Here is a 56,228-nt window from a genome sequence, read left to right on the forward strand (position 1 = left end):
TCAGTTGCTCTCGCGTCACACCAAGACGATCTACCAGACCAGGACCGCCTTGACGACGAATCCCACAGATTGATCACAACCCGATACGCGACCTAGCCGCCGCCCTGGACCTGCCCGCCACGCACGCGGCGGTCCGGGTACAGCGGATGAAGGAGCAGCTGGAGGCGGCCCGGGTGGTGGTCCGCGCACTGGCCGCCACACCGCGCTGCACGGAGCTGTCCGCGCTCCTCGCCGACTGGAACGGAAGCCCGACCCCCCTGTGGCGCAAGCGCGTCACCCGCCACGCCCGCACGTGCCGAGTCTGCGGCGACCACGGCCGAGACCTGGCCCCGGCCGAGGCCCTACTCGCGGGCCTGGCCCTGCTGCCGCCGACGGTAACGCTGTGGCACCTGGCCACAGGGGCGGGGGCGGGGGCCGCGGCAATGGGCCCGGCGGGCGCGACGAGCACGGCGGGGGCTGCGGCTTCGGGCGGCGCGGCGGGCTCGGGCGCCGCTTACGGCTCGGCGGGCACCTCGGCTTCGGGCGGCGCGGCGGGCTCGGGCAGTGCTACCGGCTCGAGCGGCGCCTCCGGCTCGGCAGGCGCTACGGGCTCCGGCGGCGCGGCGGGCTCGGGCAGTGCTTCCGGCTCGGCGGATGCTGCGGGCGCGGGCGGCGCCGGGAACCCGGCCGGGCCGACGGACCCGGGCGGTGTCACGGACCCGGGCGGCGCCCTCGGCTCCGCCGGCGCTTCGAGTGCCGGCGCCGGGCCCGGTGGTGGGCCGCCCGCCCACGCCGACCTTCGGCCGGCTCGTCGGCTCCGGCATACCGCCACGATCGCCGCCGTCGCGCTCGTCCTCGTCGTACTGACCGCCGTCGTCCTCCTCGACCGGCCCCACCACGACACACCGGCCCGAAGCGCGGCCGGCCCGACACCGGTCGCCGCGACGCCGCCCTCACCGCTGCCGGCCACGACCCCGCCCCCGTCGCCGTCGCCGAGCACCGAGCCGTCCGCCGCCACCACCCCGCCGCCCACGACCCGCTCGACCGCCCCCGTCGACACCCGCGCCCGGCTCGAACGCGCCGTGGTCGACCTGGTGAACGCCGCGCGCGCCGAGCACGGTTGCGCCCCGGTGCGCGTCGACGACCGCCTCCGTACCGCCGCCCGCAAACACTCCGACGACATGGCGGCCCGACGCTTCTACGACCACGTCAACCCCGACGGAGTACGCGCCGACACCCGGATCACCGCCGCCGGATACCGGTGGCGACTGTGGGGCGAGAACCTGAATCGCGGCCGACCCGACGCCGCACACGTCGTCGACGAGTGGCTGGGCAGCCCGGTGCATCGGGCGAACATCCTCGACTGCGGCTTCACCGACCTCGGCGTCGGCGTCACGGTCGGCCCCGGCGGCACCACCTTCTGGACACAACTCTTCGCGGCACCGGCCTGATCGCCGACCGGCCGGGAAAATCCCGCGCCGATTTCCGTTATCTCCGCGCCCGCCCCGGCTCTCCCAGGCGTCACCGGCGTTCCGGCCGGTCGACGAGCCGTAGCCTCCGAGGAGCCACCCAGCGTGCAGCACCCCAAGCACTCGCAGCACCCCATGCACCCCATGCACCCGAAGCCCTCCGCGCACCGCAAGCGCCCAGCGCACCGCCACCGCCGAGCCGTCACCACGGCCGTGGCCGCCGCCCTGGCCGCGCTCGTCGCGGCCGGCTGCGGATCCACCGAACACCACGACGGCGCAAGCCGATCGACCGCCCCGAGCGCCGCCGTCCCGGCCACCGACCCCACCGCATCGGCGACGCCCTCCGCAACGACCCCGCCCTCGACCGGCGACCCGACCCCCTCCGGCGGCAACAACCCGGGCAGCACCGCCCCGTCGTCCCGCAAGCCCGCCCCGTCCACCATCACGAGCCGCCCCGGCACCGACGCCAAGTCCGGAACCGGAGCCGGCACTCGCCCCACCACCGCGTCCGCCGCCGACGGCCCGCCTGGAGCCAACCCCACCGTGCGCGGCAACCGCCCGCCCTCGCAGTCGATCACCGACGCCGAGGCCATGTCGCTGGAACTGCTCAACGCCGAACGGGCGAAGGTCGGCCTGCCGCCGCTGCGCGCGAGCGCCGACCTGAGCGCCTTCGCCCGCACCTGGGCCGAGCACATGCGCCGCAACGGCTTCGCCCACTCCGGCCGCGAGGCCGACGCGCTGGTCACCGGCCGGCGTACCGGCGTGGCCGAGAACATCGTGATGTGGGGCGACCCGGCCATGACCGCCCGCCAGGCCGCCGAGAAGTTCCAGGACATGTGGCGGCACAGCCCCGGCCACTACCGCAACCAGACCGACCCCTCCCACACGGAGGCGGGCATCGGCATCTTCCACGACGAGAGCGGTTGGTGGGGCGTACACGAGTTCGCCAACGGCTGAGCCCCCGACCCGCCGAGGCACGACCGCCCCGTCTCACCCCGCCGCGGCGCCCCCCGGCCGGAAGTCCGGGTGGTCGAGAAGGTCGGCCGCCAACGCCCGCGCATACGCCTCGTCCGTGTCCGGGATCGAGAAGACCACCCGGAAGTACAGCGGGGCGATGATGCGATCGATGACCTGCTGCCGAGTGGGGACCACCCGGCCCCGCTCGGCCGCCTTCGCGAGCAGTGCGTCGATCCGCACGGCGCACCGGTCCAGGCACCTCGCCAGCCCGGCCCGCCGGTCGTCGGGGTCCGGCGCCACCTCGGCCCGGAAGAACGCGATGCCGCCCGGCCGGGAGAAGTCGACCAGCGCCCACGCCGCGTAGCCGGCCAGATCCTCGTCCAGCGCGCCGGTGGGCTCGGGCGGCCGGTCGGTGTCGTGCCGGACCAGCGCCACATCCGCCAACAGCCCGGCCACCGTGCCCCAACGCCGGTACACGGTGGTCGGGTTGACCCCCGCCCGAGCCGCGACGGCGGGCATGGTCACCCGATCGGCGCCGAGTTCGCAGACCAGTTCGGTGGCCGCCCGATGCACCGCGGCCTGCACCCGGGCGCTGCGACCGCCCGGTCGGCTGGGACCGGGTACCCGGTCCGGGGCTGCGTTCATGCGGGTCATCTTAATGCAAAGAACTTTGCTATAGGGCTATCTCTGCGCTTAGTCTCACCCTAAAGCCAAGTCTTTTGCTTTAGGGGACACTCGTGACAACCGCCGCACCCGCGACCCGGTCGCACCCGCAGACCGCTCCGACATCCGGGCGAATATCCCGCCGCGCCGCGTTCTGGACGCTCGCCGGAATCCTGTTCGCCTTCATGTGCGCGGCGGCGGCCCCGTCCCCGCTCTACGTCGTCTACCAGTCCCGATGGCACTTCTCCGCGACCACCCTGACCGTGATCTTCGCGCTCTACGCACTGGCGCTGCTGATCGCGCTGATGGTGGTCGGGGCACTGTCCGACCACGTCGGCCGCCGCCCGGTGCTGATCGCCGCGCTCGCCGCCGAGGCCGTCGCGATGGCGCTGTTCGTGGTCGCCGACGCAGTCCCGTGGCTGCTCGCCGCCCGCGCGGTGCAGGGTCTCGCCACCGGCGCGGCCACCGGCGCGATCAGCGCCGGCGTGATGGACCTCCAGTCCGGCCGCCGCCCGAGCCTGGCCACCCTGGTCAACAGCGCGGGCCCCGGCATCGGACTCGGTGCCGGCGCCCTCGGCTCGGGCCTGCTGGTGGAGTACGCCCCCGCGCCCCGCGCGCTGGTCTTCGTCATCCTCGGCGTGCTGTTCCTGATCGGCATCGCCGCCGTCGCGGTGATGCCGGAGACCGCCCGGCCGCACCCCGGCGCGCTCGCCTCGCTGCGCCCCCGGGTCGGCGTCCCGTCCGGCACCCGGGGCCGATTCCTGGCCGTCGTCCCGACCCTGGTCGCCACCTGGGCCGTCGCCGGCCTGTACCTGTCGCTCGGCCCGTCGCTGGCGGCCGGCATCCTCGGCGTGCGCAGCCACCTGATCGGCGGTCTCGTCGTCTTCGCCCTGATGATCGCGACCGCGACCGCCTCGATCGTGCTCGGCGGTCGCAGGTCGCCCGTCCTGATGGCGGGCGGCTCGCTGACCCTGGCGCTCGGCCTCGGAGTCACCCTGACCGCCCTGCACGCCGGCTCGGTCCCGCTGTTCTTCGTCGGCACCGTGATCGCGGGCATCGGCTTCGGCAGCGCCTTCCTCGGCGCGTTCGGCATCCTCGCCACGATGGCCGAACCGAGCCGCCGGGCCGAGTTGTTCGCCACTGTGTACACGGTCAACTACCTGGCCTTCAGCCTCCCCGCCGTGGCCGCCGGCATGGCGGTGTCCCCGATCGGCCTGAGCCGCACCGCCGACATCTACGCGAGCACCGTGATCGTGATCGCCCTGGCCTCCGCACTTGGCGCGATCATGACCCGAAAAGCCGACAAAACGTCCTAAAATTGGACCATGGCCTCGCGCCGTCGTGCCCGGGGCCATGGCCCTCGCAAACTCGGGGACGAGCCGTCCTGGAGGACATCATGCGCAAGGTCGTCGACTGCCGGGACTTCCCCAGCGAAACGAATTGCAGCCTCACCATCGCCGGCACCGAGGACGAGGTCGTCGTGGCCGCCGCCCAGCACGCCCAGACGGTGCACGGCCACACCGACAACCCCGAACTCCGCGAAGAAATCCGCAAGTCCCTCAAGGACGAGGAACCCGGCCGCTGACCGTACGCCGGAAAGGCATTCCGCCGGTTTACCGCCGCGCCGCGCGGCCACAGTCCACGCATGCCCCCACACGAGACCGCTCCGTCCGCGCCGGACCCCGTGACCGCGCTGGACCGCATCGCCTTCCTGCTCGAACGCGACCAGGCGCCCACGTACCGGGTCAAGGCGTTCCGCACCGCGTCCGCCGTGATCGCCGGACTCGATCCGGCGGAGCTGCGCACTCGGGTCGCCAGGCACACGCTGGGCGAGCTGAAGGGCATCGGCCCCAAGACGGCGGATGTGATCGAGCAGGCGCAGGCCGGCCTGGTCCCGGGCTATCTCGCCGAGCTGGAGGCTCGCCCGTCGCCGCTGCCCACCGCCGGCGCCGCGCTGCTCGCCGCCCAGCGCGGCGACTGTCACATGCACTCGGACTGGTCCGACGGCGGCAGCCCGATCGACGTGATGGCCAGTGCCGCCCGAGACCTGGGCCATGAGTGGACCGTGCTCACCGACCACTCCCCCCGGCTGACCGTGGCCCGAGGGCTGACCGCCGACCGGCTGCGCGCCCAGCTCGACGTGGTCGCCGAACTCGCCGCCGAACTGGCCCCGTTCCGCCTGCTCACCGGCATCGAGTGCGACATCCTCGACGACGGTTCGCTGGACCAGGAGCCCGAACTCCTGGCCCGCCTCGACGTGGTCGTCGCCTCGGTGCACTCCAAACTGCGCATGGACGCCCCCGCGATGACCCACCGCCTGCTGACCGCCGTCCGCAACCCCCGGGTGAACGTGCTCGGGCACTGTACGGGCCGGCTCATCCAGGGCAAGGGCCGCCCGGAGTCCACCTTCGACGCCGAGGCGGTGTTCGCGGCCTGCGCCGAGTCGGACACCGCAGTGGAGATCAACTGCCGCCCCGAACGCCGGGACCCCCCGACCCGGCTGATCCGGCGCGCACTGGCCGCGGGCGTGTACTTCTCGATCGACACCGACGCACACGCCCCCGGCCAACTCGACTGGCAGGCGCACGGCTGCGCCCGGGCCGAGGAGTGCGAGGTACCGGCGGAACGGGTGATCACCACATGGCCGGTGGACCGACTGCTTGCCTGGACGCGCCCGGCTGGGGACTGACCCGCTACTCCCCCGCGTCGGAGCCCGAATCCGCGTCGCCCCGCTCCCGCGAGACCGCCTGGCGCCGCCCGATCACCGAGGCCGCCGCCGCGGCGCTGCCGGTGAACGCGAGGCCCACCACCCACGGCCGGTCCAGCACGTGGCAGGTCGCGTGGTCGATCGAGAACCGCCCGGGCCCGGCGAGCCCGATCCCGGCCGCGACGAAGCCCAGGAAGGCCGGATACTCGAAGCCGCCCGACTGGGCGAAGAACCCGGCGGGCGCGTGCACCGAGACCGCGCCGGCCATCGCGCCGGCCGCCGCCGCGCCTGCCGCCGGGGTGGCCAGGCCGAGTGCGAGCAGTACACCGCCGCCGGCCTCGCCCAGCCCGGCCGCCAGCGCGCTCTGCCGACCCGGGCGAAAGCCCATGCCTTCCATCGCGGAGCCGGTGCCGCTCAGCCCGTGACCGCCGAACCAGCCGAACAACTTCTGCGCGCCGTGCGCGAACAGGACGCCGCCGGTGCCGAGGCGCAGCGCCAGCAGACCTACGTCCTTGCGAACCGACAACCGGGTATGCCTCACCAGCCGGATGGGGAGCGACAGCAACATGGGAGGGACCTTCCTGGGGGTGGGTCCCCTCAGTGTCGACTCGCCGCCGACACCCCCGCCTGCGGTGCTGCGCCGTCGGGGGGACGGGCGGCGTCAGTGTCCGCGGGCCCGGCTGGGCTGCACCCGGGGCGGCTCGCCCGGCATCTTGGGGTGGTCCGGCGGATACGGCAGGTCGCCGACGCCGTGGTCCCGGGCCTGGCGGTCGGCCAACTCGAGGGCCGGGCGCAGGTCGAAGGCGTGCTCCGCCATGTCGGCGTGCACGTCGCCGAGGCGGGCGTAGCGCGCCGGCATGCTGCCCAGGTCGAAGTCGTCGGGGTGCGCGTCGTCCACCTCGTCCCAGGTCAGCGGCGCGGAGACGGTCGCGCGGACGGTGGGCCGGGGCGAGTAGGCGGCGGCGATGGTGCGGTCGCGGGCCATCTGGTTGTAGTCGACGAAGATGCGCTCGCCGCGCTCCTCCTTCCACCAGGCGGTGGTCACCCGATCGGGCATCCGCGCCTCCAGCTCGCGGGCCAGTGCGATCACCGCGCGCCGTACCTCGGTGAACTCCCAGTCGGGGCGGATCGGCACGTACAGGTGCAGACCGCGACCGCCGGAGGTCTTCGGCCACGCGGTGAGTCCGTACTCGTCCAGCACCTCGCGCATCGCGTGTGCGGCGTGGATCGCGTCGGCGAAGTCGGTGCCGGGTTGCGGGTCCAGGTCGATGCGCAGTTCGTCGGGGTGTTCGGTGTCGGTGCGGCGGACCGGCCAGGGGTGGAAGGTCAGGGTGCCGAGGTTGGCCGCCCAGACCAGGGCGGCCACGGTGTCCGGGGCCATCTCGTCGGCGAAGCGGCCGCTGGGAAAGGTGATCCGGGCGGTGGGGATCCATTCCGGCAGGTTCTTGGGCACCCGCTTCTGGAAGAACGACTCGCCGGTGAGGCCGTGCACGAAGCGTTGCAACGTGGTGGGCCGGTCGCGCAGGCCCCGGAGCATGCCGTCACCGACCGCGATCACGTAGCGGACCAGGTCTCCCTTGGTGAACCCGCGCTCGGGGTAGTAGACCTTGTCGACGCTGCTCACCCGGACGGATCTGCCGTCGATCTCGAATTCCTCGGCCTCGCTCATGCCTCAGGGTAGGCGGATTCGTCCAATTTAGTCCTATTTGACACTGCCCTGTTCAGCCATGTTTTGTCTCCGCACGGCCGCTGCGGAGGCGACCGCTCCGGGCCCCGCGCACACTGGGCCGCATGCGCCTTCCCGTGATGCCCCCGGTCAAGCCGATGCTCGCCAAGGCCGCCGCGCGGATTCCCCCCGGCCTGCACTACGAGGCCAAATGGGACGGGTTCCGGGCGATCGTCTTCCGGGACGGCGACGAGGTGCTGATCGGCAGCCGCAACACCAAGCCGCTGGATCGTTACTTCCCCGACGTGGTCGAGGCGGCGCTGCGGCTGCTCCCGCCGCGCTGCGTACTGGACGGGGAGCTGGTCATCGCGCTGGACGGGCGGCTCGACTTCGATCGGCTCCAGGACCGGATTCACCCGGCATCCTCGCGCGTTCGGCATCTGGCCGAGACCACGCCGGCCTCCTTCGTGGCGTTCGACCTGCTGGCACTGGGCGACGAGTCGTATCTGGCCCGCCCGCTGACCGAACGGCGGGCCGCGTTGGAGGCGGCGCTGGCCGACGCGGTGCCGCCGATCCACGTCGCGCCGGCCACCACCGACGCGGCCGTGGCGCAGGACTGGTTCGACCGCTTCGAGGGCGCCGGCCTGGACGGGATCGTGGCCAAGGACCCGGCCGGTCCGTACCTGCCCGACGAGCGGGCGATGGTCAAGGTCAAGCACGAGCGCACGGCGGACTGCGTGGTGGCCGGATACCGCGAGCACAAGTCGGGGCCGGTGGTCGGCTCGCTGCTGCTCGGGCTGTACGACGACCGGGGTCGGCTCCAGCACGTGGGGGTGAGCGCGGCGTTCACCGCGGCCCGACGGGCCGAGCTGGTCGAGGAGTTGGCGCCGTACCGGATGACCGAACCGACCGGGCACCCGTGGGCGCACTGGGCCGAGGCCGAGGCGCACGAGAGCGACCGGCTGCCGGGCGCGATCACCCGCTGGTCGGGCGGCCGGCTCTCGGACTGGGTACCGCTACGGCCGGAGTTGGTCTGCGAGGTGGCCTACGACCACGTCCAGGGCGACCGCTTCCGGCACACCACCCGTTTTCGCCGGTGGCGTACCGACAAGGACCCGGCCGAATGCACCTACGAACAACTCGCCGAGCCGACCCGCTACGACCTGGCCGACGTGCTCGGTGCCCGATAGCGCACGCGTCCGGATCCCGAAGCGGCCTACCCTGCGGCCCGTTCGTCGGGTGCCTCCGTCGTGGTCGCCAGGATCGAGCGCAGGCCGTGGCGGTCCCGGACGCCTGTCTTGCGGTAGGCCCGGCCCAGCGTGTTGTCGACGGTGCGGATCGACAGACCGCAGTGCCCGGCGATCTCCCGGCTGGTATACCCGTCGGCGGCCATCAGCGCGATCTGGTGTTCCCGCGCGCTGAGCGCTCCGGCGGCGGACAGGGACACCAGGCCCGGCGTCGCGGCACCCTCGCACCGGGTCGTCAGGAGCAGGGCTCGCGCATGGGCGCGCCGCGCCGCCGCCTCCCGGTTCGGCCCGTGCGCGGCGCGGCGCAGTCGGGCGGCCTCGGCCAGGCATTCGGCGGCGAGCAGTGTCGCGCCGAGCGCGGCCCACGCGTCGGAGGCGGCGTCCAGCGCGACGGGGTCGGCGTCGGCGACCGCGCGGGCGTGCGCGGTGCGGGCGGCCGCGTGGGTGCCCTGGGCCTCGTCGGTCAGCGCGGCCAGGCGGCGTGCGGCGGCGCGGTCGCCCCAGCGGACCAGGTCGTGTTCGAGCACGCGGGCGCCGGTTGAATCACCGCGAAGGCGGGCGGTCCCGGCGGCGTCGCGCAGGAGCGCATGGGCCTCGTCGGCGTGCCCCCGGCAGCGCAGTACCCAGGCGTGCGCACGCAGCGTGTCCCATCCGCACAGCGCGGGGTCGGCGGCGGCGACGGTGTCCGCGAGCCGCGCCGCCTCGGGCCCGACGTGGCCGGCGTACGCGTGGGCCAGCACCAGGCCCGCGAGGGCGCGGTGTTCGGCGAAGCCGTGGCCCTGTACATGGGCCTGGGCCCGGGCCTCGGCGAACAGCGAGGCGGCCTGCCGTACCCGGCCGCGTTCCAGCGCGATCCGGCCGTGGACCCATCCGAACCAGACGACCAGCGCCGGGACCGGTGCACGCAGCAGTTCGTCCAGGTTCTCCGCGAGCACCCGCTCGGCGTCGTCGAGCGGGCCCGCTTCGAGCAGTGCCCAGGCGAGCAGGTAGGCGCTGCGGGCCGGATAGAACACCTCGGTGCGGTCGGTCAGTTCGCGGTGCGCGGCGTGTGCGGTGCGGGCCGTGCGGATCGCGTCCAGGGGCCGTGAGCTCGCGAGTTCGACGCGCAGCCGGGCCTGGAGGTACAGCACGAGTTCCGGCGTCGCCCGGTCCTCGGCGAGAGCGACCGCGGCGAGCGCGGCGCGCGCCTGCTCGACCCGGCCGGTGGCGCCCAGGATGATCGAGGTCCACGCGGACACCACGGGCGAGGGGCCGGCTAGGCGCTCGGCCTCGCGCAGCACGGCCAACGCCCGGGGCAGGTCGCCCGGGCCGTAGAAGTGCTGGACGGCGAGGGTCAGCGCGACCGAGTGCACCTCGGCCCGCCCGGCCGCGGCGAACGCCTCCTCCAGGACGGTGATGCCCTCGGCGAACGCGCCCCGCTGCCCGAGCGCTTCGCCGAGGAGCACCCCGGCCCGCGCGTTCGGCCCGTGTCGCAGGGCGGCGCGGGCCAGCCGGCACATGGTGTCCACGTCGCCCCTGCCCAGCGCCTCCTCGGCGCCGCGCAGCAGGAGTTCGGGGTCGGCGGTGCCGGTGGCGGCCAACTCCCACCGGGCCAGGTCGAGATGGTCGCCGACCCGATGGGCCCCGTGCGCGCGGACCCGCGCAACCTGGCCCAACAGCAGTGCGCGGGCTCGCAGTCGGCCCACCCCGGCACGCAGCACGGGTCCGTGGGCGGGCTGCGCGAGGGCCAGGCGCTCGCGGCGGTCGTGCCGGCGCAGATCGAGCAGTCGCCGCTCCTCCAGGTCGGCCAAAACCTCCGGCGTCGTCTCCGCCGGCACGTCGCGCAGCCCGATCGGGCCGCACAGCGCGAGCAGTTCGAGCAGGGCGCGCCGATCGGGCGGCAGCCGGTCGATGCGCGCGTCGAAGGAGACTCCGTCGAGAGTGTCGGCCAAGGACCGCTTCAGACACCAGACCCCGTGCGCCGGGCCGATGCGGTCGTCGGCGATCGCGGCGCGCAATGCCTCGCGCATGTGCAGCGGGTTGCCGTGGCCCGCGGTCCACAGGGCCCGGGCGGCCAGGCTCGCGATCGGGGCGTCCAGCGCGGCGGCGAGCAGGGCCCGGGCCCGCTCCGGGTCCAGCGCGAGGAGCGGCAGGTGGCGCACCGCGCCGCGCCGCCACCACGCGCGCAGCGGGTCGGGCCAGTCCACGCCGTCGGGCAGCGTGGCGAGCACGAAGGCCACCTCCTCGGCCAGCAGCAGCGCGAGCAGGGCCGAGGAGGTCGCGTCCAGCAGGTGCACGTCGTCCACGGCGACCACGGTGCGGCGTTCGCCGACCGCCCGGCGTGCGGCCAGGTGCTCGCGTACCAGCGCGAAGAACGCACCGGGCGTCTCCGGGCGGGCCCCGCCGGGCAGCAGCGGGGTCAGCGCCGACAGGGCCACGGAGGTCGACGCACGCGTGGCCCGCACCCGTACGACGTGTCGGGCCCGGTCGGCGCGGGCCGCTCTCGCGGACCCACCGGGCGCCCCCTCCCCGGTCAGGCCGGCCAGGAATTCCTCCACGAGCCGACTCCTGCCGATCCCGCCCGCGCCGGTGACCACGACGCCGACACAGGTCGACGCGCGTAGCGCCCGGTCGAGTTCGACCAGTTCCGCGTCCCGACCCACGAACGGCGGACGTGCGTGCACCCTCGCGATCCCCGGTGCGTTCCCCATCGTGCCCCCCTGCGACGTTCCCGGCAGCATGCCAGTCCCGCGCCGCTGCCACGCGGGTTCGCCGGGGCCGGGTCCGATGCAAAGGCCCACGCACCCGTGGCCCGATGGAGTAACCGTGGCCGCGGAATGGAGTAGTGGGCCACTCTGTGCCGCCCCGCCGGACCGGGGAAGAGTGGGCCGCGCAACGGGCGGGCCGAGGGGACGGTCCGCCCTCGGAGGGGGGACACGATGAGGAACACGAGGCGGTTGCGCCGTCGACTGGCGCCGCTGGCACTGATCACGGTGCTCGCGGCCGGCACGGTCACGGTGGGCACGGCGTCGGCGGAGCGTTGCCAGGACTGCGAGCCGGGCGGTGGCGGTGGTGGGGGCGGCACCGGCGGTGGCACCGGCGGCGGAGGTACCGGAGGCGGCACCGGCCCGAACGTACCCACGCGGCACGTCAAGCTGACCGGCTCCGTCGCGATGAAGGACGCCGAGGGCATGTTCAACGACGACAAGTTCTGCTCCGACGCCTTCACCTACGAACTGGCCGCCCCGATCGGGCAGTGGACGGTGAGCCGGCGGGACAGCTTCTGCGGCGGCGAGGTGCGGGTGGAGACCTACATGGACGTCTTCCCGGCGACCGACGGCACGATGCAGGCCGTGCTGCGGGTCAAGTTGTTCGAGGGGACGGACTACCAGACCCGGGATCTCGATGGCGAGGGCAGCGCGATCGTGCCGACCCTCGCCGCGGGCGCTTCGGCCGCCACGCGGGTCTCGGTACTCAGCGACGAGGCGGGGGCGAGCGACTACGGCAGCTCCTCCGTCACCTTCACCAACGCATAGGGGGTCGAACACATGCGAAACACACTGTGGCGCCGGACGCGCAGGGCGGCGACACTCGCCGCGAGCACCACGCTGGTCCTCGGCGCACTCACCGTCGGCTCCGCGTCGGCGCAGCGGTGCGAGGACTGTGAGCCGGGCGGCGGTGGCGGCGGCACGGGCGGCGGCCCGACCACTCCGGTGGTCTACCGACACGTCGCCCTGGAGGGCTGGCTGAACCTGTACGACCACGAGGGGGGCAACAGCTACACCCGCTGCGAGGGCAGCGGCGGCGACTACTTTTGGTACGACCTCCAGGCTCCCGTCGGGCAGTGGACCACGAGTCGGCGGGACAGCTTCTGCGGGGGCGAGGTTCGGCTGGAGACCAGGATCGCGGTCCGGCCGAACGCGGACGGCACCCTGGACTATCGCGGCGAGCAGTTGTTGTACGAGGGCACCACCACGCACAGCAACGACCTCGACGGCAAGGCGACCATCACGGAGAGCACCGTGGCGCCGGGAGCCACCACGGGGTTGGACGTCTCGGCGCTCAACGGCAACGAACAGGGCCACCTGGTATTCAACTTCGGCCAGGTCGACGACACGTTCCGGGTCTCGCTCGCCTGGGTGCACGACACGAGCGACCCCACCGACTACACGATCTCCCGCTTCCGGATCCACAACGTCTGACCGACCGGTCCCGGCACGCCGACGGCTTCCCGCGCTCGCGCGCGGGAAGCCGTCGGGTTCAGGTGCGGGCCAGGTCCACGAACAGGGCGCTGGACCAGCCGAAGCCGGAGGTGGCTCGCCCGGCTCGGGCACCGGTGAGCGGGTTCCAGTACTCGTACAGGCCGCCGCCCTCGGCCACCATCCGTACCGTGCGCTCGGTCAACTCGTCGGCCACGTCCGGGTATCCGGATCGGCGCAGGCCCTCGATCAGCAGGTAGTTGACGTTGAGCCAGACCGGCCCGCGCCACATCGCGTCCGGGTCGAAGTCCGGGTCGTCGAACGCGACGGTGGGCACCGGGCGTTCGCCCCAAAAGCTCGCCGAGCGCAGGTCGGCGACCAGTCGGTCGGCGATGGCGCGCGGCAGTCGGCCGGTGAGCAGCGGCAGCAGTTCCAGCGGGGTGCGGGTGGCCACCGCGCGGCCCGCCGAGACGGTACCGAAGCGCTCGCCGTCCCAGCGGCGGGCGATCAGCAACTCGGTGTGCGCGGCCGCGCGTTCGCGCCAGCCGGCGGCCTCGTCCACCCGGCCGAGTGCCTCGGCGATGTCGCCGAGGACGTCGAACTGGAGCGCCAGGTAGGAGTTCAGGTCCGGCGGTTCGGCGCGCGGGCCGTAGTCCCAGACGGGGCTGTCGTCCAGGCCGCTGGAGTACGGGTGCAGGTATTCGGCCAGGCCGTCCCCGTCGGGGTCGGAGTGGGTGAGCCACCACTGCTGGGAGCGCACGAGCGGCTCGTAGACCTCGGCCAGGAAGTCGAGGTCGGGTGCGGCACGGTGGATCTTCCACACCGCCCACGCGGTCAGCGGCGGCTTGGTCACCGGGACCACCTCGCCGGTCGACGCGGCGGCGGCCTCCTCCGCTCCCAGGGCGCTGCCGACGTGCTCGGCCAGCCGGGCCCGGTCGGAGCGGGGCAGGTCGGTGGTCTCGGCCAGCACCCCCTCGTCGTGCACGACGTCGGGGATCAGCCCGTCGGGGCGCTGGTGGGCGAGCAGGATCCGGATCTGGTCCCGGGCCAGTTCGGCATCGCCGTGGCGCAGCGCGATGGCGTGGAAGTACGCGTCCCAGTTCCACACCCCGACGTAGCCGAAGCGGGACGGGACCAGGCCCTCGCGCCCGCCCGCCTGCCCGATCGGCAGCAGGTTGATCCCGAGCGTCCACCAGGCGAGCGCCGCCCGCTCGCGCAGGTCGGCGCGCACGGCCGGCATACGCTCGAACCAGGCCGTCCAGCGGGCCCGGGCCGCGCCCAGGACGGTCGGCGCGTCGGGCGCGTCCTTGCCGACCAGTACCAGCCGGCCGTCGATCGCGGCGCCGTGCGCGATGCCGTCCGCGTCGAGCCATTCGGCCCGCGCGCCGGTGCCGGTGAGCACGAGGGTGTCCGCGTCGGCGAAGGCCAGGTGTACCCCGCCCGCGAAGGCGATCCGGTCCGGGCGCGCGGCCCGGATCGGCAGCGCCGTGCCGTCGGCCGCGCGGATCCGCAGCGCGGTGAGCACGATCGTCTCGCTCAGCCGCGTCTCGTACTCGGACCGGGCGACCCACAGGTCGCCGTCGTCCGCGGCGAGCACGAGCAGTCGCGATCCCCGGTCGGTGAAGGGGCGTTCGCGCAGGTCCAGCGCCACCAGGTCGAGTAGGGGCGTGGGCATGTCAGCGTCCTCCCATGCCGGATGCCGCCATGCTGTTGATGATCTTCCGCTGGCCGATCACGAAGGCGATCAGCATCGGCACCACGGAGATCGTCGACGCGGCGAGCAGCAGGCCGTAGTCCAGTCCGCCGTGCTGGCCCTTGAACGAGGCGAGCAACATCGGAACGGTGAATTTGTCCTCCGAGTTCAGGAAGATCAGCGGGTAGATGAAGCTGTTCCAACTGCCCAGGAAGACGATGATGCCCAGGGCCGCCATGCCCGGCTTGATGTTGGGCAGCACGATCCGGGTGAAGATCGTCCACCGGTTCGCGCCGTCGAGGCGGGCGGCCTCCTCCAGTTCGATCGGTACCGCGCGGATGAACTGGCGCATCATGAACACCGCGAACGGGTTGGCGATGGCGGGCAGGATCAGCGCCAGGTGGGTGTCGATCCAGCCGAAGTGCGACAACATCACGTACAGCGGCACCAGGGTGACCTGGGTGGGCACCATCTGGGTGAGCAGGAAGACCACGAACAGCGAACGCGAGAACGGGAAGTCGATCCGGCTGAACGCGTAGGCCGCCATCGAGGCGGTGAGCAGGGTGGCCACGACGGTGATCGCGGCGATGTAGAAGCTGTTCCAGTAGGCGCGCCCGAACGGCATCGCGTCCAGGGCGTCGGGGAAGTTGCTCGCCCGCCAGGGATCCGGGATCCAGGACAGCGGATCCTGGATCATCTGCCCCTCGCCCTTGAACGCGGTGAGCAACATCCAGATGAACGGGAACACCATCAGCAGCCCGCCCACGACGAGCAGGGTGTGCAATGCGACGGTGCCGATACGACGGCGGATGGCCGTGACCATCACGACCCTCCTCTCCTACGACTCGTAGTGGACGAAGCGCTTTTGCGCGCGGAACTGGACGAGGGTCACCACGATCGTCATCAGCGTCAGGAGCAGGGCGGCGGCGCTGCTGGCGCCGAACTCGAACTTCTTGAAGCCCAGGTCGTAGACCTGGTACACGATCGTGCGCGCGCCCTCGTTGTGGTCGGGGTCGACGAGCACGTAGATCTGGTCGAACGCCTGGAAGGAGCTGATCACCGCGACCACGAAGGAGAAGAAGATGGTCGGCGACAGCAGCGGCAGCGTCACGTGTCGGAAGATGCGCAGCGGGCCCGCGCCGTCGATCCGGGCCACCTCGGTCAGGTGTGCCGGGATGGACTGGAGGCCGGCCAGGAAGATCACCACGTTCAGCCCGAGCGAGGACCAGATGGTCACCGCCGCGATCGCGACCATCACCCAGTCGGGGTCGTTGAGCCAGTCGGGCAGGGTGATCCCGAACCAGTCGTGCACGGTGTTGTTGAGCATGCCCAGATCGCCGCTGGCGAGGAGCATCTGCCAGATCACCGCGACCGCCACCGAACTGGTGACCACGGGCAGGAAGTAGACCACCCGATAGAAGGTCTTGCCGCGCACGTTGTTCAGCGCCATGGCGATCAACAACGCCAGAGCCAGGCCCACGGGCACCGTGATCAGGCCCAGGGTCAGCGTGTTCAGGACCGCGTCGCGGAAGGTGGGGTCGGACAGCTGGGTCTGGAAGTTGTCGAGACCGACCCAGGACTTCTCACCCAGGCCGTCCCACTTCATGAACGCCAGCACGACCGCGAAGCCGAGCGGGATCAGGGTGAACAGCAGCAGGAAGGCCAGTTGCGGCCCGAGGAAGAGGGCGGCCCACCACCGTTCCCGACGCCGCCGGCCCCGAAGGGACCGGCGGCGCTCGGAGGTTTCCTCGGTGGTCGGGCGCCGTGTGTCGGTCGTGCGGCTGAGCGTGGACGTGGTCACGGCGGCCCCCGGTCAGTGCAGTTTGGCGGAGACGAGCGAGCCGAGTTCGTTCATCGCCTGGTCGAAGCCGATCTTGCCGGTCCACAACTTGAGCAGGTGCTCGTTGATGTCGGAGGTCAGCGAGGGCACGCCGGCCTCCTCCGGGTAGTTGGCGAAGCCGCCGTCGCGGGTGTCGATGAAGGTCTGCGCGTGCGCCGGGTAGCCCTCCATCACCACGCTGTCCGCGCCCTTGACCGAGGGAACCGCGTTGCCGCCGCCCTTCAGACGCAGCAGTTGGCCGTCCTTGGAGACGAACTCGGACATGAACGTCCAGGCGGCCTGCGCCTTCTTGGTGTCCTTGTTCATCGCGAGGAAGGACGTGCCCACGGTCTGCGGCATCAGCACGCCGGTCTGCGACGGGAACGGCACGATGTCGTAGTCGTCCTGCCGGCCCTTCTTGACCGTGTCGATCATCCACCGGCCACCGGCGGCGAAGCCGACCTTGTGCTTGATGAACTGCACGTCGGAGCCATTGCCCTCGGGCAGGAGGTCGGCGACCAGGAACGTCTTGTCCTGGTAACCGTCGGCCAGCGTCTTCAATGCCTCACGCGACTTGGGGTCGGTGTTGCCGACGAACTTGCCGCCGTCGTACACCTTGCCGCCGAAGCCGTTGATCATGCTGTAGGTCGAGCCGTACCAGTTGTAGAAGACCGAGCCGGCCTTGTCGGCGGCCTTCAACTTGCGGTTCATGTCCAGGAACGTGGCCATCGTCCACTTCCCCTGGGCGTTCAGCGCGGCCGGGTCGTCGGTGATCCCGGCGTCCTTGAGCGTCTGCTTGTCGTACCAGAGCACCTCGGGGTTGGCGTCGTTGGGAATGCCGTAGATCTGGCCGTCCTTCTTGGCGCCGCCGTACAGGCCGTCGAAGAAGTCCTCGGGCTTGGCCTTGCTGTCGGGGGCGGCCATCTTGTCGTTGAGCGGGGCGAGCACGCCGGCGGAGACGAATTTCCCGGCGAAGTCGTCGCCTATGTAGAAGACGTCGGGCGCGGTCTTGGAGGAGAGCTGGGTGAGCAGCTTGGCGTGGTAGTCGCTGTAGGACGGCACCGCCTGGAGCTTCAGGTTGATGTCGGGGTGTCTCTTGCCGAAGTCCTTCTCGAATGCCTTGAACCGGGCGAGCTCTTCCGGGTTGCCCCAGGTCGACCAGGTGACGGTGGTCTTGGAGCCGGAACCGGAACCGCTGCTGCCGCCACAACCGCTGGTGGCGACGAGCGCGGCGCCGGCGGCCAGCACGGCCACGGTCTTCGCGGCGCGGGAGATTGACACGATGTGCCTCCGGGGGGATGAGTGCGGGACGTGCACGTGCGGGGAAGGGGCCCGCCGCCCTCGGGAGCGGCGAGGCCCGGACTAGGCGAGGCCGCCGCCGTCCACGACCAGGGCGGTACCGGTGATGTAGCTCGCCGCGTCGGAGGCGAGGAACAGGACCGCGCGGGCGATCTCGTCGGGCCGGCCGGCGCGGCCCATCGGGCGGTCGGCCGCGTCGGCCTCGAACGCCGCCCAGTCCTCGGACAGTTGCCGGGCCTCCTCGCGCAGCATCGGGGTGTCGGTGTCCCCGGGGTTGACCGAGTTGACCCGGATGCCCGCCGCGGCGTGGTCGATCGCCAGGGCGCGGGTCATGTTGACCACCGCGGCCTTGGACGCGCAGTAGGAGATCGCGTTGCCGCCGCCCTTGAGGCCCCAGCCGGAGCCGGTGTTGACGATCGAGCCGCCGTCGGTCATCGCGGGCACGGCGTGCTTGCACATCAGGAACACCGAGCGCACGTTGACCGCCATCACGCGGTCCCATTCGTCGACGGAGGTACCGATCGCGTCGGCGCGCCGGATGATGCCCGCGTTGTTGAACAGCACGTGCAGCCCGCCGAAGGTCTCCACCGCCGCGGCGACCACGCCCACGCAGTCCGCCTCGGCCGAGACGTCGGCCTTGACCGCCACCGCCCGGCCGCCCTGTGCCGAGATCTCCTCGGCCACGCGGGTCGCGGCCGCGGCGTCGATGTCGGCGATCACCACGTCGGCGCCCTCCGCGCCGAACATCAGCGCGGTGGCGCGGCCGATGCCCGAGCCGCCGCCGGTGACGATGGCGACCTTGCCGTGCAGGGATCCAGTCATCCCGTTCATCCGACGCTCTCCTCACTAGCAGGAACAATTCGATAGGGGACACTCTCGCGGTAGCCCGTGACCACTCGGACATAGCCCCCGAGTCGGGCGTCGGTGGCCGGGTCCCCGGTGTCGGCCAGCAGCGGCCGGCCGCCGAGCGCGGCGAGCTTCTCCCGGGTCGCCAGCACGGTCAGTTCACGCACCCGGGCCAGGACCCGGGGGCTGATCTGCTGGTTGCCCCGGCCGAGCACGAAGCCCTGGCCGCCGATCACCGACACCACCGCGGCCACCTCGTGCCCGTCCACCAGGTCGAGCAGGGCCCGCTCGCTCACGTCGATCCCGATCGGCACGCCGTCGGCGATCACGTCCACCCCGAGCAGGGTGCCCTCGCTGCCCAGGGCCCGGCCCACCGCGCGCGTGGTGCTGCCGGGGCCCAGGATGTAGCGCACGCCGGGCCGCATCCGGGCGACCACCTCGCGGGCGATGCCCTCGACGGTGGCCGGCGCCGCGGTGGTGGAGCCGGTCTTGCGGCCGGAGAGCCGGACCCGGGCGGCCGGCACGGTGAGTGTGCCGTACAGCCTCGGGCTGACCCGGCCCTCGCGGTAGGCCTGTTCGTCCAGGTCCACCACCTCGGCCTCGGTGGTGTTCCCGGCGAACTCGGCGGCGGCCAGGCCCGCCGCCGCCGGACCGACCGCGAAGCAGCCGGAGTAGACCTTGACCCCGGCCGGGATGCCGAGCACGGGCCCGCCCGGCTCGGCGTCGAGCACGTCCCGGGCGGTGCCGTCGCCGCCGGCGAACAGCATTACGTCCACCGCCGCGAGCGCGCGGACCGCCGCCCGGGTGTCGCCGGCCGAGGACGGCTCGCCCGGGGCGAAGGCGGCGAGTTCGGGCTCGGCGCCGCCCGCCCGCGCGGCCGTCTCCCCCATCGCGCCCGGCACGGTGACCACCGTGGCGTCCGGGCGGGCGGCGAGCAGCGCGCGCACCGCGGCCGCCGCGCGCTCGCCCGCCCGGGCGGTGGCGCCGCGGGCCAGCGCCTCGCGCTGTACCTCGGTGCCGTCGCTGCCCTTGAGCCCGGCCGCGCCGCCGAGGCCGGCGACCGGGTTCACGATCAGGCCGATTCTCACGACAGGTGCTTACGGACGTACGCCCGCCAGGTCGGCGCCCACTGCTCCGGGTCGTCGAGGCACGTCGGGTCGATCTTGTGCACGGTCTGGTTGTAGGGCGCGCCCTTGACGAACTCCGGGTCGGTACGCGCCTCCTCGGCGACGTGCGCGAGGATCGCGGCGTACTCGTCCAGGTCCTCCTTGGAGTACGACTCGGTGGGCTCCAGGGTGAACGGCTCGGGCACCAGGTACGGGTGGTGGCTGGTCCAGTAGTGCACGCCGAAGTCGGCCGCACGCACCCCGATGTCCTCAGAGTGCACGCCGGTCTCCTCGTACAACTCCTCCCACGAGTAGCGCACCTGCTCCAGCCGGCGCCTGCCCCACGGCGCGGAGGCGCCGCGGATCTGCAGGATCTTGTGCTGGAGGTAGTTGTTGTTCAGCACCGCCGTCTCGGCGACCTGCCGCAGGCCCTCGGCGCCCAGCGCCATGATCCACGCGTAGGCGCGCACCACGTTCTGGGTGACCCCCAGGTACGGCCGGACCTTGCCGATCGACTGCGGCCGGTCGGCGTCGAGGAAGTAGCGCTCGCCGTCGAACTCGACGGTGGGGCCGGGCAGGAACGGCACCAGCTTCTCCGCCACACCGCTGGCGCCCGCGGCCGGGCCGCCGCACATGTGCGGCGTGGAGAAGGTCTTGTGCAGGTTGAAGTGGCACAGGTCGAACCCGGCCTCGGCGGCCCGGGTGATGCCCAGGATGCCGTTCGCGTTGGCCTGGTCGTAGCAGGCCAACCCGCCCACGCCGTGCACGAGTTCGACGAACTCGGCGATCCGCGGATTGTAGATCCCGGTGTCCTCCGGGTTGGTGATCATCAGCGCCGCGGTGCGCGGGCCGACCGCCGCGCGCAGTGCCTCGATGTCCGGGTGGCCCTCGGCGTCCGGCATCAGGGTGATCACCTCGTACCCGGCGAGCTTGGCGCAGGCCGCGTTCGAGGGGTGCGAGAACATCGTGGTGATCACCTGGTCGCGCTGCTCGCCCTCACCCCGGGAGGCGTGGTAGGCGCGGATCATCGCGATGTTGGTGTAGATGGCCGCCGAGCCGGAGTTGGGCTGGAGGCTGACCCGGTGCAGACCGGAGATCTCCGCGAGCATGCGCTCCATGCGCCAGTAGATCTCCAGCACGCCCTGCACGCTGTCCTCGGGCTGGGCCGGGTGCAGTTCGGCGATCCGGGTGTCGCTGACGAAGCGGTCGTTGACCTTGGGGCTGTACTTCATCGTGCAGGTGCCCTGGCCGACGGCGATGTTGACATCGACGCCCAGCGTCTCCTGGGACAGCCGTACGTAGTGGCGCAGCACGTGCAGCTGGGACATCTCCGGCAGCGCGGGCGGTGCCTGGCGGCGCACGGCGGCCGGCAGCTCGACGGCGGGCACGCCCGCGTCGGGCACCCCGATGCCGCGCCGGCCGGGGCTGGACAGCTCGAAGATGATCGGCTCGTCCCAGCGCGCCTGGTGGAACCGGCGCAGCGGCGGCTTGGCCTCGATCGGCAACTTCGCGAAGGATTCTCCGACGGCACCCATCAGCCCTGCACCTCTCGTACCGCTCGCACCAGCGTGTCGATGTCGTCCTTGGAGTGCCGCTCGGTCACGCAGACCAGCAGCGTGCCGGCGTCCAGGCGCACACCGGCGAAGATGTCGTGCGCGCGCAGCGCGGTGAGCAGCGCGTCGGCGTCGGCCACCTCGACGGCGAACTCGCGGAAGTGCACACCCTCGGGGTGCAGCACCCGCACGCCGGGTACGGCGCCGAGTTCGTCCATCGCGTAGCGGGTCCGGGCCAGGACGGTCTCGCCCAGCTCGCGCATGCCCTCCGGGCCCATCAGGGCCAGGTAGACGCCGGCGGTGATGCCCCACAGGGAGGCGGCGGTGCCGACCCATTCCTTGCCCTCCTCGCGCAGCGCGAAGGAGGTGCGGTCGTAGAAGACGTCGCCGAAGCCGTATTCGCCGGGCACCGCGGTGGGCGCGATGCCGAACAGGCGGGAGGGGAACTCGGCGACCAGTCGCGGTTCGTCCCGGGTGGCGATGTAGCCGGCGTGGCCGCCGCCGTAGCTCTGGTGCATGCCGAGCGACTGGATGTCGCCGCAGACGATGTCCGCGCCGAGCGTGGCGGGCGGGGCGAGTACGCCGAGCGCGATCGGGTCGGCGCTCACCACGAGCAACGCGCCCTGGGCGTGCGCGAGTTCGGCGATCTCGGCCATCCGGGTCTCGACCACGCCGTACGCGTTGGGGTATTCCAGGTAGACCGCGGCGACGGTGTCGTCGACGGTGAACGCGGCGGCCTCGCCGGTCTCGGTGACCGGGATCATGACGATCTCGATGTCGGGCGCGAGGAAGTCGTGCAGCTTGCTCAGCTTGTCCGCGCCGATCGCGGCGGTGACCAGAACGGTGGAGCGGCCGGTGTAGCGGGCGGCCATGCGCAGTGCGGTGCCGGACGCCTGGAAGCCGTCGTAGGTGGGGACGTTGACGACGTCCATTTCCAGGAGTTCGGCCATCATGCTGACGTACTCGAAGATCGCCTGGAAGCGGCCGTGGTCCTCGTAGGGCTCGCCCGCGTAGGCGGTGAGGAATTCGCCGCGGGTGTTGACCTCGTCGCACACGGCGGGCACGTGGTGCGGGTAGCAGCCGCCGCCCAGGAAGCTCAGCACCTCGGTGGTGTCGGTGTTGCGTGCGAGCAACGCGCCCATGTGCCGGACCAGTTCGTGTTCCGAGGTGATCGGCGCGGGCAGGTCGAGCGGGCGGTTCAGGCGCAGCGCGGCGGGGATGTCGGCGTAGAAGTCCTCGACGGACTCGACCCCGATGGCGGCCAGCATCTCGGCCCGTACGGCCGGCTCGGCATTGGGAATATAGGGGTGGGTCACTTCTCTCCCTCGTGAGCGGTGCGCAGCACCACGGCGTCCCTGGGTCCGATTTCGATCGAGCCGTGCAGGTCGCGCCCGGTCAGCAGGTCCGTGCCGGGGGCGCGCAGGGTCAGTGCCGCGGTGGTCGTGCCGTGGTTGAGCAGGAACAGGTAGTCGGCGTCGGGGCCGGTACGCAGCCCGGCCTCGACGCCGGGGGGCAGGTCGGCGACCGGGCGTACGCCGGCGCGGGTCAGCGCGTCGGTGAGTACGGGGGTGACGTCCTCCAGGGCGCAGCCGACGTAGGTGACGCGGCCCAGGCGGGTGATCGCGGGTTGTCCGGCAAGGTCGCCGTCGGCGTATTCGGCGACGGTGGCGGCGCCCTCGGTACGGATCCACTCGGCCCAGCGGGTCGCGGTGCCCGAGGTGCCGTCGGCGTAGCGCACGCTCTGCTCGGCACCGTCGGCCAGCGGCCAGAACTCGTCGACGCTCAGTCCGAGCAGCTCGCGCAGCGGGCCGGGGGCGCCGCCGGTGTGGATCCGGTCCGCCGCGTCGACCACGCCGCTGAACGGGCCGACGACCAGTTCGCCGGGGTAGGCGCGCAGGTTGGCCGCGCTCTCCTCGGTGCACAGGTACAGGTTGGGCGCGATCACCAGGCGGTAGTCGGACAGGTCGCGGTCGGGCGGGGTCAGGTCGACGGTGATGCCGAGCGCGTGCAGCGGTTCGTACCAGGTGCGCATCAGCCGCAGCAGGGCGAGCCGCTTGGTGGGCATCGACTCGGGGGCCTCCAGTCCCCACCACGAGTCCCAGTCCAGGACCAGCGCGACGTCGGCGCGGCCATGGGTGCCGGCGATCTCGGCGAGCCTGCCCAGATCGCCGCCCAGGCGCAGCGTGTCCTGCCATCCTCGGGTCCGGACACCGCCGTGCGGCAGGAGTGCGGAGTGGAACTTCTCGGGGCCGTAGTGGGCCTGGCGCCATTGGAAGAACATCACGCCGTCGGCGCCGTGGGCGAGCGCCTGGAGGCTGTCCAGGCGCATCTTGCCGGGCGGCTTGGGCACGTTGACCTCGCGCCAGCTGACCGCGCTCGGCGCCTGTTCGAGCAGCAGCCACGGGCGGCGCTTGAGCGAGCGCATCAGGTCGTAGCTGAGCGCGATGCCGGTGTGCGAGGTCGGGTCGGCGGGGTCGGGGTAGGCGTCGTCGCTGACGAAGTCCTCGGCGGCGGCCCACTTCCAGTAGTCCAGGCCGTGCAGGATGCTCATGAAGTTGGTGGTCACCGGGATGTCGGGGGTGACCTCGCGCAGCACGGCCTTCTCCGCCTCGAAGCACTCCAGGAGCGCGTCGGAGCAGAACCGCCGCCAGTCGAGCACCTGCGCCGGGTTGATCGGCCCCGGTGCCACGCGCGGCGGGTTGATCTGACCGAAGTCGGTGTAGTGCTGGCCCCAGCACGAGGTGCCCCACGCGGCGTTGAGGCCGTCGATGTCGGCGTAGCGGTCGGTCAGCCAGCGGCGGAAATGCCGGGCCGACTCGTCGCAGAAGCACTCCAGCGTGTGGTCCGCGTACTCATTGCTGATGTGCCACATCGCCACGGCGGGGTGGTTCCCGTAACGCTCCGCCATCGCCCGGGCGAGACGGACAGTGGCCGCGCGGAAGATCGGCGAGCTGGGACAGTAGCCCTGCCGCGAGCCGAATTCGAGCTGCGTGCCGTGTGCGTCGACCGGCATCATCTCGGGGTGCTCGCGCACCAGCCAGGGCGGCGGGGTGGCGGTCGCGGTGGCCAGGTCGGCGGCGATGCCGTGCTCGTGCAGCAGGTCCAGCACCCGGTCCAACCAGCCGAAGTCGTACTCCCCCGGCCTGGGTTCCAGACGTGACCAGGAGAAGACCGCGACGGTCGCCATGTTCACGCCGGCCTCGACCATCAGCTTGGCGTCCTCGGCCCAGACCTCCTCCGGCCACTGCTCGGGGTTGTAGTCACCTCCGAACAGCAATCCCGGCACTCGCGTCAACCGCACGTTGATCTCCGTTCATGTATTCTGTATTCATAATTCAAGGTGGCTACGGTGTGACATGTCAAGCATCAGTTATCGGCCCCGATCGACACGAGGAGTAACCGACACATGGGTATCCAGCGGCGACCTCTGCGGGAGCAGATCCGCGAGGAGTTGCTTCTGCGCCTCGACAGGGGCGACTTTGCGGCGGGCAAGGACATCAACGAGGTGGTGCTCGCCGCCGAGTTGGGCGTGAGTCGCACCCCCCTGCGCGAAGCCCTGATCACCCTCGCCGGCGAAGGTGTCCTGGAGAGCAATCAGGGACGCGGCTTCCGGTTCGCGCCGGTGAGCAGCAAGGAGTTCCGCGAGCTGTGCGAGATCGTCGCGGGCCTGGAGTCACTCGCTCTGGAGCTCTCCGATCCGGATGAACTCCGGGAGATGGCACCGGAGTTGCTGCGGCTGGCCCGGGGCTTTCCGGATCCGGTGGCGGAGCAGTCGGAGATCGAGTGGCACGACGACGAGTGGCACGACCTGCTGCTCGGCCGGTGCCCGAACGAGCGGCTGCTCGATCTGGTGACCAGCGTGAAGGCGGGCATGCGCCGCTACACGCACCTGATCGCCGGCGAGGACACCCTCCTGGAGCGCGAGGCCGAGGAGCACTGCCGGATCGCCGAGCACCTGCGCGCCGGCGACGTCCCGGCGGCCACGGCGGCGCTGCGCGACAACTGGATCAGCGGGATGGAGCGCATGACAAGCCGGATCCCGGCGGCTCCGGGTACGGCCTGACCGACCCGGGTCCGACCCGGCGGGCCGCCTGCGGGCTGGTCGGGGGCCTCTTGGGCGGGGGCGGGCTCGTCGGGGCGAGTCCGCGAAGGTCGGCCCGTTTGCACCGACGACGCCCGCCGCCGTCGGTCGCTTCGGCGTGTCCGGACGCGGTCGGTGTGTGCGGGCGCACGACGACGCCCCGGCGACGGCGGGCGTCGTCGGGGCGTCGTCGGGGCGTGCGGGGTATCCGGAACTCCTGGCGGGTCGGACCCGTGGGCCCGGGCCGGGAGATCGAGGTTGCGTGCTACCCCTCGATCACTTCTCCAGGTCCGGGCGCAGTCGCAGGGTCTGCGCCGCGGTCTCGTCCAACGTCTTGTCGTTCATCCCGTACACGACGCCCACGGTGTCCGCGTCGGCCCACACGCAGGTCGGCAGCGCCTTGCCGCCGAACTTGAGGGTGGTGCAGCGCAACACGCCGCCCATCGAGCCGGCGCCCATCTCGCGCACGGTCCCCAGGTCCCCCGACTTCTCGTCGGCGCCCTCGCGCATGCCGGCGATGATCTGATCCATCGTCGTCATCGGCGACTGGCGCGGCGCCGGGGTCGCCATCACCATGACCACCGCGCTCGGCGAACTCGCGCCCGGCGCACCGTACGCGGCGACCTTGGAACCGGGCCTGGCCCCGTCCCGGAGCGACTTCTGCGCCGGATACGCGTCGTCGTCCATCCTGTTCAGCCCACCCGCCCGGTCGGGGGTGTCCACGGTGCGCTTGGGCGCCGAGGTCGTGCTCGGCGGGCGGGTGGTGGGCGGTTCCGGCGGCGCGGGCGCGGGCGTGGTGGGCCGCGTGGTCGGCGGGCCCGAGGTCCGGGACGACGAGGTGGGCTTCGCCACCGGGTCCTTGTCGTCGTCGGACGAGAACGCGCCGGTGGCGCCCAGCACCGCGACGGTGCCCACGGCGAGCACGCCCACCACGGCTCCGACGATGATCGCGGCCTTGCGCCTGGGCTGCCCGGGAGGCGGCGGTCCGCCGTATCCGGGCCCGTGGCCCCACTGGCCGGGGGGCGGCGGGGCGCCGTAGGGGTGGGCGCCGGGCTGCTGCGCCGCGTACGGCGGGCCGGGCGGGCCGTAGGGGCCGCCATACGGTTGACCGGGAGGCGGCGGTGCCCCGTACGGACCGGGCGGCGGACCATATGGCCCACCCGGGGGCTGCTGCGGCTGCTCGCCGCCCGGCGACTGCTGAAACGACACGGATCCACTTCCCCGTTGCGACTTACGATGCGACGCCTACGGACGACGCCGGAACCACATCCTCTCCCACCGAGGCGTCGCCGCGACGGTGGGTCCGACGCCGGTCCGACGCCCGAACCACCCGGGCGGTTCCCTCGGTCGGGGCGGGACCACCCTCGAACCGGCCCGGATTGTCGGCGGCGGCCGGCCGGGATCGGTACGGTAATCGACGCGATGTCGTGTCGGGGACGGATCGGCGACGGCCGCGGCACGAGGTGAACAGGGAACGGGACACGGGGGGCACGATCGTCATGACGCAGTCATCGCCACCGCGGCGACAGGCCGCCGGACCGACGCCGACGCCGTGGGGCGCGCCGCCGGAACCCGCTCCGGCGCGTGGGCCGGCCGCGCCGCGCAAGGTCCTGGTGATCGTGGTGAGCGTACTCATCACCGCCGCCTCCGCCGCGGTGATCACCTTCCTCGTGTTGTGGCTGCACAACGTCGGCCAGTCGGTCGGACACGTGGACCGCCGCGACCTCAAGGACCTGCCGGGCCCGCACGAGGTCGGCCTCGGCGCACCGGTGATACCCGGCACTTCGGGAGCCGCCGCGTGAGCACCCCGCAGAACCCGAGTGATCCGCAGGACCCGTGGGACGAGCACCGCCGTGCCCGAGCGGCCTCGTCCGAGCAACCACCGTTCGCCCCGCCGCAGCCGACGCCGGCCGACCCACCGCCGTTCGCGCCCCCGCAGCCGACACCGTCCGACCCACCGCCGTTCGGGCCGCCCGGGTCGAACACGTCGGGCCGCCCCGGCTTCGCCCCGCCCCCGGCGCAGGACCGGCCGCAGCCTTACAACCCGACCCAGGGGCAGGCACAGCCACACGCCCCGGCCCAGGGGCATCCGCAGCCGCACGTCCCACACCAGGGGCAGGCGCAGCCGTACACCCCCGCCCAGGGGCAACCGCAGCCGCACGTCCCGCACCAGGCGCAGCCGCAACCGCACGCCCGCCCGGCGCCGTATCCCCAATCCTCCGGCGGCGGCGGTTTCGTCGCGAACCCCAACCTGCCGCTGTACGACACCCATCCCCCGGCCGGCCCGCACACCTACCCGCCGCCGCACGGCGGTCCCGGCGGCCCGACCGGCCCGGGTTCACTCCCGCCCTACGGCCCGGGAGGCCCCGGCGGCCCGGCACCGACACCCCCGTCGTCCCCGATGCCGCTGCAACCGGCGCCCTCGGACCACCACTTCGTCTTCGGCCCGCCGCTCGACCCCAACCGGGTCCGGGCCCGGCGGGATCGCCCGGTCCTGCTCCGCAGCGCGCTCCTGGCCCTCGCCGTGCTGGCGGTGGCCGGCGTCGGCGCGGTCCGGCAGGCGGTCAAGGACGGCAACGACTACGCCAACTCCGGCGAACACGTCGCGGTCTCCTGGGCGTTGAAGGAGGGCCGGGACGGTCCCAAGCCCCCGGCGAACGCGGCCAAGGACGCCCGTACCCTCGAGGGCACCTGGTTCCAGGGCGACACCGTGGTCCGCTCGGAGCGCGCCCGCGTGGTGGCGTACCGCGTCGACAGCGGAGCCACCGTCTGGGAGAAGCCGCTCCCGGGCGGCGCCTCGATGTGCGCCGCCGGCGCCGAGACCGACGGGACGATCGCGGTGATCGTCTACGGCGTCGGCACCGCCTGCGACCGCGTCGCGGGCGTCGACGTCACCTCCGGCACCGAGGTCTGGAGCAAGCCGCGCACCGCCAAGGACACCCCGGCCCAGGAGCGGGTGGCCGTCTCACACGGCGTGGCGGTCAGCGGCGACACCGCGTTCCGGATCAGGGACGGCGCCCAGCTCTGGACCGCGAACACCGTGGCGGCCGGCTGCCGGGTCACCGGGTTCCGCGGCGGCGCGGCCCTGGTCGCCAACGGACAGTGCGCCGGCGCCGACACCGTCTGGGCCCTGGACCCCACCACCGGCAAGCCGGTCTGGACACACACCCTGCCCAAGGGCGGCCCGCCCGGCGCCTCCCCGGTCGTGGCCACCTCGCCGGTGATCGTCAACGAGCCGACCGGCACCGGCGGCGCGACCCGACCCACGGTGCTGACCGACCGCGGCGAACCCGCGTTCCCGATCGACACCGGCAATCCCCTGGTCGGCGACGCCCATGGCACCGCCCCGCGCCTGCTCGCCGACGAGCACACCATCTACGTCCCCGGCAACAACGGCCGGTCCGTGCACGCCTCGTCCTCCCCCGGTGCCAACCAGATCATCGCGATCGACCGGGCGAGCGGCCGGGTCCGCTGGATCTCCGAACTGCCCGCCGCGGTCAAGGTGGTCGGCCTGAGCGTGGACAGCAAGGCCGCCCCGATCGCGGTCGAGCCGGACGGCGCCCTGCGCGTGTGGGTCAACGCCCGAGGCAGCAAGCCGCCGCGCCTGGTCCGCTTCGACCCGAACGACGGCCACATCACCGTCCTCGACGAATACCCGCTGCGCCTGGGCGTCTCGCTCGCGGAGGCGATGCCCAAGCCCTTCGAGCACGACGGCCGCCTGTTCCTGGTCGACGAAACCACCACCGGCCTGGGCTACCGCCTGATCGCCGGCGCCCGCAGGTCATCCTGACCCCGCCCGCGGTCGCGCCGGTCGACATCCGGCACGACCGCGGGCGCGTGTCTGCAAGCCCTAGACCCTGTCCGGCGGATCTTGGCGGGGCCGCGCCGCCCGACACCGCACCTCGCCGCACCGGACGACGCGGCCCGATCCACCAAGATCCGCCGGACAGGGCCTAGCGGGATGCGCCCTGAGTGAGGCTTCGGCTCTGCGGCGAGCGGGACCCCCACGGGCCGCTGCGCCAGGTGATGCCGTTCCAGCGGCCGAGGCGGCGGATCTCCCACACGCTCAGCGCGGTGATGATCAGCGATCCGCCCACGCCCACCGGGAGTTTGATGTTGTCCGGCACGATGTCGGAGCCAGCGAACAGCGGGTTGTCCGTCTTGATCAGCAGGTCGGTCAGGGTGAAGGTCCAGGCCAGCCACATCGCCATCAGCGCGGGCAACATCGGGTGGCCGTCGGCCGCCGAGAACAGATGCTGGGCCACCTGCCAGATGGCCACCACGGCGAAGCCGAACACCCAGATGCCGACGACCATGGACACCCACGACAGGACCAGTTGCACCATCGTGCCGTCGGTGCGCAGCGTGTTGGTGTTGCTCCCGAGGCCCGCGCCCCTGCGGCAGCCCCAGGCCACCGCGACGCCGATCACCGGGACCACCAGGAACAGCCCGACCGAACGAACCGGGTGGATCAACTGACGCATGGTCAGCGAACGCAGGTGCGGCCGGGCGAAGAGCACCAGGAGGCAGCCGATCAGCACGATGCCGATCATCCCGTACACCGGCAGCAGGACCATCCGGCGCACCATCGCCGACGCCACCTCGGCCACCACCTGCGCGCCCTGGATCCGGGTCGTGGTGGCCGACTCGCCGGAGCCCTGCTTGCGCTCCTGGTAGAGGCCGCGCAGGAACACCGCCAGCACGATCATCAGCCCGAGCCACGCGCGCACCCGGTTGAGGTTGCCCATCAGCCCGTCGGGCTTGCCGATCCGGTGCGCCGGCCGCAGCATCCGGTGCGCGAGCACGCCCGGGACCACCACGGAGGCGACATTGGCGATCCAGCGCCGCTCGATCTGCGCGGCGGTCTCCACCGGCGCGTGACCGGGCCCGGTCCCGGGTGTGTTCGGGTGTGGACGTACGTCCGGCTGCCGGCCGACATGGGCCATCGCTCGAAACCTCCCCGCAGAACGACCACTCGAGCCGCACCACGGTAGCAACGGCCGCCGGCTGCCGCCGGAGGTCCGGGGCGGGCGAGGCGAATCCCCCTATTCAGCCCCTCGCGCCGGCACCGATCCGGGGTGCGATGCCCGCGAGTTCGGCCAGACGCCGGGCCGAGTCCACGCGGCCGGCCCGGTCGTGGCTGCTCGTGGTGACCAGGAACTCGTCCGCGTCGGTGCGGGCGAACAGGGCCGCCAGGTCCGCCGCGACGGTCTCCGCCGTGCCGGCGATCCGGTCGCGCCGCGCGGCGTCCAGGTGTTCGCGCTCGCGTGCGGTGAGCGCGGCGGCGCGAATCTCCTCGGCCGGGATCAGCGGCGGGAAGGTACCGCGGGTGCGCGAATAGGCCGCCGCCCACGCCTCGGGCAGCAGCAGGTCCTCGGCCGCCTCGGCGGTATCCGCCACGGCGACCGTGCCGGCGAGCACCACGTAGGGTCGCGCGGACCAGGTGGACGGCCGGAACGTGGTCCGGTAGCGCTCGATCGCGCGCAACATCCGCTCCTCGCCGATCGCCGCGGCCACCACCAGCGGTACGCCCACCGCTGCCGCGTGATCCGCGCCCGCCCCGGTGGCCAGCACGAACGGCGCCGGGCGCAGCCCTTCGGCGGGGCGCGCGTGTACGCCCGGGTGTGCGTCCTGGGTGCCCAGGAAGTAGCCGAGCAGTTCGGCCAGCCGCTCCGGGAAGTCCTCCGCCGCGTCCTTGCCCCGCCCCAGCGCCGCGCGGATCCCGTCGGTGAAGCCCACGGAGCGACCCAGGCCCATGTCGATCCGCCCCGGGTACAGCGCCTCCAGCACCCCGAACTGCTCGGCCACCACGAGCGGTTGATGGTTGGGCAACATCACCCCGCCGGTGCCGACCCGGATCCGCTCGGTCGCCGCCGCCACCGCGGCGGCCAGCACGGTCGGCGCCGACCCGGCGACCCCCGGCACGCTGTGGTGCTCCGCGACCCAGAAGCGGTGATACCCCAACCGCTCCACCTCCCGGGCGAACGCCACCGCGTGCCGCAGCGCCGAGGCGGGGTGCTCACCGCGGAGCGTCAACGACCGATCGAGCACGGAGAACCGCACCTGCGGCGAAAACACGTTCACACGAGTGCCAACACGTCGGAGCCCGACGAATTCCCGATCCCGGGCACGTCGGCAGCCGGCCGATCAAGCCCTCGCCGCAGGGGGACATCCCCGGGCCCCGGGGGACGTGCGTCGGCGGACGCGGTTCGCCCGGGGATGTCCCCTTCCACCCGGCGCGGGGGCGGCACGCCGCCGGGTGCCGGGACCGATGGCCTCTCCGGTCCCGGAGTCGATGTCGCGGCGCGCTCCCGCAGGTGTGGGAGCCGTGCCCCGACCCGGCGCCCTCAGCGCTCCCGCAGGTACGCCCCCGCCACCGCGCGCAGATGGTCGTGCCGTCCCTCGTAGGCGCGCTGCCGGCCCAGCGTCGCCTTCGGGAGCTTGGCCACCATCGTGTAGTTCGTGTCGCACACGTTGGCGGCCGGGGCCAGGCCGGCCTGGCTGACCAGCTGGTAGGCGTCGAGCAGGTCCAGGTCCAGCAGGCCCGCCGTCCAGTCGACCAGGTCGCGCTGGCTGATCCGGTAGGCGTCCTCCAACGGGCGGGCCGAGCCCGTGGTCATCAGGTAGTGGTCGTTCTCCAGGCGCGGCGACACCGGTGCGCCGCCCTTGATCAGGTCGACCACGATCACCGTGCGCATCGCGGCCTCCACCGCCGTCCCGCACACCTCCCCCTCGCCCTGCCGGGCGTGGCCGTCGCCGATCGAGAGCATGCCGCCCGCGACGTTGACGCCGAAGTACGCGGTGGTGCCGGCGCGCATCTCGGGGGTGTCCATGTTGCCGCCGTGCGCCCCCGGGGTGATCGACATGAGCGTCTCGCCGCCGGCCGGCGCCACCCCGACCGTGCCGTGCATCGGGTCTAGGGGCAGCTCGACCGAGAAGTCGCTTTTGCGGGCCCGGAAGCGGCAGACGCCCGCCTCGACGTCCAGGTCGTAGACCCAGACCCGTTCCTCCAGCGGCGCGTGCAGCATCGCGGTGGTCGGCGTCGCGGTCAGCGCGCCGAAGTGCGGGAAGGTGCTGGAGATGCCCCAGTCCCGGGCGGGCGAGATGTCCACGAAGTGCACCGCGAGGGTGTCCCCGACCTCGGCGCCCTCGACCGCGATCGGGCCGGTGACGGGATTGAGGTAGGGGAACTCGCAGACCGCGCTGGGCAGATCGTCGAAGCCCTTGACGTTGCCGCCGAAGCAGTCCTCGGTGGACAACTCGACGATGGTGCCGGGGCGCACCGTCACCAGCGGTCGGCGACCGCCGAAGGTGTAGGCGTACTGGTGGTAGGTCGGCCGTAGCGAGACGACTTCGAGCAGGGTCATACGGGTTCCTCGAGCGGATCGATGGCGGAGATCTTGGGCCGGCGGCCCGCCAGGACCAGACCGGAGAGCAGGGCGAGGCCGATCGCGAACCAGATCGTGCCCAGGCGCTGCGCGTCGTCGTCGGCCTTGTAGACGACGTACGCCAGAATCGCGAAGCCGATCGAGGGTGCGATCAGGTGTCGCCAGTAGTCGCGGCTCTTGTGCCGGACGAGGTAGTGCACGACCACCGAGACGTGCAGGACGAGGAAGGTGGTCAGCGCGCCGATGTTGACCAGGCTGCTCAGCTTGGTGATGCCGTCGTCGCGGGTGCTGGTGTACAGCCCGAGCGCGAGCGAGACGGCGGCGGTGAGCAGCGTGGCGTTGACCGGCACCCGGTGCTTGGGGTGCACCTTGGCCAGGATGGACGGCAGTTGCCGGTCGCGGGCCATCGCGTAGAGCAGGCGTGAGGTGGCCGCCTGGGCGACCAGTGAGTTGGCGAAGCCCCAGGCGACGGCGGTGGCCACGGCGGTGAGCTTGGCCAACCAGCCGCCGGCCGCGACCCGGGCCGCGTCGTAGAACGCGGTGCCGTCCGGGTCACCGTTGGCGATCAGCGCCTTGGGGTCCTCCACGAGGAGCGAGGCCACCCAGGTCTGCACGATGAACAGGGTGCCGGCGAGCAGCAGCGCGGCGACCATCGAGCGGCCGATGGCCTTGGCCGAGTCCTTGTTCTCCTCGGACAGCATGGAGATGCCGTCGAAGCCGAGGAAGCTCAGCGCCGCGATCGAGACGGCGCCGAAGGCCAGGCTCCAGGAGAAGGTGTCGCCGTTGTACAGCGGGGTGAAGTCGAAGCCCCGGCCCTTGCCGTCCATCAGCGCGACCACGCCGATGACCACGAACAGCAGCAGGACGATCAACTCGCCGATCAGCATGATCTTGTTGACCTTGGCGGTCATCTCCACGCCGAGGTAGTTCACCGCCGTGTTCAGCAGTACGAAGCCGACCACCCACATCCACACCGGGATCGAGCCGACCAGCGAGTTCATCGCCACGGCGGCGATCAGGTAGAGCAGGCCGGGGACGAGGATGTAGTCGAGCAGGATCATCCAGCCGGCCAGGAAGCCCACGGGCGCGGCGATGCCGCGACCGGCGTAGGAGTACACGGATCCGGCCATCGGGAAGGCCTGGGACATCTGCGCGTACGACAGCGCGGTGAACATCATCGCGACCATGCCGATGATGTACGTGAGCGCGACCATGCCGCCGGAGCCCTGGAACACGCCGCCGAAAATGCCGAACGGCGCGATCGGGACCATGAAGACCAGGCCGTAGACGAGCAGGTCGCGAAAACTCAGCGAGCGGCGGAGCTCTTGCTTGTAGCCGTACTTCTCGATCGACTCGGGTCCACCGGTCGGGTCGGGTCTGCCGGTGGACCCGGGTCTCGCGGCGGATTCGGGCGCGGGGACTTCGCTCATGGTGATCTCTCCTCGGGACGACCCCGAGGGGTCTCGGAGAGACCCTAGATCCAGTTATTTCCAAATGGAAGTACTTTCGCGGCGCGGAAGCACGGCGAAATCCAGCCCCTCCGCCCGCGCGAGGAACACCTGCCGGCGCGGCGGGCCCAGCGGCGACCGCGCCCAGGCCGCCCGGGTGCCCTCCGGATCCCCGTCGAGCAGGCGATGCACCGCAGCCGCCAACCCGTTGGGGCCCAGCGCGTTCCACGACGCGAGCGCCGCGACCAGGTGCAGCCCGTCGTACAGCCCCTCCGCGTAGGCGTCCAGAACCGGCGCGTCCGGCCCGAACAGCGCCCGGTGCCGCTCGGCCAGCCCCAGCCGGCGATCGTCGGTCTGCGACGCGAACGACTGCATCACCGCGTACATCCCGCCGGTGTCGTCGCCGCCGTAGGCCAATAGGCCGTTCTCCTCCAAAGATCCGGAGAGCCGCACCAGGATCCGGTCCAGACCGGCGTGCCGCAGCGCCCGGTTGAAGTCGACCAGGTCCCGCCCGATCAGGCTGAGCAGCAGCGCGTCGGCCCCGGTCGTGCGCAGCCCCGCGAACAACTCGTCCAACCCCTCGCGCACCGCGCCGAAGGCGACCCGCCGCTCGTACACCACACTGCTGCGCGCCTCGGCGATCAGCCGGGCCGCCGCACGGTGCGTGGCCTGCGGCCAGATGTAGTCGTTGCCGATCAACGCCCAACGGCGCAGCCGGTGTTGCCGGGTCAGCCAGCCGATCGACTCGCGCAGCTGTCGCATCGGGTCCACCCCGGTGCACACCACGCCGGGCAGCCGCCGACCGCCCTCGTGCGGAGGGGTGAAGATGTACGGCACACGTCCCGTCACCACCGCCTCGATCGCGCGGTGCACGTCGCTGGTGTGGAAACCGACCAGCACCTCCACCGCCCCGGCGTCGGCGAGTTGTCGCACCTGTGCGGCGACCTCGGCGGGTGGGACGCCGGCGTCCACCAGCACCAGTTCGAGCCGGCGGTCGCGCACCCCGCAGGCGGAGTTGATCTCGTGCGCCGCGAGCAGCGCGGCATCCACGGCGGAGGGGCCGATGATGCCGAGCGCACCGGACTGGGGCACCACGAGGCCCACTCGAAGCACCTGGGGATTCCGGTCGGAATACAGCGCGTCGAGCGGCTCGATCAGGACTGTCTCGACGCTCATCAGGCGAGTAAGTATGCTCCTGAGAACGGTCCGGTGAAGGGGTGATCAACATGTCCGCCGGCGAACTTGCCGAACGCGCCGTCGCACCGCCGCTTCTGGTCGAGGCGCTGACCGTCGCGCAGCGCCGACTCACCCGCACGCTGACCGCCGCCCTGACCGAGGAGGACTGCACCCTCGACCAGTGGCTGGTGTTGCGCACCCTGGGCGACGGCACGGGGCGGTCGATGGGCGAACTGGCCCGGGCCCTGGTGATCCCGCAGGCCACGCTGACCCGGATCGTGGACGCGCTGGTGGACGGCGGCCACATCTACCGCCGCCAGTCCGGGGCCGACCGCCGCCGGATCACGGTCCACCTGTCCCGGCGCGGTACGGACCGACTCGCCCGGCTGAACGCGCTGGCCGAGGCACACGAGGCGGCCGTGCGCACGGCGTGCGCGAGCGAGGACCCGGCGGCCCTGCTGGCGTTCCTGGCCGGGCCCGACGCCGCCTGACCGAACCCGGGTCGAGCCGGCTCCGAGCCCGGAGCGAGTCGGCGTCCGGCCGGCGCCGGACCCCTCACCGCCCGCCGAGAAACCGCGCCGTCACCCCCACCCCCCGCGCCGCCACCTCCCCCGGCACCCCGCTCGCCACGATCCGCCCGCCGTGCACGCCGCCGCCCGGCCCCAGGTCGATCAGCCAGTCGGCGCCGGCGATCACGTCCAGGTCGTGCTCGACCACCACCACCGTGTTGCCCGCGTCGACCAGACCGTGCAACTGCCGCATCAGCAACTCCACATCCGCCGGATGCAGACCCGCCGTCGGCTCGTCCAGGACGTAGAGCGTGTGCCCGCGTCGGGCCCGCTGCAACTCGCTCGCCAGCTTGATCCGCTGCGCCTCGCCCCCGGACAGTTCGGTCGCGGGTTGGCCCAGGCGCAGATAGCCCAGGCCCACCTCGCGCAGCGTGGTCAGACTGCGCGCGGCGGCGGGCACGTCGGCCAGGAAGTCGGCCGCGTCGTCCACGGTCAGCCCGAGCACGTCCGCCACGTTCAGCCCGCGATAGGCGACCTCCAGGGTGGCCGGGTCGTACCGGGCGCCGTGACAGGTCGGACACGGTGCGTACGTGCCCGGCAGGAACAACAGCTCGACCGCGACGAAGCCCTCCCCCGCACAGGTCTCGCAGCGCCCCTCGGCCACGTTGAACGAGAACCGGCTCGCGGTCCACCCGCGCTCCCGCGCCGCGTCGGTCTGTGCGAACAACCGGCGTACGGTGTCGAACAGCCCGGTGTAGGTGGCCAGGTTCGAGCGCGGCGTGCGCCCGATCGGCTTCTGGTCCACCCGCACCAGTCGGTCGATCACCCCCAGCCCCTCGACCGCGCGGACCTCGCCCGACATCGGCCCGCCGTCCTCGTCCGGCTCTGCCCCGGTGCCCAGGTGCGCCGCCGTCACCTCGGCCAGCACCCCGCCGACCAGGCTGGACTTGCCCGACCCCGAAACCCCGGTGACCACGGTGAACACCCCCAGCGGGAACGCCACGTCCAGATCGCGCAGATTGTGCAGGGTGACCCCGGTCAACGTCAGCCACGCACCGGCCGGCCGCGGCTCGCGCACCGGCGGCGGGCCGGCCGGGAACAGGAAGCGGCGCGTCGCCGAGTCGGCCACCTCGCGCAACCCCGCCGGCGGGCCGCTGTACAGGATCCGGCCGCCGCCCTCGCCCGCGCCCGGCCCCACGTCCACCAGCCATCCGGCCCGGCGCGCGACGGCCATGCGATGCTCCACCACGAACAGCGAGTTCCCGGCCGCCCGCAGCCGGTCGAGCACCACGAGCAGCGCCTCGGTGTCCGCCGCGTGCAATCCGGCCGACGGCTCGTCGAGCACGTACACCACCCCGAACAACCCGGACCGCAACTGGGTGGCCAGGCGCAACCGCTGCAACTCGCCCGAGGACAACGTCGGCGTCTCGCGCGCCATGCCCAGATAGCCCAGCCCCAGCTCGACCAACACCGCGATCCGCGCCACCAGGTCCGCGCAGATCGTCGCGGCGGCCTCCCCCTCCGGCTTCGCCTCGGCCAGCACCCGGGCCGCCTCGGTCAGCGGCAGCGCGACGAGCGCGGCGATGTCGTACCCGGCGAACGTCACCGCCAGCGAGGCCGGCCGCAACCGCCGACCGTGGCAGACCGGACACGGCCCGCTGCGCAGGAAACGCTCCACCCGCTTGCGCTGCGTCGCGCTCTTCGAGGTCGCGAACGTCTTCAGCACGATCCGCCGGGCACTGCTGTACGTGCCCTGGTAGTCGCGCTGGATCCGGCTCGCGTCGCGCACCGGATGCACGGTGACCACCGGTTGGTCGTCGGTGAACAGGATCCAGTCACGCTCGGCCTTCGGGAGCTCGCGCCACGGCCGGTCCACGTCGTAGCCGAGCGTGGCCAGGATGTCCCGCAGATTCTTCCCGTACCACGCGCCCGGCCAGGCGGCGATCGCCCCGTCGCGAATCGACAGGTCCGGGTCCGGGACCAGCGACGCCTCGTCGACGTCGTGCACCCGCCCCAGCCCGTGACAGTTCGGACAGGCCCCGGCGGCGGTGTTCGGGGAGAACGCGTCCGAGTCCAACCTCGGCGCACCCGGCGGATACTCCCCCGCGCGGGAGAACAACATCCGCAGCGAGTTCGACAACGTGGTCAGCGTGCCCACCGTCGACCGCGACGTCGGCGCGGACCGCTGCTGCCGCAGGGCGATGGCCGGTGGCAATCCGTCGATTTCGTCCACGTGCGGCGCGCCGACCTGCTGGATCAACCGGCGCGCGTAGGGCGCGATCGACTCGAAGTAGCGCCGCTGCGCCTCCGCGTACAGCGTGCCGAACGCGAGGGAGGACTTGCCCGACCCGGACACCCCGGTGAACACCACGAACGTGTCACGTGGGATGTCCACGTCCACGTCCCGCAGATTGTGCTCCCGCGCGCCGCGCACTCGCACATACGGATCGTGCTCGCTCATCCACCCGCTCCTCGCCACACCGCTCTTGGCCGCACCCACCGGAAGGTTGTCGTATGCCCGCGCCGGCGAACAGCCGAACCGCCTGCCTCACCGCACGACGGCCTCGAAGCCGCCCGGATCCTCGCCCGCCTCCCGCCGACACGTTTCGAGATGTGACTCCCCCGGCTCGGCCGCCCCGCCCGGGACCTCCCACCCCGGCTGCGGACCGGGTTCGGTCGTCCGCCCGCTCCCCGTGCCGCTGGTGATCGTCGGGCATCGGCGCTAGCTTCGGCGCGCGCCGGGTGGCGCGCGTGTGAGGGGGCGTCGATGGGGTTGGACGGGATCGATCCGCGCACGCCGGTCCTGGTCGGGGTCGGGGTGGCGGATCAGCGCCTGGCCGAGGCCGGGGCCGGGGTGGGCGAGTTGGAGTTGATGGCGCGGGCCGTCGAAGACGCGACCGAGGGGCTCGGCGGGCTGCTCGGGGCGGTGCGGCGGGTCCTGGTGCCGCGCGGGACCTGGCGGCACGGCGATCCGGGGCGGTGGCTGGCCGAGCGCTTCAAGATCGTCGACGCGCACACCACGTTGGCCGAACTGGGGGTCCTGCAACAGTCGTTGCTCACCCGCGCGAGCACCGACATCGCGGCCGGCCGGGTGGACGCGGTCCTGGTGGTGGGCGGCGAGGCGGCGCATCGGCGGCTGCGCGCCCGGATCGCCGGGGTCGAGTTGGCGGATCCGGTCGCGGACGGCGTGCCGGACACGGTGTGGGCGCCGGGCGCGGACATCCTGGCCCGGGTCGAGATCGATCGCCATCTGGCGGTGCCGGCCCGGCAGTACGCGGTCCTGGAGTCGGCGATCGGCGCCGCACGCGGTGTGTCGCCGGCGCGGGACGCCCGGGAGATCGCGGCGCTGTGCGCGGAGTTCGCCGCCGTCGCCGCCGAGGGCGGGCGGTCGATCCGCGGCCGCACCGTGTCCGAGGACGAGTTCTTGGCGCCGGTCGGGCGCAACGCGTGGTTGGCGAGCCCCTACACCAAGTGGCACTGCTCGCAGATGAACGTCGACCAGGCCGCCGCGTTGGTGTTGTGCTCGGTGGAGACGGCGCGCCGGTTCGGCGTCGCGCGCGAGCGGTGGGTGTTCCCGACGGCGGCGGCGGAGTCGAACACGATGGTGCCGCTGGTGGCCCGGCCGGACCCGGCCCGCTCGCCGGGCTTCGCGGCGGTCGGCGCGGCGCTCGGGCCCGGGGTGGCCGACGCGGCGCATGTGGACCTGTACAGCTGTTTCCCGGCGGCGGTACGGATCCAGCGGCACGAACTGGGCCTGACCGGGCGCGCCGACCGGGAACTGACCACGACCGGCGGGATGGCGTTCGCGGGCGGTCCGCTCAACACGTACGCGCTGCACGCCACCGTCGAGGTGGCCCGACGGGTGCGCGAGGGCGGGGACGGGCTGGTCACCAGCGTGTCGGGCATGGTGACCAAGCAGGCCGGGGCGCTGTGGTCGACGCGCCCCGCTCCCGGCGGCTTTCGCGCGGTGGACGTGAGCGCCGAGTTGCCCACCCGCCCGGTGGACCCGGACTACGCGGGTCCGGCGCGGGTGGTGGGCTGCACGGTGGCCTTCGACGGGGGCGAACCGGCGGTGGCGATCCTGGTGGTCGAGGGCGGCGACGGGGTGCGCTCGGTGGCCTCCTCGACCGATGCGGACGTCCTGGCGTCGATGCGTACGGACGCGTGGGTCGGCCGGGCGGTGCGGGTGACCGGGGCGGCGTTCGAGCCGGCGTAGGGCAGGCCGGTGTGGCGGCTGTCGGCCGTGCCGTCGGGGCGGCGGCGTCCGGGTATCCACCGTGCCGGGTGTCCGCCGTGCCGGGAGATGGGATCGATCGTGGCGGGCATCCGGGTGGCGACGTCGCGACCGCGACGCGCTACCCGCTTGGAGGTCGCCGTGACCGACCCGTGGCCCGACCCGCTGCCCCCGGTGCCGCCGATGCCCATCCCCCACCCGCTGCCCGAACCCGGCCCGGAGCCCCTGCCACCCGACCCGGGCACACCCCCGCCCCCCGACAAGCCGGAACCGGCCCCCCAGCCGGGCCCGGCGTCCGGACCGTATCCAGCGCGGATGTAGCGCGTCGGGGCGCGCCGCATCGGGGGAACGGGCGGGGGCGCACAACCGGTGTACGCGCGCCGACTACCGAACCGAACGGCGTTGGTGCCACGCTGGGAACATGGACGAGCAGATTCCCTCTCCCCGCTCATCGGACCTCGTCATCCGCGTGGGCGGAGCACGCTGGCCTTCACCGGACGAGATTCGTGCCGAACTCCCCGACGACATTCGGGACGAGTTCGAGCACGACTTCGAGCAGGCGCTCGCGGTCGCCCGCGACCTCGGCCGCCTGGAAAGCCTCGCGGGTGTTCTCGACCGCTGGCAGGGTCATCTCGTCAACCGCAGGTCGCCCGGCTTTGCCGAAGCGATGGATATCGCCCGACGCGTCGCCGCAGGCGAAAAGGTGCCGACCTTCTCGGCGCAGGGGGTGCCACGATGAGCTATACCGTCGACTTCGTGGGTCTGGCGCTTCGACAACGCAACAGCATGCCCCGCGTGGCCCTTTCCGCCTTGGACACCCTCGTTCGCCAACTTGAACGAGACCCCTGGAAGATCGGCAACCGCATGTTCGGCGGCCTCAACGACACTTACGAGGCGGCCTTCGGTGGCTATGGCATGGCCACCTACATCATCCAGGATCACAAGGTCACCGTGACGGTCATCAATCTGGTCTGGGCCGGCTGAACCTCGTCGAAATGCCGGGCCTGGTGGGAGTCGGCCGCAGGACACCCGCCAAGCCCGTTTGCGGGCCGCGGGTCAGCGAATCGGCACCTCCGCCAACGTGCGGGCGATGACCAGGCGTTGGATCTCGCTGGTGCCCTCGAAGATGGTGTAGATCGCGCTGTCGCGGTGCATGCGCTCGACCGGGTACTCGCGGGTGTAGCCGTTGCCGCCGAGGATCTGCATCGCGGCCGAGGTCACCCACTTGGCGGTCTCACCCGCGTACAGCTTGGACATCGAGCCCTCGGCCGCGGTGAACGGCTGTTTCGTCGCGGCCATCCACGAGGCGCGCCAGGTGAGCAGGCGGGCCGCGTCGATCCGGGTGCGCATGTCGGCGATGGTGAACGCGACGCCCTGGTTGTCGATGATCGGCCGGCCGAACTGCTCGCGGACCTGGGCGTATTCCAGCGCCACCTCGTAGGCGGCGCGCGCGATGCCCACGGCCTGGGCCGCGACCGCCGGGCGCGACGACTCGAAGGTGGCCATCGCCGCGTTCGAGCGCGCGGAGGTGCCGGACCTGGCCCGCGCGATCCGCTCGTCCAGCTTGTCCTTGCCGCCGAGCAGGCAGTCGCCGGGCACCCGGACGTTGTCCAGGATCACCTCGGCGGTGTGCGACGCGCGGATGCCGTGCTTCTTGAACTTCTGTCCCTGGGACAACCCCGGCGTGTTCGGCGGGATCACGAAACTGGCCTGGCCCCGCGAGCCGAGCGTGGCGTCGGTGGTGGCGACCACGACGTGCACGTGCGCGATACCGCCGTTGGTGGCCCAGGTCTTGACCCCGTTGAGGATCCAGTCGCCGGTCGCCTCGTCGTAGTCGGCCCGGGTGCGCATCGAGGAGACGTCGGAGCCGGCGTTCGGCTCGGACGAGCAGAACGCGGCGACGCGGACGTTGTCGGGCGTACCGAACAACTCGGGCGCCCAGGTGATGATCTGCTCCTGGGTGCCGTTGGCCACCAGGCCCGCCGCCGCGAGCGCGGTACCGGACAGCGCCAGGCCCAGCCCGGCGTCGCCCCAGAACAGTTCCTCCATGATCAGCGGAATGCTCAGGCCGGTGGGGTCGAAGGCCTGGGTACTGAAGAAGTCCAGCGAATAGAGTCCGATCTTGGCGGCTTCCTGGATGATCGGCCAGGGGGTCTCCTCGCGCTCGTCCCACTCGGCGGCGGCCGGCCGCATGGTCTCCGCGGCGAAGGTGTGCACCCAGTCGCGAATGGTGGTCTGGTCCTCGTTCAGGGCGAGGCTGAAGGCGGTCATGGGTGGCGGGCCCCCGGGACATCGTCGAATTGTTACCAGCTGGTAGCTTGAGTGTGTCGCCGTCGCCGTGGGGCCGTCAAGGGGCGTCGGGAGGTCTCCACGATTCGCCCCGCGCCACCGCTCCCGACGCTCAGATGCCGGGCCGATAGCGGATCGGATGCTCGTCCGGGACCTGCACCACACAGATACGTACACCGTCGGGATCGGCAATCCACATCTCGTCGAGCCCCCACTCCTCGCGGCGCGGTGCGCGCAGCACGGTGGCGCCCCGGTCCACGAGTTCGCGATGAGTGGCCGGCAGGTCCCGCACCTGGAGCCACAACCGCAGATCCTCGCCCCCGGGCCCGCCGCCGGTCGCGGTGCCGGAGACCTCGAGGAAGCCGCCGCCGAGAAAGAACACCGTCCCGCGATGGATCCCGGTACCGAACTCGCGGGCGATCGCGAGGCCGAGCACGTCGCGATAGAAGATCAGCGAACGCTCGGGATCGACGGGGCGCAGCAGGATACGACCGGAAAGTACGTCCATCCTCCGATTTTCGCCCCGATTCGGCCGTTTCCAACCCTCCCCGAGCCGAACCCGGGAGAGCGATTCCCCGGTCGGACGGACGCGCGGGCCGGCGAAGGAGGCGGGCGCAGGCGCGGGTGGGCGGAAAGTGGCCGGCTGCCGCCGGGCCGGGCCGGCAGGGTGGGCGGTCGACGAAGGGTGGTGGCGCATGGTGGGGAACGCGGAGCGGGTGCGCGGGAGCATGTTCGGGTTGGCGTACGGGGACGCGTTGGGCGCGCCGACGGAGTTTCTGTCGTACGCGCAGATCGTGCGCCGGTACGACCTGCCCGGACCGATGGATCTGGAGGGCACGCCGGCCCAGGTCACCGACGACACCCAGATGGGCCTGGCGGTGGCCCGGGCGGTGATCGACGCGCGCGCCGACGACGGGGCGTTCACCGCCGAGCGGCTGACCCCGCTCCTGGTGGACCGGTTCCTGGCCTGGTGGGACTCCCCCGACAACACCCGCGCGCCGGGCCACACGTGCCTGTCCGCGTGCGCGGAGCTGGCCGCCGGACGGGCCTGGCCCGACGCCACCCGGCGCGGCTCCAAGGGCTGCGGCGCCAACATGCGGGTCACCCCGCTGGGCCTGCTCGACGGCGTCGACGAGGCCGACCGGTGCGGCGCCGCCCAACTCCAGTCCGCGATCACCCACGGACACCCCACCGCGCTGGCCGCCTCGGACCTGACCGCGACCGCCGTACACGCGCTGCGCACCGGCGCGCCGATCGCCGAACTCCCCACCCTGCTGCGCGCGCACGCCGAGGCGCAGCGCGAGGTGTACCGGGGCGACTGGCTCGGCGACGACCTGTGGCGCGGCCCGTTCGCCGACACCCCGGAGGGGTTCGTCGCGCGCGGCTGGGACGAGTGCCTGGCCGTGCTCGACCGGTTGGACCAGGCCGTGGCGGAGGGGGACCGCCGCGCGGACCCGTGTCGGATCACCGGCGCCGGGTGGATCGCCGAGGAGGCGCTGGCCACGGCGGTGTTGTGCGTCCTGCTGTATCCGGACGACCCGCGCTCGGCCGTCGCCCGGGCGGCCGGCTCCTCCGGCGACTCGGACTCGATCGCCGCGTTGGCCGGCGCCATGATCGGCGCCGCACACGGCATCGACGCCTGGCCGGCCGCGTGGTCCGAGCGCATCGAGTACCGCGCCGAACTCGCCGAAACGTCGGCGGCCCTGGCCCGGTAGACCCGCGCGCCGGCGGGTTCGAACGTCGGATCGACGCCCGCCTTGCATATCCGTCGGGATTCTTTGCGAAGATTCACGGATGGGAAAGATCCATGCCGCCGACCGGGCGGCCTTCGCGTGGGTGGCCTCGCATCATGTGCCGTGGGCGAACAAGGCATTGCCGGCCTTGTCCCGGGCGGCCAACCATTCGCGCCTGTGGACGGTGACCGGTGCGGGGATGGCGCTTTCCGGCGGGCGCAGCGGGCGCCGGGCGGCGTTGCGTGGCCTGGGTTCGGTGGCGCTGGCATCGACCGTGAGCAATGTGCTGCTCAAGAGCTGGGTGCGCCGGCCGCGTCCGGTGATCGACGCGGTGCCCATGGCGCGCCGGCTGAGCCGGCAGCCGTGGACCACCTCGTTCCCGTCCGGGCATGCCGCGTCGGCGGCGGCGTTCGCCACCGGCGTAGCGCTGGAGTCGCGCCCGCTGGGCGTGGCGGCCGGCGCGCTGGCCGGCTCGGTGGCCTTCTCCCGGGTGTACACGGGTGTGCACTACCCGGGTGACGTGCTCGCGGGCGCGGCGCTCGGCGCGGGCCTGGCGGCGGTGACGCTGCGCTGGTGGCCGACGCGCCCGGCGGAGGCCGCGGCCGCACCGCAACCGCGCGGCAAGGTGCCGTCGCTGGTCGACGGCGACGGCCTGGTGGTCGTGGTGAACGCCTCGGCCGGCCCCGAGGGCGACACCGCACAGCGACTGCGCGAACTGCTGCCCGCCGCGAAGGTCGTCGAGCGCGGCCAGGACGGCGACCTGGTCGCGCTGCTGTGCGAGGCGGCCCGGGACGCGCAGGTGCTCGGCGTCGCGGGCGGCGACGGCAGTGTGAACTGCGCGGCGCGGATCGCGCTGGATCGGGGCATGCCGCTCGCGGTCTTCCCGGCGGGCACGCTCAACCACTTCGCGGGCGACCTGGGGCTGACCCGGCTCGACGACACCGCGCGGGCGCTCGCCGCGGGCGAGGCGGTCCTGGTGGACGTCGCCGAACTCCAGCGCGACCACTCGCACCCGTTCTCGGACGACGGCGAGGAGCTGGGCCCGGAGTTGTTCCTGAACACGTTCTCGCTCGGCGTGTATCCCGATCTGGTGCGTTTCCGCGAGGAGTTGGAGCGCAAGATCGGCAAGTGGCCGGCCATGCTGGTCGGCCTGGTCCGGGTGTTGCGGGACGCGGGCCCGGTGAAGATGCGGGTCAACGGCCGGCCGAGGTCGTTGTGGCTGATCTTCCTCGGCAACGGGGAGTACGCCCCGGAGGGCTTCGCGCCCACCTATCGCCCCGACCTCACCGACGGCCTCCTCGACGTACGCATCGTCGACGCCTCCCGTCCCCTGGCCCGCACCCGACTGGTGGCCGCCGTACTGTCCGGCACACTCGGCACCTCGCGGGTCTACGAGGCGTCCACGGCGCGCACGATGCACCTGTCCGAGATCCAGGAGGGCGCCGAACTCGCGGTGGACGGCGAGGTCCGCCCCGGCGCCTCCCAGCTCCGCATCGCCAAGGGCCGCCGCCTGATGGTCTACCGCCCGGACGGCGCCCTCCGCGACTGAGCACGTTCCGGCGGGCCGGTCCGGCCCGCCGACGTGAGGGCCTTCCCGATAGCGGACGCGGGGGTTCGTGGGGGCTAATGGTGCGGGCGGGGCGCCCGCACGGGCCCCGGTGGAAACCGGTGGGCGGGTTCCGCGCGTGGTGGGGGTGCGGGGCCCGAATCGGGGCACCGCTACGGTGTGGGCCGCCGGTCGGATGGGCCGGGGGTACAGGCAGGTTTCGATCGGGGGCAGTGGTGGCGGTTTCGGGCGCGATATCCGGGTCGGCCGGACGCGTGGCGACGGTGTTGGCGGCGGGCCGGGTGGCCGCCGGAGTGGTGTCGTTGGTGGCGCCGCGGGGCGGGGTGTGGTTGCGGCCCACGGCGGCCCGCGAGGCGTCGCTGCTCGGCCGCGGTCTGGGCGCGCGCGACGTGTTGTTGGGCGCGGGTGTACTGCGGGCGCTGGCCTCCGGGCGCGGCACCGCCGAGTGGGGCTGGTTCGCGGCGGCGTCGGATCTGGTCGACGGGGCGGGCGGGGCGCTCGAATGGCGGCGCCTGACCCCGGCGGAACGCACGTGGGTGGGCGCGGTGTTCGCGCTGGCCGCGTGCGAGGTGGCGGTGGCGCTGTCCCTGGCCGGCGGGGAAACCGAGGCCCCGGAGGGCATCCTCCCCGTCGCCCCCGAGTAGGCCTCCCGGGCCCATCACCCGCAACCGCCTCCGTCGCGTCGGCGTCCTCCGTACCGCATCCGCCACGCCGGGTTCCCGTCCCGAACGGCCGCCGTCCACGACGCGGTCGGCCGCCCATCGCACGGATCCCGGCTCGACCCGAGGAGACCCCACCGTGGCCGTCAGCCTCAACCACACCATCGTCCCGGCGACCGACCACCGCGCCGCGGCCCGGTTCTTCGCCACCGTAATGGGCCTGGAGGAACTGCCCCCGGCGGGCGCCGACGGCCACTTCGCCCCTGTTCGGGTCAACGAGCAGCTCACGCTCGACTTCATGACCGTGCCCGACGCCGAGGGGCACCATCTCGCCTTCGACGTCGACCCCGACACGTTCGACGCGATCCTGGCCCGGATCCGCGCGGCCGGGATCCCGTACGGCAGCAGCCCTCGCGACCGGACCAACGGCCGCATCGACCATCCCCTGTGCCCGCGCGGCCTGTTCTTCGCCGACGACTCGGGCAACCTGTACGAGGTCATGTCCCCGGCCTGAGCGACCGAACCGGCCCGACCCGCCTCGGCCCTCGCACCCCGATGTGGGAGATCGCGTTCACCCTGCATCTCCTGCAAAGCCGGAAGCCCGACCTCGTGTTCGCCGCGTGGCGGCAGGAGGTGTGCGCCGCGCTGGGGTCGGCCGACCCGACCCGGGCGGTCCGCGAACTCGCCCGGCTCCATCCCCGCTCCGAGCCCTTCCCCGAGTTCCTGGTGCCTCCGGCTACGGCCGGCGACCTGGACACCGGGATCGACCGGGTACTGGCCACCACGCCCGCCGCGATCGCCGCCGAACCGGCCCAACTGGCGGCCGGCCAAAGGCCGTTGCCGAGTCGGGTCGCGGCGCCGGCCGATGGCGACGCGGCCGGTCTGCGGCACTTCGGCCAACTGCTGCGCGCCTGTCACACGATCGCGGTCGCCCCGTACGCCTCCCGGGCCGCGACGACCTTCGAGGCGGATCGGGCGCAGCATGCGGAGGCGGTGCTCTCCGGCGGGGTGCACGGCCTCGGCAGCTTCCCGCCGCAACCGCTGTCGTGGCACGACGACATCCCGAGCACGCCCTGCCCGGTCGACGCCGGCATCCGCGCGGACGGCCGGTCCGGCGTGATGTCGGCTCCGCCCGCGCCGCCGCGCCGGCCGCGATCCGACCGGCCCCGACGGTCTGCGGCGGCGCCCGTCGTGGGCGGTGGCCGACCGGAACGTCGGCGTGCGGGTCGTGTCACCCGTTTGCCCTATGCTCAACTCCCATGGTGGCGCGGCCGTTGGGCGAAATTGTCGAGGCAGGATGGGCCAAGGCCCTGGAACCGGTGGCGGGTCGCATCGCCGCCATGGGCGACTTCCTGCGAGGAGAGATCGCCGCGGGGCGACGCTACGTCCCCGCGGGCGCGAACGTACTGCGGGCGTTCATGCAGCCGTTCGCGGATGTGCGCGTGTTGATCGTCGGCCAGGACCCCTACCCGGGCCCCGGGCACGCGGTGGGCCTGAGCTTCGCCGTCGCCCCCGAGGTGTGGCCGCTGCCGCCGTCGTTGATCAACATCTTCACCGAGATGAACCGCGACCTGGACGTGCCGCTGCCGACCAACGGCGACCTGACTCCGTGGACCGAGCAGGGCGTACTGCTGCTCAACCGATCCCTGACCACCGCCCCCGGGCGCTCCAACGCGCATCGGGGCAAGGGCTGGGAGGAGGTCACCGAGCAGGCGATCCGGGCGCTCGGCGAGCGGGGCACGCCGCTGGTGAGCATCCTGTGGGGCCGCGAGGCGCGCAACGCCCGGCCGCTGCTCGGTCCGGGCGCGGCGGTGGTGGAGTCGACCCACCCGTCCCCGAAGTCGGCCGACTACGGCTTCTTCGGCTCGCGTCCGTTCTCCCGCACCAACGACCTCCTGGTCGCCCAGGGCGCACAACCCATCGACTGGCGGCTGCCGTAGCAACGCGGGCCGAGCGCGGGGCGGACCGCCCAGGCGCGACCGACGCGGAACGCGCCGCCGACCGTCCGGCCGACCGTGGCGAACACCCGCCCCGCCGACCGGCTCGACCGCAACCGCGACGACCGGCCCGGGCGTCCCCTCTCATACACATCCCGTACACACCGTCGCCGGCGACGGAAGGGCGGATGATCTCGATAGGGTGGCGGCCGGTACACCCGGTCATGGGCCACCGCCGGTCGGGGCCGTCGCTTGGAGGAACCTTCTTCGATGTCAGGCAATAGCGTTCCCGGCCAGGGGGCCGCGCCGCGGCGCTCCCCCGAGGCGTTGCCGCCGCGTTCCAAATTGGCGATCACCGCGAGTCGGGTGACCGCGGCCATCTCGCGGCGCGCCGGCAAGGGCAGCGGCTCGGTCATCGGCGGCAAGCTCGCGCTGCGGCTCGCCCCGGACCTGCTCGCGCAGTTGTCGGTGGGGTTGCAGGTGGTGCTGATCTCCGGCACCAACGGCAAGACCACCACCACGCGTCTGGTCGCCGAGGCGATGCGCGCCGCGGGTCCCGTGGTGTCCAACGCGCTGGGCGCGAACATGCCTGCGGGAATCACCTCCGCGCTGGCCGGGGCGGGCGACGAGGCGCGCTACGGCGTGATCGAGGTCGACGAGAAGTATCTCGCCGGTGTCGCTCGCGACTCCGACCCGGTGGCCATCGCGCTGCTCAACCTCTCCCGCGACCAGCTCGACCGGGCCGCCGAGACCCGCATGCTCGCCGAGAAGTGGCGCGAGGGCCTGCGCGGGCGCGACGCGATCGTGGTCGCCAACGCCGACGACCCGCTGATCGTGTGGGCCGCGTCGTCCAGCAAGGACGTGCTCTGGGTCGCGGCCGGTCAGACCTGGCAGGAGGACTCCTGGTCCTGCCCGCAGTGCGGTGGCGTGATGCAGCGTCCGGGCGACGACTGGTTCTGCTCGCAGTGCGACTTCCGCCGCCCCTCACCCACGTGGTCGCTCGCCGGGGATCAGATGGTCGACCCCGACGGGCGGATCTGGCCGCTGCACCTGCAGCTGCCCGGCCGGGCCAACCGGGCCAACGCCGTCACCGCGGCGGCCATAGCGTCGTTGTTCGGCGTGCCCGTCGAGGCGGCCCTGGAGCGGATGAAGCACGTCACGGCCGTCGCCGGTCGCTACGACGTGGTCGACTACATGGGCCGCAAGCTGCGGCTGCTGCTGGCGAAGAACCCGGCCGGCTGGGTCGAGACGTTCTCGCTGATCAACCCGCCGCCGACGCCGGTGATCCTGTCCGTCAACGCGCTGGACGCGGACGGCAAGGACACCTCGTGGATCTGGGACGTCGATTTCACCCAGCTCGCCGGCCGTCCGCTGTTCGTCCTCGGTCAGCGCCGCCTGGACCTGGCGGTCCGCCTGGAGGTCGCGGGCCTGCAGTTCCAGGTCTTCGAGACGGCCGCCCAGGCGGTGGCGGCCTGCCCGCCCGGCCAGATCGAGGTCATCGCCAACTACACGGCGTTCCAACAGCTGCGCAAGACGATCAAGGAAGCGGCACAGGCATGATCGGTGAGAGCAGGCTGCGCCTGGTCTGGATCTACCCGGACCTGCTCAGCACATATGGCGACCAGGGCAACGCGCTGATCGTGGAGCGGCGCGCGCTGATGCGCGGCATCGAGGTCGAGCGCGTCGACGTACGCTCCGACCAGCCCGTGCCCACCTCCGGCGACATCTACCTGATCGGCGGCGGCGAGGACCGGCCGCAGCGCCTGGCCGCGGAGCGGTTGCGCCGCGACCCGGGCCTGGCCACGGCGGTGGGCGCGGGCGCCGCACTGCTGGCGGTCTGCGCGGGCTACCAGATCATCGGTACCGAGTTCATCGACGACCTGGACCAGCCCGAGGCGGGCCTGGGCCTGCTCGACGTGCGCTCCGGGCGCGGCGCGCCGGGCAAGCGCTGCGTCGGCGAGGTGCTGGCCGAGGTCGACCCGGCGCTCGGGCTGCCGGTGTTGTCCGGCTTCGAGAACCACCAGGGCGTCACGTACGTGGGCCCCGGCGCCAAGCCGCTGGCCAAGGTCACCCACGGCAACGGCAACGGCACGGGCGACGGCACCGAGGGCGCGTACGCGGGTCGGGTGATCGGCACGTACATGCACGGTCCGGTGATGTCCCGCAACCCGGCGCTGGCCGACCTGCTGCTCACCTGGGCCACCGGCGTGCCGCTGACTCCGCTGGGCGACCACTGGCACGAGCAGCTGCGTTCGGAGCGTCTGCGCACCGTGCGCGCCGCCGCCTCGAACTGACCCACCCCGCACCCACATCGGGCCCGCATACCGTCGAGGATGCTGATGGCGGATTCGCCACCGGGATCCGTCGAGGTATGCGGGCCCGATCGTGTGTCGCCTGTGGCGGGTGCCCGTTCAGGGCGTGTGTACCGCCCCGTGCGGGTCCTCGCAGTGGCCGCGTGTGGCGCCGATGGACAACACCGTCGGGTCGGCGTGGTCGACCTGGAGCGTGGTGTGGGTGATCGAGTACCGCTCGCGCAACCGTTCCTGCAACCGGTCGCGGACCCGGTGGCAGTCGTCGCCGGGCTCGACCAGGACATGCGCGGACAGCGCCGGGAAGCCCGACGTGATGGTCCAGATGTGCAGGTCGTGGATCTCGGTGACGCCCTCGACCGAGGCCAGGTCGGCGCCGACCGCGTCCGGGTCGACGCCCGTGGGGGCGGCCTCCAGGAAGATCCGCCACGACTCGCCGACCAGCGCGATGCCGGACTTGAGCATCAGCGCCGCCACGACCAGCGACGCGATCGCGTCCGCGCGGGCGAAGCCGGTGGTGAGCACCACGATGCCGGAGACCAGGGTGGCGATGAACGCCCACAGGTCGTTGAGGATGTGCTGGTAGGCGCCCTCGACGTTGAGGCTGGAGCGGTTGGCCTTGGAGATCAGCCAGGCCGCGATCACGTTGATCACGATGCCGACCGCGGCGGTGACGATGACCAGGCCGCCCTCCACGTCGGGCGGCGTGATCAGCCGGCGCACCGCCTCGTAGGTGAACCACACCGCGAGCACCAGGAACGTGATGCCGTTGACCTGGGCGGACAGGATCTCCGCCCGCTTGAAGCCGTACGTCCACCGCCCCCGCGCGGGCCGGGCCGCCAGGCGCATCGCCACCAGCGCAAGACCGATCGCGAACGCGTCGGTGACCATGTGGCCGGCGTCGGTGATCAGGGCCAACGAACTCGCCAGGATGCCGACCGTGACCTCGACGACGATGAACGCGCCGATCAGGACGAGCGCGGCGGTCAGGTAGCGCCGGTCGGCATCGGCGGCGACGCCGTGCGAGTGCCCGGCGTGGCTGCCGCCGCCGTGGTCGTGCCCGGCGTGCGCCGCGTGGTCGTGATCGCCGACGCCGGGGCCGCGGGCCGGCTCGGTGGTCCCGGGCCCGCCCGGGGCGCCGTGGTCGTGGTCGGGGGTGCTCATCGGGGCCCTCCGGGGATCTCGGTCGCGCAGCCGATGTGATCGGTGGCCGGGGCGTGGCCGATGTGCGCCAACGCCACGTCCAGAAGCAGGCGCACGTGGGCGTCCGCGAGGCGGTAGTAGGCCAGCCGCCCCGCTCGGCGCACCGTCACCACCTGGTGTGCGCGCAGCAGCCGCAACTGGTGGGAGACGGCCGATTCGCCCTGCCCACACGCGGCCGCGAGGTCGCGTACGCACAGTTCGCCCTCCAGGAGCGCGACCAGCAGGGTCAACCGCCCCGGGTCGCCGAGCAGCGCGAACACGTCGGCCGTCTCGGCCAGGTGCGCGCCGTCGGGCAGCCGCGACCGCACCGAGTCCACCAGATCGGCGTTCACCGGCTGCGCCATCGGGCCACCTCCGTCGTCATTCCCATATGCCACCTCGGATCGGCTTCGACATCGTAACGTCTGAATAGATCTTCATACGAACGCCTGCACAAAACATAGGGGCAGGGGGTATGCGTTCGCAAGCGGGACGGGGCCGATCGGGGGTTACCCCCACCCGAGACAGACCGGCTCGCGCGATGTCGCGCCACCCCGGAGCCGGCCGATTCTGGTCCACGCAGGAAGCACCGATTCGATCACTCGACCCGAGCTCGTCCCGCTCGTACCGCATCGGAACAGGAACCACGATGACCAAGCTGTTCGGCACCTGTGCCACGGTGGCCGCCGCCACCCTGCTCGCCACCACCGCCGGCATCGCCTCGGCAACGGCCGACACCGGGCCTCGCGAGCGCCCGTCACCCCACCAGGACGGCGTCTGGCAGGTGGACGGCTACGGCACCGTAGTGACCATCGAGAACGGCACGCTGCAGCAGTACGACACCACCGCGATCAGCTGCCTCAAGGGCTCGACCGCGACCCGCGCGACGGTGGACGGAGACACGATCGGCTACCAGGCGGACAACAGTCGTGTCCTCGCCGTACGGGTGAACCCGAACCGCAGGCAGGCCACGCTGCAGTTCACCGACGCACCGGACCACCGCAACCTGCGCCGCGTCGCGGCCCTGCCGGCGGCCTGCTCCCGCCCCCTGCCCGGGGACCCGCGCACCACCTTCGACGTCTTCTGGCGGACCTTCGCCGAGAACTACCCGTTCTTCGCCGCCAAGGGCGTCGACTGGCAGGCCGTCGGCGATCGTTACCGGCCCCGGGTCGGCCCGAACACCACCGACGACGAACTCTTCGCGATCTTCCGGGAGATGCTGGACCCGCTCGACGACGCGCACCTGTACCTGAGCGGCGGCCCGAACCGCTTCTTCGCCGAGGCCCGCCCCGGCACGACCGCCCCGACGCCCGAACTCGACACGAGGATCAAGGCGTACATCCAGGAGCGCGACCTGGGCGCCGACCACCCGCTGACCGAGTACGGCCAGGGTCGGATCAGCTACACGGACCTGCCCGACGGCCAGGGCTACCTGCGCGTCTCCGGCTTCCTCGGCTACGTCGAGGACCCCAAGGGCGGCTACGCCGCCAACGCCGCCGAACTCGACCGGGCGCTGAACTCCATCCTGAGCACCGAACGGGTGGGGCGACTGCGCGGGTTGATCGTCGACCTGCGCGTCAACGGCGGCGGCGCGGACAACCTCGGCCTGAACCTGGCCGCCCGCCTGACCGACCGCCCCTACTTCGCCTACGCCAAGCAGGCCCGCAACGACCCCCTCGACCCCACCCGCTTCACCCGCGCCCAGCCCATCCAGGTCCGCCCCACCCCGGACGTGCCGCACTACACCGGCCCGCTCGCGGTCCTGACCGGCGGCTCCACCGTCAGCGCCGGCGAGACCTTCACCCAGTCCCTGATGAACCGCCCCGGCCACACCGTCCGCATCGGCGAGGCGACCCAGGGCGTCTTCTCCGACGTCCTCGACCGGGCCCTCCCCAACGGCTGGCAATTCGGCCTCCCCAACGAGGTCTTCCGCACCCGCGACGGCCGCACCTTCGACGGCACGGGAATCCCCCCGCACATCACCGAACCGGTCTTCACCGACGAGGAGTTCACCCACCACAAGGACTCCGCCTTCGACCGCGCGACGGCCGAACTCCGCAGCCGAACGCACTGACCCCACCCTCCCCCCTTCGGGACCTGCGCCGCGTGGCACGCGCGCAGGTCCCACGCGCGTGACGGAAACTCGGATGCGAGAGTCGTGTGTCGCGCTTAAGCTGCACGTTTTGGGCTCGGACGGGCGTGGAAACGACCGTCGGTGGATCGGAGATGCACGAAATATGACCAGTCGACTGTTCGCCGTCAGCTTCCGCGCGACCGACCCGACGGGCCTGGCGCGGTTCTGGTCGCAGATCCTGGGGTGGGAGGCGGGCACCGACAGTGCGGACGAGGTCGCGATCCTGCCGCCCGATCCCGCGGGGTTTCGGGTGCGTTTCCTGCCGAGTCGGGAGCCGAGGATCGGCCGGAATCGTATGCACTTCGACCTGACGAGTGCCTCCCCGGAGGTTCAGTCGCAGACCGTGGCGCGGGCGCTGGAGCTGGGCGGCCGGCACCTCGACGTGGGCCAACTCCCGGAGGAGACCCACGTGGTGCTCGCCGATCCGGACGGCAACGAGTTCTGCGTCATCGCGGCGGGCAACAGGTTCCTCTCCGACACCGGCCCTGGCCGCATCGGCGCGCTCTCCTGCGACGGTACGCGGGAGGTCGGCTACTTCTGGAGCAAGGCGCTGGGGTGGCCGCTGGTCTGGGACCAGGACGAGGAGACCGCGATCCAATCCCCGGACGGCGGCCCGAAGATCACGTGGGGCGGCCCCCCGGTGGCGCCCAAGACGGGCCCGAACCGGCTGTACCTCGACCTGGCGCTGCCCGCCGACGCCGACCGGGAAGCGGAGATCGCCCGGCTGATCTCGCTCGGCGCGACGCGCCCGGACGCCGCCGAGGACGCCGGCGGCCGGGTGTTGTTGATCGACCCCGACGGCAACGAATTCACCCTGCGCCGGTCCTGATAGCCGCCTGTCGTCGGCGTTCGCTAGCTTTCCGGGCATGTCGATCACCGCATACCTGCGCGACTCGGCCCGGCTGCCGGGTGGCGGGGCCCTGATCAGCGGCCGCGCCCTGAACAAGCATCGGGGCGGGTCGCCTCGCGGCATGCTCCGGAACGGGCGCGAGTTGGAGGTCTACGACCTGGACGAACTGTTCGCCGGGGAGCTTGCCCCGATCGCCGTCTTCCCCGTTCCGTGGCCCGGGTGGGGCAACGGCATCGACGCGCTGAGCCCCGACGCGTCGTTCGCGGTGTTCTCCGGACAGCGTGCCGTGACCGCCGTGGGCGCCGACGGCGAGCGGTTGTGGGAGTACCGGCACAGCTGTTGGGGGCCGGTGTTGGGTCACACCCACACAGCCGACGAACAGCAGGTGTGCCACGGCTTCGAAAGCGGCTCCTGCCACGTCTCCGACGACGGCCGACACGTCTGGGCCCACGTCGTGCTCGGCGGACACGACGTGGACTGGGAGGACCGGCACGAGTGCTGGGTCGTCCTGGACGCCCGGGACGGACGGGAACTCGCCCGCATGCGGCTGGAGGACAGCGCGGCCGCCGGCTCACACCACCTCTCCCACCCGGACGAAACCCACGTCGGCCTCTGCATCGGCATGGGCCAGGACGGCATCCTGTTGCACTGGGCCCGCCTGGACGGCGACAAGCTGACCGGGTGGGACCTGAACGACGACATGGACCGCGTCCTGACGGACGTCCACCCGGGCCACGACGGCTTCCTGACCGTCGAACACGACGGCGCCGACCTGCGTCTCCACGCCCTGGACGGCGCGGTGCTCGCCGAGAGAGTCCCGGAATCGGACGGCGACGAGTGCCCGTCCCGGTGGGACCACGGCTGCGGCTTCGTCGACGCCGACACGGTCATCGCCACCACGGTCGACGCCGACGAAGACGAGGAACGCCCGGTCCGACACTGGCTGTTGCACGCTCGAACCCTCGATGTCCGCGGTTTTGTCACCTACCCCACAGGCCCGATCGCCGGCTACGTAGGCCCCCTCGGCGACGGAACCTGGCTCACGTACGACAGGGACACCGAATCCCTCCACCGCTGGACCACATCGGCGCCGTAAAACCGAATCCACCGACGTCAGGGCAGTCTCGGGTCGCGATCCAGCGCGGCCCACCAGCGGGCGGCCGGGGTGTGGATCCGCCGCCAGGTGGTGATGAACAGTTCGTTCGCGGTGCCGCCGGGCCAGTCGAGCGGGAGGAGCACGGCCGGCAGGCGTGGGTCGCGCTCGAAGGTCCGGCGCCACGCGTGCACCATGCGCGTGCGCAGGACGAAGGCCGCTTCGTCGGAGTCGGCGCGCGCGTCGGCGAAGCGCGCGACGAAGTCGTCCAGGATCGTGCGCACCGCGGCCAGGTCCCACGCCTGTTCGACCAGCGCCCGTTCCCGCGCGGCGTCGCACACGGTCGACGTCATCCACGTCGCGTGCGCCGACAGGCCCTGCTCGGCGATCAGCGCGCGCAGTGCGTCCACCCCGCCCGGGTCGGCCGCGATCCACACCCCCCGGCCCAGGTCGCCGA

The 56,228-nt window shown here is 72.5% G+C and carries 51 protein-coding genes (1 of these 51 running past the window's edge); 25 read left to right on the plus strand and 26 right to left on the minus strand.

Going from position 1 to position 56,228, the window contains the following annotated elements; genetic code table 11:
* Positions 1-146: 146 nt before the first annotated feature.
* Together ACH4XV_RS15645 and ACH4XV_RS15650 are read left to right on the plus strand one after the other, a co-directional pair.
* Positions 147-1,430 carry a CAP domain-containing protein gene (locus ACH4XV_RS15645; RefSeq protein WP_395790016.1) on the plus strand — a complete coding sequence of 428 codons (1,284 nt, stop codon included), beginning with the start codon at positions 147-149 and terminating at the stop codon, positions 1,428-1,430.
* 123 nt (positions 1,431-1,553) lie between these two features.
* A complete protein-coding gene (locus tag ACH4XV_RS15650) occupies positions 1,554-2,405 on the plus strand; it encodes a CAP domain-containing protein (protein ID WP_395790018.1) in 852 nt (283 codons plus the stop codon).
* A 33-nt stretch (positions 2,406-2,438) separates the two neighbouring features.
* Here ACH4XV_RS15650 and ACH4XV_RS15655 read toward each other — a convergent pair whose 3' ends face one another.
* The gene (locus tag ACH4XV_RS15655) at positions 2,439-3,050 is read right to left on the minus strand and encodes a TetR/AcrR family transcriptional regulator (protein WP_395790020.1); all 612 of its coding nucleotides are present in this window, start codon (positions 3,048-3,050) and stop codon (positions 2,439-2,441) included.
* Between the two features lie 92 nt (positions 3,051-3,142).
* On the opposite strand from ACH4XV_RS15655, the gene ACH4XV_RS15660 reads away from it, so the two are divergent.
* The 3 genes from ACH4XV_RS15660 to ACH4XV_RS15670 all read left to right on the plus strand — a co-directional run bounded on the left by ACH4XV_RS15660 (position 3,143) and on the right by ACH4XV_RS15670 (position 5,757).
* Complete coding sequence (locus ACH4XV_RS15660; protein WP_395790022.1) at positions 3,143-4,384, plus strand: MFS transporter; 1,242 nt, start codon at positions 3,143-3,145, stop codon at positions 4,382-4,384.
* Positions 4,385-4,464: 80 nt separating this feature from the next.
* Positions 4,465-4,653: a DUF1059 domain-containing protein gene (locus ACH4XV_RS15665; protein ID WP_380001792.1), complete on the plus strand. Its 189-nt coding sequence runs from the start codon at positions 4,465-4,467 to the stop codon at positions 4,651-4,653.
* A gap of 60 nt (positions 4,654-4,713) precedes the next feature.
* Complete coding sequence (locus ACH4XV_RS15670) at positions 4,714-5,757, plus strand: PHP domain-containing protein (RefSeq protein ID WP_395790024.1); 1,044 nt, start codon at positions 4,714-4,716, stop codon at positions 5,755-5,757.
* A 4-nt stretch (positions 5,758-5,761) separates the two neighbouring features.
* On the opposite strand, the gene ACH4XV_RS15675 is transcribed toward ACH4XV_RS15670, so the two are convergent.
* A complete protein-coding gene (locus tag ACH4XV_RS15675) occupies positions 5,762-6,343 on the minus strand; it encodes a DoxX family protein (RefSeq protein ID WP_395790026.1) in 582 nt (193 codons plus the stop codon).
* A 93-nt stretch (positions 6,344-6,436) separates the two neighbouring features.
* A complete protein-coding gene (gene ligD, locus ACH4XV_RS15680; RefSeq protein WP_395790028.1) occupies positions 6,437-7,444 on the minus strand; it encodes a non-homologous end-joining DNA ligase in 1,008 nt (335 codons plus the stop codon).
* Between the two features lie 122 nt (positions 7,445-7,566).
* Between ligD and ACH4XV_RS15685 the strand changes: the two genes are divergently transcribed.
* Complete coding sequence (locus ACH4XV_RS15685) at positions 7,567-8,631, plus strand: ATP-dependent DNA ligase (RefSeq protein WP_395790030.1); 1,065 nt, start codon at positions 7,567-7,569, stop codon at positions 8,629-8,631.
* Positions 8,632-8,657: 26 nt separating this feature from the next.
* On the opposite strand, the gene ACH4XV_RS15690 is transcribed toward ACH4XV_RS15685, so the two are convergent.
* Positions 8,658-11,351 carry an AAA family ATPase gene (locus ACH4XV_RS15690; RefSeq protein WP_395790032.1) on the minus strand — a complete coding sequence of 898 codons (2,694 nt, stop codon included), beginning with the start codon at positions 11,349-11,351 and terminating at the stop codon, positions 8,658-8,660.
* Positions 11,352-11,606: 255 nt separating this feature from the next.
* Here ACH4XV_RS15690 and ACH4XV_RS15695 point away from each other — a divergent pair, with 255 nt between their 5' ends.
* Entirely contained in the window at positions 11,607-12,203 is a 597-nt protein-coding gene (locus ACH4XV_RS15695; RefSeq protein WP_395790034.1) for a hypothetical protein, read from the plus strand.
* Positions 12,204-12,215: 12 nt separating this feature from the next.
* On the plus strand, positions 12,216-12,869 hold the full coding sequence (locus ACH4XV_RS15700; RefSeq protein ID WP_395790036.1) for a hypothetical protein: 654 nt from the start codon (positions 12,216-12,218) through the stop codon (positions 12,867-12,869).
* Between the two features lie 58 nt (positions 12,870-12,927).
* Here ACH4XV_RS15700 and ACH4XV_RS15705 read toward each other — a convergent pair whose 3' ends face one another.
* The 9 genes from ACH4XV_RS15705 to ACH4XV_RS15745 all read right to left on the minus strand — a co-directional run bounded on the left by ACH4XV_RS15705 (position 12,928) and on the right by ACH4XV_RS15745 (position 24,483).
* Positions 12,928-14,541, minus strand: coding sequence for an amylo-alpha-1,6-glucosidase (locus ACH4XV_RS15705; protein ID WP_395790038.1), 1,614 nt, complete (start codon positions 14,539-14,541; stop codon positions 12,928-12,930).
* 1 nt (position 14,542) lies between these two features.
* Complete coding sequence (locus ACH4XV_RS15710) at positions 14,543-15,382, minus strand: carbohydrate ABC transporter permease (protein WP_380028635.1); 840 nt, start codon at positions 15,380-15,382, stop codon at positions 14,543-14,545.
* A 15-nt stretch (positions 15,383-15,397) separates the two neighbouring features.
* Positions 15,398-16,360: a carbohydrate ABC transporter permease gene (locus tag ACH4XV_RS15715; protein WP_395790040.1), complete on the minus strand. Its 963-nt coding sequence runs from the start codon at positions 16,358-16,360 to the stop codon at positions 15,398-15,400.
* A 12-nt stretch (positions 16,361-16,372) separates the two neighbouring features.
* Positions 16,373-17,659, minus strand: coding sequence for an ABC transporter substrate-binding protein (locus ACH4XV_RS15720; RefSeq protein WP_395790042.1), 1,287 nt, complete (start codon positions 17,657-17,659; stop codon positions 16,373-16,375).
* Between the two features lie 81 nt (positions 17,660-17,740).
* A complete protein-coding gene (locus tag ACH4XV_RS15725; RefSeq protein ID WP_380001770.1) occupies positions 17,741-18,508 on the minus strand; it encodes an SDR family NAD(P)-dependent oxidoreductase in 768 nt (255 codons plus the stop codon).
* A complete protein-coding gene (locus ACH4XV_RS15730; RefSeq protein ID WP_395790045.1) occupies positions 18,505-19,611 on the minus strand; it encodes an ATP-NAD kinase family protein in 1,107 nt (368 codons plus the stop codon). Before ACH4XV_RS15730 ends, ACH4XV_RS15725 begins: the two co-directional genes overlap by 4 nt.
* Positions 19,608-21,164 (minus strand): aminomethyl-transferring glycine dehydrogenase subunit GcvPB, encoded by a 1,557-nt coding sequence (gene gcvPB / locus ACH4XV_RS15735; RefSeq protein ID WP_395790047.1) that lies wholly within the window; start codon positions 21,162-21,164, stop codon positions 19,608-19,610. The genes ACH4XV_RS15730 and gcvPB overlap by 4 nt, the downstream gene beginning before the upstream one ends.
* Positions 21,164-22,498, minus strand: coding sequence for an aminomethyl-transferring glycine dehydrogenase subunit GcvPA (gene gcvPA, locus ACH4XV_RS15740; protein ID WP_395790049.1), 1,335 nt, complete (start codon positions 22,496-22,498; stop codon positions 21,164-21,166). The genes gcvPB and gcvPA overlap by 1 nt, the downstream gene beginning before the upstream one ends.
* Complete coding sequence (locus tag ACH4XV_RS15745) at positions 22,495-24,483, minus strand: beta-galactosidase (protein WP_395790051.1); 1,989 nt, start codon at positions 24,481-24,483, stop codon at positions 22,495-22,497. The genes gcvPA and ACH4XV_RS15745 overlap by 4 nt, the downstream gene beginning before the upstream one ends.
* Before the next feature lie 105 nt (positions 24,484-24,588).
* Here ACH4XV_RS15745 and ACH4XV_RS15750 point away from each other — a divergent pair, with 105 nt between their 5' ends.
* Positions 24,589-25,245, plus strand: coding sequence for a GntR family transcriptional regulator (locus tag ACH4XV_RS15750; RefSeq protein ID WP_126639895.1), 657 nt, complete (start codon positions 24,589-24,591; stop codon positions 25,243-25,245).
* A gap of 294 nt (positions 25,246-25,539) precedes the next feature.
* Here the strand turns inward: ACH4XV_RS15750 and ACH4XV_RS15755 are convergent, their stop codons facing one another.
* Positions 25,540-26,472, minus strand: coding sequence for a hypothetical protein (locus tag ACH4XV_RS15755; protein WP_395790053.1), 933 nt, complete (start codon positions 26,470-26,472; stop codon positions 25,540-25,542).
* Between the two features lie 290 nt (positions 26,473-26,762).
* Here ACH4XV_RS15755 and ACH4XV_RS15760 point away from each other — a divergent pair, with 290 nt between their 5' ends.
* Together ACH4XV_RS15760 and ACH4XV_RS15765 are read left to right on the plus strand one after the other, a co-directional pair.
* Positions 26,763-27,065 carry a hypothetical protein gene (locus ACH4XV_RS15760; RefSeq protein WP_395790055.1) on the plus strand — a complete coding sequence of 101 codons (303 nt, stop codon included), beginning with the start codon at positions 26,763-26,765 and terminating at the stop codon, positions 27,063-27,065.
* The gene (locus ACH4XV_RS15765) at positions 27,062-29,053 is read left to right on the plus strand and encodes a PQQ-binding-like beta-propeller repeat protein (protein ID WP_395790057.1); all 1,992 of its coding nucleotides are present in this window, start codon (positions 27,062-27,064) and stop codon (positions 29,051-29,053) included. Before ACH4XV_RS15760 ends, ACH4XV_RS15765 begins: the two co-directional genes overlap by 4 nt.
* A 163-nt stretch (positions 29,054-29,216) precedes the next feature.
* Here the strand turns inward: ACH4XV_RS15765 and ACH4XV_RS15770 are convergent, their stop codons facing one another.
* From ACH4XV_RS15770 to ACH4XV_RS15790, 5 genes are all read right to left on the minus strand, one after another.
* Entirely contained in the window at positions 29,217-30,209 is a 993-nt protein-coding gene (locus ACH4XV_RS15770) for a hypothetical protein (protein ID WP_395790059.1), read from the minus strand.
* A 103-nt stretch (positions 30,210-30,312) separates the two neighbouring features.
* Complete coding sequence (locus ACH4XV_RS15775) at positions 30,313-31,347, minus strand: MsnO8 family LLM class oxidoreductase (RefSeq protein WP_395790061.1); 1,035 nt, start codon at positions 31,345-31,347, stop codon at positions 30,313-30,315.
* A gap of 263 nt (positions 31,348-31,610) precedes the next feature.
* Entirely contained in the window at positions 31,611-32,630 is a 1,020-nt protein-coding gene (locus ACH4XV_RS15780; protein WP_395790063.1) for an acetamidase/formamidase family protein, read from the minus strand.
* Positions 32,627-34,081 carry an APC family permease gene (locus ACH4XV_RS15785; RefSeq protein WP_395790065.1) on the minus strand — a complete coding sequence of 485 codons (1,455 nt, stop codon included), beginning with the start codon at positions 34,079-34,081 and terminating at the stop codon, positions 32,627-32,629. Before ACH4XV_RS15785 ends, ACH4XV_RS15780 begins: the two co-directional genes overlap by 4 nt.
* Before the next feature lie 54 nt (positions 34,082-34,135).
* Entirely contained in the window at positions 34,136-35,275 is a 1,140-nt protein-coding gene (locus ACH4XV_RS15790; RefSeq protein WP_395790067.1) for a substrate-binding domain-containing protein, read from the minus strand.
* Between the two features lie 50 nt (positions 35,276-35,325).
* On the opposite strand from ACH4XV_RS15790, the gene ACH4XV_RS15795 reads away from it, so the two are divergent.
* Positions 35,326-35,766: a MarR family winged helix-turn-helix transcriptional regulator gene (locus ACH4XV_RS15795; protein ID WP_395790069.1), complete on the plus strand. Its 441-nt coding sequence runs from the start codon at positions 35,326-35,328 to the stop codon at positions 35,764-35,766.
* Between the two features lie 64 nt (positions 35,767-35,830).
* Here ACH4XV_RS15795 and ACH4XV_RS15800 read toward each other — a convergent pair whose 3' ends face one another.
* Complete coding sequence (locus ACH4XV_RS15800; protein WP_395790071.1) at positions 35,831-38,245, minus strand: ABC transporter; 2,415 nt, start codon at positions 38,243-38,245, stop codon at positions 35,831-35,833.
* 87 nt (positions 38,246-38,332) lie between these two features.
* Positions 38,333-38,491: an NUDIX domain-containing protein gene (locus ACH4XV_RS15805; protein ID WP_395791083.1), complete on the minus strand. Its 159-nt coding sequence runs from the start codon at positions 38,489-38,491 to the stop codon at positions 38,333-38,335.
* 60 nt (positions 38,492-38,551) lie between these two features.
* On the opposite strand from ACH4XV_RS15805, the gene ACH4XV_RS15810 reads away from it, so the two are divergent.
* From ACH4XV_RS15810 to ACH4XV_RS15820, 3 genes are all read left to right on the plus strand, one after another.
* Positions 38,552-40,000, plus strand: coding sequence for a hypothetical protein (locus ACH4XV_RS15810; protein WP_395790073.1), 1,449 nt, complete (start codon positions 38,552-38,554; stop codon positions 39,998-40,000).
* A gap of 439 nt (positions 40,001-40,439) precedes the next feature.
* Positions 40,440-40,757: a DUF6247 family protein gene (locus tag ACH4XV_RS15815; protein ID WP_395790075.1), complete on the plus strand. Its 318-nt coding sequence runs from the start codon at positions 40,440-40,442 to the stop codon at positions 40,755-40,757.
* Positions 40,754-41,002 carry a type II toxin-antitoxin system RelE/ParE family toxin gene (locus tag ACH4XV_RS15820; protein WP_395790077.1) on the plus strand — a complete coding sequence of 83 codons (249 nt, stop codon included), beginning with the start codon at positions 40,754-40,756 and terminating at the stop codon, positions 41,000-41,002. The genes ACH4XV_RS15815 and ACH4XV_RS15820 overlap by 4 nt, the downstream gene beginning before the upstream one ends.
* Before the next feature lie 72 nt (positions 41,003-41,074).
* Here the strand turns inward: ACH4XV_RS15820 and ACH4XV_RS15825 are convergent, their stop codons facing one another.
* Both ACH4XV_RS15825 and ACH4XV_RS15830 read right to left on the minus strand, forming a co-directional pair.
* Positions 41,075-42,289, minus strand: coding sequence for an acyl-CoA dehydrogenase family protein (locus ACH4XV_RS15825; RefSeq protein WP_395790079.1), 1,215 nt, complete (start codon positions 42,287-42,289; stop codon positions 41,075-41,077).
* Between the two features lie 130 nt (positions 42,290-42,419).
* Positions 42,420-42,815 carry a VOC family protein gene (locus tag ACH4XV_RS15830; protein WP_380001736.1) on the minus strand — a complete coding sequence of 132 codons (396 nt, stop codon included), beginning with the start codon at positions 42,813-42,815 and terminating at the stop codon, positions 42,420-42,422.
* A 187-nt stretch (positions 42,816-43,002) separates the two neighbouring features.
* Here ACH4XV_RS15830 and ACH4XV_RS15835 point away from each other — a divergent pair, with 187 nt between their 5' ends.
* The 7 genes from ACH4XV_RS15835 to ACH4XV_RS15865 all read left to right on the plus strand — a co-directional run bounded on the left by ACH4XV_RS15835 (position 43,003) and on the right by ACH4XV_RS15865 (position 50,497).
* Positions 43,003-44,022, plus strand: a complete 1,020-nt coding sequence (locus tag ACH4XV_RS15835; protein WP_395790081.1) for an ADP-ribosylglycohydrolase family protein — start codon at positions 43,003-43,005, stop codon at positions 44,020-44,022.
* Positions 44,023-44,101: 79 nt separating this feature from the next.
* A complete protein-coding gene (locus ACH4XV_RS15840; protein ID WP_395790083.1) occupies positions 44,102-45,589 on the plus strand; it encodes a phosphatase PAP2 family protein in 1,488 nt (495 codons plus the stop codon).
* A gap of 230 nt (positions 45,590-45,819) precedes the next feature.
* Complete coding sequence (locus tag ACH4XV_RS15845; protein ID WP_395790085.1) at positions 45,820-46,251, plus strand: hypothetical protein; 432 nt, start codon at positions 45,820-45,822, stop codon at positions 46,249-46,251.
* Positions 46,252-46,405: 154 nt separating this feature from the next.
* Positions 46,406-46,780 (plus strand): VOC family protein, encoded by a 375-nt coding sequence (locus tag ACH4XV_RS15850; protein ID WP_395790087.1) that lies wholly within the window; start codon positions 46,406-46,408, stop codon positions 46,778-46,780.
* A gap of 745 nt (positions 46,781-47,525) precedes the next feature.
* Positions 47,526-48,206 carry a uracil-DNA glycosylase gene (locus ACH4XV_RS15855; RefSeq protein WP_395790089.1) on the plus strand — a complete coding sequence of 227 codons (681 nt, stop codon included), beginning with the start codon at positions 47,526-47,528 and terminating at the stop codon, positions 48,204-48,206.
* Positions 48,207-48,473: 267 nt separating this feature from the next.
* The gene (locus ACH4XV_RS15860; RefSeq protein WP_078974029.1) at positions 48,474-49,763 is read left to right on the plus strand and encodes a MurT ligase domain-containing protein; all 1,290 of its coding nucleotides are present in this window, start codon (positions 48,474-48,476) and stop codon (positions 49,761-49,763) included.
* Positions 49,763-50,497, plus strand: coding sequence for a type 1 glutamine amidotransferase (locus tag ACH4XV_RS15865; RefSeq protein ID WP_395791085.1), 735 nt, complete (start codon positions 49,763-49,765; stop codon positions 50,495-50,497). Before ACH4XV_RS15860 ends, ACH4XV_RS15865 begins: the two co-directional genes overlap by 1 nt.
* A gap of 117 nt (positions 50,498-50,614) precedes the next feature.
* Here ACH4XV_RS15865 and ACH4XV_RS15870 read toward each other — a convergent pair whose 3' ends face one another.
* Together ACH4XV_RS15870 and ACH4XV_RS15875 are read right to left on the minus strand one after the other, a co-directional pair.
* Positions 50,615-51,676 carry a cation diffusion facilitator family transporter gene (locus ACH4XV_RS15870; protein ID WP_395790091.1) on the minus strand — a complete coding sequence of 354 codons (1,062 nt, stop codon included), beginning with the start codon at positions 51,674-51,676 and terminating at the stop codon, positions 50,615-50,617.
* The gene (locus tag ACH4XV_RS15875) at positions 51,673-52,059 is read right to left on the minus strand and encodes an ArsR/SmtB family transcription factor (protein ID WP_395790093.1); all 387 of its coding nucleotides are present in this window, start codon (positions 52,057-52,059) and stop codon (positions 51,673-51,675) included. Before ACH4XV_RS15875 ends, ACH4XV_RS15870 begins: the two co-directional genes overlap by 4 nt.
* Positions 52,060-52,343: 284 nt before the next feature.
* On the opposite strand from ACH4XV_RS15875, the gene ACH4XV_RS15880 reads away from it, so the two are divergent.
* The 3 genes from ACH4XV_RS15880 to ACH4XV_RS15890 all read left to right on the plus strand — a co-directional run bounded on the left by ACH4XV_RS15880 (position 52,344) and on the right by ACH4XV_RS15890 (position 55,774).
* Positions 52,344-53,768, plus strand: coding sequence for a S41 family peptidase (locus ACH4XV_RS15880; RefSeq protein WP_395790095.1), 1,425 nt, complete (start codon positions 52,344-52,346; stop codon positions 53,766-53,768).
* A gap of 163 nt (positions 53,769-53,931) precedes the next feature.
* On the plus strand, positions 53,932-54,657 hold the full coding sequence (locus ACH4XV_RS15885) for a VOC family protein (protein WP_395790097.1): 726 nt from the start codon (positions 53,932-53,934) through the stop codon (positions 54,655-54,657).
* A gap of 37 nt (positions 54,658-54,694) precedes the next feature.
* Entirely contained in the window at positions 54,695-55,774 is a 1,080-nt protein-coding gene (locus ACH4XV_RS15890) for a hypothetical protein (RefSeq protein ID WP_395790099.1), read from the plus strand.
* A 17-nt stretch (positions 55,775-55,791) separates the two neighbouring features.
* Here the strand turns inward: ACH4XV_RS15890 and ACH4XV_RS15895 are convergent, their stop codons facing one another.
* Positions 55,792-56,228: the 3' portion of a PaaX family transcriptional regulator C-terminal domain-containing protein gene (locus ACH4XV_RS15895; protein WP_395790101.1), read on the minus strand. 478 nt of this gene lie beyond the right edge of the window; only the last 437 of its 915 coding nucleotides appear in the window; its start codon lies beyond the right edge, outside the window — the gene reads right to left on this strand; its stop codon occupies positions 55,792-55,794.

It is taken from the genome of Embleya sp. NPDC020630 (assembly GCF_044334985.1).
Lineage (GTDB): Bacteria > Actinomycetota > Actinomycetes > Streptomycetales > Streptomycetaceae > Embleya.

What these genes read in the sequence shown, in the direction of transcription:
- ACH4XV_RS15815 (WP_395790075.1), top strand. Translation starts at nt 40,440, where the DNA reads ATGGACGAGCAGATTCCCTCTCCCCGCTCATCGGACCTCGTCATCCGC.
- ACH4XV_RS15655 (WP_395790020.1), bottom strand. Translation starts at nt 3,050, where the DNA reads ATGAACGCAGCCCCGGACCGGGTACCCGGTCCCAGCCGACCGGGCGGT.
- ACH4XV_RS15800 (WP_395790071.1), bottom strand. Translation starts at nt 38,245, where the DNA reads ATGAGCGAGCACGATCCGTATGTGCGAGTGCGCGGCGCGCGGGAGCAC.
- ligD (WP_395790028.1), bottom strand. Translation starts at nt 7,444, where the DNA reads ATGAGCGAGGCCGAGGAATTCGAGATCGACGGCAGATCCGTCCGGGTG.
- ACH4XV_RS15810 (WP_395790073.1), top strand. Translation starts at nt 38,552, where the DNA reads ATGGGGTTGGACGGGATCGATCCGCGCACGCCGGTCCTGGTCGGGGTC.
- ACH4XV_RS15750 (WP_126639895.1), top strand. Translation starts at nt 24,589, where the DNA reads ATGGGTATCCAGCGGCGACCTCTGCGGGAGCAGATCCGCGAGGAGTTG.
- ACH4XV_RS15795 (WP_395790069.1), top strand. Translation starts at nt 35,326, where the DNA reads ATGTCCGCCGGCGAACTTGCCGAACGCGCCGTCGCACCGCCGCTTCTG.
- ACH4XV_RS15780 (WP_395790063.1), bottom strand. Translation starts at nt 32,630, where the DNA reads ATGACCCTGCTCGAAGTCGTCTCGCTACGGCCGACCTACCACCAGTAC.
- ACH4XV_RS15820 (WP_395790077.1), top strand. Translation starts at nt 40,754, where the DNA reads ATGAGCTATACCGTCGACTTCGTGGGTCTGGCGCTTCGACAACGCAAC.
- ACH4XV_RS15880 (WP_395790095.1), top strand. Translation starts at nt 52,344, where the DNA reads ATGACCAAGCTGTTCGGCACCTGTGCCACGGTGGCCGCCGCCACCCTG.
- ACH4XV_RS15670 (WP_395790024.1), top strand. Translation starts at nt 4,714, where the DNA reads ATGCCCCCACACGAGACCGCTCCGTCCGCGCCGGACCCCGTGACCGCG.
- ACH4XV_RS15890 (WP_395790099.1), top strand. Translation starts at nt 54,695, where the DNA reads ATGTCGATCACCGCATACCTGCGCGACTCGGCCCGGCTGCCGGGTGGC.
- ACH4XV_RS15760 (WP_395790055.1), top strand. Translation starts at nt 26,763, where the DNA reads ATGACGCAGTCATCGCCACCGCGGCGACAGGCCGCCGGACCGACGCCG.
- ACH4XV_RS15785 (WP_395790065.1), bottom strand. Translation starts at nt 34,081, where the DNA reads ATGAGCGAAGTCCCCGCGCCCGAATCCGCCGCGAGACCCGGGTCCACC.
- ACH4XV_RS15695 (WP_395790034.1), top strand. Translation starts at nt 11,607, where the DNA reads ATGAGGAACACGAGGCGGTTGCGCCGTCGACTGGCGCCGCTGGCACTG.
- gcvPB (WP_395790047.1), bottom strand. Translation starts at nt 21,164, where the DNA reads ATGGGTGCCGTCGGAGAATCCTTCGCGAAGTTGCCGATCGAGGCCAAG.
- ACH4XV_RS15645 (WP_395790016.1), top strand. Translation starts at nt 147, where the DNA reads ATGAAGGAGCAGCTGGAGGCGGCCCGGGTGGTGGTCCGCGCACTGGCC.
- ACH4XV_RS15700 (WP_395790036.1), top strand. Translation starts at nt 12,216, where the DNA reads ATGCGAAACACACTGTGGCGCCGGACGCGCAGGGCGGCGACACTCGCC.
- ACH4XV_RS15710 (WP_380028635.1), bottom strand. Translation starts at nt 15,382, where the DNA reads ATGGTCACGGCCATCCGCCGTCGTATCGGCACCGTCGCATTGCACACC.
- ACH4XV_RS15830 (WP_380001736.1), bottom strand. Translation starts at nt 42,815, where the DNA reads ATGGACGTACTTTCCGGTCGTATCCTGCTGCGCCCCGTCGATCCCGAG.
- ACH4XV_RS15885 (WP_395790097.1), top strand. Translation starts at nt 53,932, where the DNA reads ATGACCAGTCGACTGTTCGCCGTCAGCTTCCGCGCGACCGACCCGACG.
- ACH4XV_RS15665 (WP_380001792.1), top strand. Translation starts at nt 4,465, where the DNA reads ATGCGCAAGGTCGTCGACTGCCGGGACTTCCCCAGCGAAACGAATTGC.
- ACH4XV_RS15790 (WP_395790067.1), bottom strand. Translation starts at nt 35,275, where the DNA reads ATGAGCGTCGAGACAGTCCTGATCGAGCCGCTCGACGCGCTGTATTCC.
- ACH4XV_RS15855 (WP_395790089.1), top strand. Translation starts at nt 47,526, where the DNA reads ATGGTGGCGCGGCCGTTGGGCGAAATTGTCGAGGCAGGATGGGCCAAG.
- ACH4XV_RS15725 (WP_380001770.1), bottom strand. Translation starts at nt 18,508, where the DNA reads ATGAACGGGATGACTGGATCCCTGCACGGCAAGGTCGCCATCGTCACC.
- ACH4XV_RS15835 (WP_395790081.1), top strand. Translation starts at nt 43,003, where the DNA reads ATGGTGGGGAACGCGGAGCGGGTGCGCGGGAGCATGTTCGGGTTGGCG.
- ACH4XV_RS15825 (WP_395790079.1), bottom strand. Translation starts at nt 42,289, where the DNA reads ATGACCGCCTTCAGCCTCGCCCTGAACGAGGACCAGACCACCATTCGC.
- ACH4XV_RS15840 (WP_395790083.1), top strand. Translation starts at nt 44,102, where the DNA reads ATGGGAAAGATCCATGCCGCCGACCGGGCGGCCTTCGCGTGGGTGGCC.
- ACH4XV_RS15675 (WP_395790026.1), bottom strand. Translation starts at nt 6,343, where the DNA reads ATGTTGCTGTCGCTCCCCATCCGGCTGGTGAGGCATACCCGGTTGTCG.
- ACH4XV_RS15705 (WP_395790038.1), bottom strand. Translation starts at nt 14,541, where the DNA reads ATGCCCACGCCCCTACTCGACCTGGTGGCGCTGGACCTGCGCGAACGC.
- ACH4XV_RS15860 (WP_078974029.1), top strand. Translation starts at nt 48,474, where the DNA reads ATGTCAGGCAATAGCGTTCCCGGCCAGGGGGCCGCGCCGCGGCGCTCC.
- ACH4XV_RS15685 (WP_395790030.1), top strand. Translation starts at nt 7,567, where the DNA reads ATGCGCCTTCCCGTGATGCCCCCGGTCAAGCCGATGCTCGCCAAGGCC.
- ACH4XV_RS15875 (WP_395790093.1), bottom strand. Translation starts at nt 52,059, where the DNA reads ATGGCGCAGCCGGTGAACGCCGATCTGGTGGACTCGGTGCGGTCGCGG.
- ACH4XV_RS15770 (WP_395790059.1), bottom strand. Translation starts at nt 30,209, where the DNA reads ATGGCCCATGTCGGCCGGCAGCCGGACGTACGTCCACACCCGAACACA.
- ACH4XV_RS15870 (WP_395790091.1), bottom strand. Translation starts at nt 51,676, where the DNA reads ATGAGCACCCCCGACCACGACCACGGCGCCCCGGGCGGGCCCGGGACC.